The following is a 57,671-nucleotide window of genomic DNA, read 5'->3' as shown; positions in this document are numbered from 1 at the left end:
GCACGCGGACGCCCGCAAGGCGGCGCAGATCGCGGGCGAGGAGCTCGCGGCCGTCGGCATCCGGCAGAACTACGCGCCGGTCGCGGACGTCAACGTCAACCCGGCCAACCCGGTCATCGGCGTCCGCTCCTTCGGCTCCGACCCGACGGCGGTCGCCGGTATGGTCGCCGCGCAGGTCAAGGGCTATCAGCGGGCCGGGGTCGCGGCCACCTCCAAGCACTTCCCGGGGCACGGCGACACCGCCGTCGACAGCCACTACGGGCTGCCGACGATCACCCACACCCGGGCCCAGTGGAGCGAACTCGACGCCCCGCCGTTCCGGTCCGCGATCGACGCCGGGATCGACTCGATCATGACCGCGCACATCGTGGTCCCGGCGCTCGACCGGAGCGAGGACCCGGCGACGCTGTCCCGGCCGATCCTCACCGGCATCCTCCGCGAGGAGCTCGGCTACGACGGCGTCGTGGTCACCGACTCGCTCGGCATGGAGGGGGTCCGCACCAAGTACGGCGACGAGCGCGTCCCGGTCCTCGCCCTGAAGGCCGGGGTGGACCAGCTGCTCAACCCGCCGAAGCTCGACGTGGCCTGGAACGCGGTCCTGAAGGCCGTCAAGGACGGCGAGCTGACGGAGGACCGGCTCGACGAATCGATCCTGCGCATTCTGCGGCTCAAGTCGAAGCTCGGTCTGTTCCGGAACGCGTACGTCACCCGGGCCGGTGTCGAGCGGGTGGTCGGCACCGCCGCCCACCTCGCCCAGGCCGACCGGATCGCCGAGGCGACCACGACCCTGCTGCTCAACGAGGGCGACTTCCTGCCGCTGAGCCCGGCACGCCACGGCTCGGTCCTCGTCGTCGGCGCCGACCCGGCGTCCCCTTCCGGTACGACGGGTCCGCCGACCACGACGCTCGCGACCGCCCTGACCGAGCTGGGCTTCACCGCGACGGCGCTCTCCACCGGGACCACCCCGACGGCCGCGAAGATCGAGGAGGCGGTGGCGGCGGCCGCGGGCAAGGACGTGATCGTGGTGGGTACGTACAACGTCACCGCGACCAGCCCGCAGCGCACGCTCGTGGCGCGGCTCGTCGCGACCGGGGTGCCCGTCGTGACGATCGCGATCCGCAACCCGTACGACATCGCCCGGATCGACGGCCAGCGGGCGACGCTCGCCGCCTACTCCTGGACCGATGTCGAACTCCGCGCCGCGGTACGGGTCCTGGCCGGCCGGGCCAGGCCCAGGGGTCGCCTCCCGGTCCCCGTGCAGAGCGCGGACGACCCGGCGAAGGTGCTCCACCCGGTCGGGTACGGCCTGTCGTACCGCTGACACGGACGTGGGGTGCGTCCCGCCGGACGCACCCCACCTCACCTGCCACGGGGTGTCACGGCCGCAGGCCGTGCTCCTTCGTCGCGTCCTCGTCGACCGGCTTGTCGAGGCGCGCGTCGAAGCGGGCCAGCGGCTGCGCCGCCTGGGCGGCCGGGGCGGGGACGCCGGCCCAGTCGAGGATGCGGGCGGTGGCGTTGTTCCGCTCGGCCTCGACGAGCCCGGCGACGTTCGCACCGTGGTTGGCGCCCGGGGCCACGTACACGTAGCTGTCGCGCGCGCCCTTGCCGAGGTGGAACTTCTCGGAGCCCCACGGGTCGTTGCCGCCGTACACGAACAGCATCTTGTTCGCGTTCTTGCGGACCCAGTTGTCCACATCACGCATGGCGTGCTGCTTGAACTTCATCGGGATCTCGCGCGGCACGAAGTTGCTCGCGGGCTGGTAGCCGTAGCGGCTCAGGCCCTTGAGGTGCGGCTGCTTGATCGTGGGCGAGCCGAGCTCGGTCGCCGCCTGGTAGTAGTACGGCGTGTACGGCTCCAGGCCCTGGTCGGTGTAGGCGGCCCAGCCGGAGAAGGCGTCGATCGTGCCGTACACCTCGTCGTCGGTGGCGGTCTTCGCCACCGGGATCTGGTCGCAGACGTCCTCGCCGTAGTACTGCCAGAAGCCCCACACGAAGTCGAGGACGACGGCCTCGAAGGCCTTGTCGAGCGTGCCGACCGTGTTGAAGGTGACGCCCTCCGACTCCGCCCACGCCTTGTACTTGGCCTCGAGGGGGGCGCGGCGGACGAGGGCCTCGCGCTGCAGGTTGTTCAGGCGGTCGCGGCACTCCTTGGTGCCGACGGTCTCGAAGAACCGGTCGTAGGCCGAGTCCTCCTTGTTGACCACGTCGTTCGGGGCGACGTAGGCGACGACACCGTCCATGTCACGCGGGTAGAAGCGCTCGAAGTAGGTGGCGGTCATGCCGCCCTTGGAGGCGCCGGTGGAGAGCCACTTCTGGCCGTAGATCTTCTTCAGCGCGGTGAAGATCCGGTGCTGGTCGCTGGCCGCCTGCCAGATGTCGAGCTTGGACCAGTCGGCGGGCTGCGGACGCGACGGCGTGAAGAAGCGGTACTCCATGGAGACCTGGTTGCCGTCGATGATCCGGGTCGGCTCGGCGCGGCTGGGCGTGGTGCTCAGCGAGTAGCCGCTCGTGCGGAAGACGGTCGGGCGGCTCGTGTCCTTGTGGAGGACGGAGATCCGCTGGTCGAACGTGCCGGCCCACGGGCGCCGGTGGTCGATCGGCTGCTTGTAGTTCAGGACGAAGAAGCGGTAGCCGGCGTACGGCTTCTCCTCGATCAGGCTCATCCCGGGGATCGCCAGGATGCGGTCCTTGATGTCTGTGCTCTGCGAGTCGACGACGGCCGTGCTGCCCGTGTCCGTGTCCGCGGCGGTAGCCACGCCGGTCGGTGCCACGGTGCCTATGAGCACCGAAAGCGACAGCGCCCATCTCAGCGACTTGCGCATTCACCCTCCCCTTGGTTCACAACGGTGTCGCGAACCTAGCGGGGGGAACGTGTGGACCGCCAGCCCCAGTTGGTCCTTACCCTTGGACTTTCCTGCACATCAGCACAGGATCCAGCCGGTGGTCGTGCCCCGGCCGGACACCGAACCACCCGCGCGGACACAGCGGTTGAGGGCGTGGACGGTGACGGGACCGGCCTGTCGGTCGAACCGTCCGGACGAGACCGCCGGCCGGCCGCCGCGGGGCTGGAGGGAGACGGCCATCGGCCGGCGGGCGCCGGGCCGCTTGGCGACGGTGACGGCGCAGGCGTAGTGGCGGGTCCGGTAGAGGCGCAGCTCGCCGGTGGCGAAGGTGATGGTCCGGGCGGGGCGGCCCTGGCAGACGGAGACGGCTTCGGCGGTACCGGCGCCGGGGCCGATGCCGGGGACCGGAATCAGCACGAGGGCGAGGAGCAGGGGCGCCAGGACACGGGCGAGCAGTCGGCCACGTCGTGCCTTCTTCGTGTCCGTGGGCATGCGTTTCCCCTCCCGAGTGGGTCGCCGTACGCGCGTACGGACGTACGGACGTACGACGCGCCCGATCCCGGAATGGTTGCCTCCGGTGTGGGCTCCTACGAGAACGCGACGAGGAGGAGGAACAGGAAGACGCTCTCGGCGCCGATCTGGGTCCGGAACGCGGCCTTGCGGACCTCGGGCCGGGAGGCTGCCTGCACGGTCACCAGGGCCGCGACGAAGATCACCAGGGCCGCGACGTACACGAGGCCGGGAGTGCTGTCGCACGCCGTCCCGTGGGTGAGGCAGCGGGCGGCGTCCTCACGGGTGAGCACGAGAATGCCGGCGAGCAGGCTCGCGGGCACGAACATCCCCGCCCAGAACATGGACCGCTTCCGCAGCCGGGCACCCTCGACGTCCGGCGGCGTGATGGGGACGGGCGAGGCGGCGCGGGAACGGGGGTCGTTGCTCATGGCCCGATTCGATCCCGCCGGGCGGTGGGCCGGATATCCGCTCCCGTACTCATCCCGCCGGGCGGCGCACCTACTCACGGCCGCGGCACGCCGGGCCCCACCTCGCGCCGGGCCCACCTCACGCCCGGCCCACCTCGCACCCGCTCCGGCTCACACCCGCTCCGGCTCCTCCTCGTCCACGGCCTCGCCGATGAAGGTCCGCCACAGCATCGCGTAACGGCCGTCCAGGGCGAGGAGTTCCTCGTGGGTGCCGTCCTCCGCGACCCGGCCGTGGTCCATGACGACCACCCGGTCGGCGCGGGCCGCCGTGCTCAGCCGGTGGGCGACGACCAGGGTCGTACGGCGGCCGGCGAGCCGGTCGGTGGCCTGGTTGACCTGGGCCTCGGTGGCCAGGTCGAGGGCGGCCGTGGCCTCGTCGAGGAGCAGGATGTCCGGGTCGACGAGTTCGGCGCGGGCGAGGGCGATGAGCTGGCGCTGCCCGGCGGAGAGGTTACGGCCCCGCTCGGCGACCTCGTGGAGGTAGCCGCCGTCGAGGGTCGCGATCATGTCGTGGGCGCCGACCGCGCGGGCCGCCGCCTCCACCTCGGCGTCGGTCGCGTCGGGACGGCCGTACGCGATGGCGTCGCGGACCGTCCCGGCGAAGAGGTACGCCTCCTGGGGAACGACGCCGAGCCGGTGGCGGTACGCGGTGAGGTCGAGGTCCCGCAGGTCGGTGCCGTCGGCGGTGACCCGGCCGCCCGTCGGGTCGTAGAACCGGGCGACCAGCTTGACCAGGGTGGACTTGCCCGCGCCGGTCTCGCCGACGAAGGCGACGGTCTGGCCGGCCGGGATGCGCAGGTCGATGCCGGTGAGGGCGGTCTCGTCCTTCGCGGCGCCGTCCTCGCCGCCGTACGCGAAGGAGACGTCCTCGAAGGCGATCTCGCCGCGCAGCGACAGCACGTCCAGGGGCGCGGGCGCGGCGGCGGTCGACGTCGGCTCCTGGAGGAGCTCCTGCATGCGCTTCAGCGAGACGGCGGCCTGCTGGTAGCCGTCGAAGACCTGCGAAAGCTGCTGCACGGGGGCGAAGAACAGGTCGATGTAGAGGAGGTAGGCGACGAGCGCGCCGGTGGTGAGCGTGCCGCCCTCGATGCGGTTCGCGCCGACGATCATGACGGCCGCGGCGGCCACCGAGGAGAGCAGGGTGACGAACGGGAAGTAGATGGAGATCAGCCACTGGCCCCGGACGCGCGCCTCACGGTAGTGGTCGCTGCGCTCGGCGAACCGGGCGGCGCCGGAGCGCTCGCGGCGGAAGGCCTGCACGATCCGGAGGCCGGAGACCGACTCCTGGAGGTCGGCGTTGACGACGCTGATCCGCTCGCGCGCCAGCTCGTACGCCTTCACGCTGGAGCGGCGGAAGTAGTACGTGGCGACCGCGAGGACCGGCAGGGTCGCGAAGACGACCAGGGCCAGCTGGAGGTCGAGCACGAGCAGCGCGACCATGATCCCGAAGAAGGTCACGACCGAGACGAAGGCGGTGACCAGGCCCGTCTGCAGGAAGGTGGACAGGGCGTCCACGTCCGTGGTCATCCGGGTCATGATCCGGCCGGTGAGCTCGCGCTCGTAGTAGTCGAGGCCGAGCCGCTGGAGCTGGGCGAAGATCTTCAGGCGCAGCGCGTAGAGGACCCGCTCGCCGGTACGGCCGGTCATCCGCGTCTCGGCGGTCTGCGCGACCCACTGCACGAGCACGGTGACCAGGGCGAACGCGGAGGCCGCCCAGACGGCGCCGATCGCGAGCCGGTTCACGCCCTCGTCGATGCCGTGCCGGATCAGGACCGGGAGCAGCAGTCCGGCGCCCGCGTCGAGGGCGACCAGGCCGAGGCTGATGAGCAGCGGGAGGCCGAAGCCGCGGAGCAGTCGGCGCAGACCGTAGGCGTCCTCGGGCGACACGGCGCGGGCCTCGTCGATGCCGGGAGTGTCGTCGGCGGGCGGCAGGGCCTCGACGGCGGCGAGCAGCTCGGGGGTGGCCCCCGGCGCCTCGGGCTCCCGGCCGGCGGTCTCGTCCCGTACCCACAGGGTGGGGGTGATGCCCCGCTCGGCGTCGAACTCGGCGTCCAGCTCGGCCCGCAGCGTGCGGTCCTCGGGCACCTCGGCCGGGGTGATGTGGCCGGGCGAGACGGCGCCCAGCTCGTCGGGGTCGGTGAGCAGGCGCCGGAAGAGCGGGGAGCGCTCCTCCAGCTCGGCGTGGGTGCCGATGTCGGCGAGCCGGCCGTCCTCCAGGACGGCGATGCGGTCGGCGAGGCCGAGGGTGGAGCGGCGGTGCGCGATCAGCAGGGTCGTACGGCCCGCCATGACCGACTTCAGTGCCTCGTGGATCTCGTGCTCGACCTTGGCGTCGACGGCGGAGGTGGCGTCGTCGAGGAGGAGGAGCCGGGGGTCGGTGAGGATCGCGCGGGCGAGGGCGACGCGCTGGCGCTGGCCGCCGGAGAGGGTGAGGCCGTGCTCGCCGACCTTGGTGTCGTACCCGGCGGGCAGCTCGGCGATGAACCGGTCGGCCTGGGCGGCGCGGGCGGCGGTCTCGATCTGCTCCTGGGTGGCGTCCGGGAGGCCGTAGGCGATGTTGGCGCGGACGGTGTCGGAGAAGAGGAAGGAGTCCTCGGGGACGAGACCGATCGCGGCGCGCAGCGAGTCGAGGGTGAGCTCGCGGACGTCGTGGCCGCCGACGAGGACGGCACCGTGGGTGACGTCGTAGAAGCGGGGCAGGAGCAGCGAGACGGTGGACTTGCCGGAGCCGGAGGCGCCGACGACGGCGACGGTCTCGCCGGCCCGGATCTCCAGCGAGAACCCGTCGAGCACCGGCCGCCCGTCCTCGTATCCGAACGCCACGTCGTCGAACTCGACGGTGGCGGGGGCGTCGGCAGGCAGCTCCTTCGTACCGTCCTTGATGACCGGCTCGGTGTCGACGAGGTCGAGGACCCTCTCGACGCCTGCGCGGGCCTGCTGGGCGACGGTGAGGACCATGGCGAGCATCCGGACCGGGCCGACGAGGGAGGCCAGGTAGGCGGAGAAGGCGACGAAGGTGCCGAGGGTGATCTGGCCGCGGTAGGCGAGCCAGCCGCCGAGGGCGAGGACGGCGACCTGGCCGAGGGCCGGGACGGCCTGGAGGGCCGGGGTGTACCGCGAGTTCAGCCGGATCGTCCGCAGCCGGCCGGCGAACAGCTTCCGCCCGGCCTCGCGGATCTTGCCGGTCTCCTGGTCCTCCTGGCCGAAGCCCTTCACGACCCGGACGCCGGTCACGGCCCCGTCGACGACCCCGGCGACGACGGCGGCCTGCTGCTGCGCGTGCCAGGTGGCGGGGTGGAGGCGGGTACGGCTGCGCTTGGCGATGAACCAGAGGGCGGGGGCGACGGCGAGGGCGACGAGGGTGAGCGGGAGGGACAGCCAGGCCATGACGCCCAGCGAGATGAGGAAGAGAAGCACGTTCCCGATGGTCATCGGAAGCATGAACAGCAGACCCTGGATCAGCTGCAGGTCGCTGGTGGCCCGCCCGATGACCTGCCCGGTGGACAGCTCGTCCTGCCGTCGCCCGTCGAGCCGGGTGATCGTGGCGTACATGTCGGTACGCAGGTCGTGCTGGACGTCGAGGGCGAGGCGGCCGCCGTAGTAACGGCGGACGTAGGTGAGGGCGTAGACGAGGACGGCGGCACCGATGAGGAGGCCGGTCCAGACTCCGAGGTCCCGGGTCTTCGTCCCGATGACGTCGTCGATGATCACCTTGGTGACCAGCGGCACGAGTGCGAGCACGGCCATGCCGGCCAGCGAGGACCCGAGCGCGAGCAGAGTGTTCGCCTTGTACCGCCACGCGTACCCGGCGAGCCTGCGCGCCCAGCCCCGCTGTTCTTCCCCGACCGCCGCCACGAGTGGCCTCCCGTTCGTCCTGCTCTACCGGAAGGCCCAACACGGCCGACGTGCGATTTCATCCCGCCGCAACAAATACGGGCCTATGGTCCTAGGACTACCAGCAGGAGCAGTACAGCGCGAGGAAGGCCAGGACCAGGAGGGCCCCGAAGGTGCCCGCACCGGCGGCCGCCAGCCGCCCCTTGCCGCGCCGCTCGGGCCCGCGGAGGAACTGCACGGCCCCGTACCCGGCGAACAGCACGAACAGCCCGCCCGCGGTGGCGGTCCCCGCGGGGCTGACGCGCATCCCCTGGATCACCAGGAACCCGACGCCGAGGAGTGTCCCGAGGACGAGCAGGCAGGCGAGGGCCTCCAGGACCGCCTCCCCGACCAGCTCACCCACGAACTCGCCGACGCCCTTCGCCACCTTCACCAGCACGCGCACCCTGCCACCCCTGTCACTCCCCCGGCCCCGGCGGGCCGCTCGGGGAGTGGGACCGCGGCCGCGCCGTGAAGGTTGCACGCACGGGCGGGAGCGGTTCTGGGTAGGAGGCCCGTGGTGCAGTCGAGCGGAAGGGGAGGTCCGTGGGGAAGGTCGAGGACGGAAAGCCGTACCAGTGGGGGCGGCTGTACGCGGCGCTGCGGGCGGTGCGGGGGCTGGCGTCGGCCGGCCGGGTGGTTCCGGCGACGGAACGGGAGCTGAAGGACACGGCGAGCAGACCCCGGTCGGTCTTCGAGGGGTTCCTGCGGACCGCGGGCCTCGACGTCTTCGCCGCCCGGCAGCGGGGCGGGCCCGTCGCCGAGGCCGCGGCGGCGGCGTTCGCCGACGTGGCGCGGCTGATACCCCCGCGGCGCATGGACTCCGACCAGATCACCCCGCAGGCGGAGCACTTCCGCCAGGGGTACGAGGCGCAGCTCGCCGAGTACCGGAAGGCCTGGGAGGGCCTCGTCGGCTGAGGGGCCGGTGGCCCGGCCCTTTCGGGTCCGGGCCACCGGGTCGGCACCGTCACAGGTGCGTCGGTTCGAACATCCTCAGGAGGGCCGGGAGGACGACGACCGAGGGGCCCGGGGTGGCGAGGGACTTCGCGAGGTCCGTCGTCAGGGTCTCCGGGGTCGTCAGGGTCGCCGGGACGCCGAAGGACTCCGACAGGGCCACGAAGTCCGGGCGGGACAGTTCCGTGCCGGTGGCCTCGCCGAACGCGCCCGTCATGTACTCGCGCAGGATGCCGTAGCCGCCGTCGTCGACGATCAGCCACGTCACGTCGAGTCCGTACTGCTTCGCCGTCGCCAGCTCCGCGATCGAGTACATCGCGCCGCCGTCGCCGGACACCGCGAGCACCGGCCGGCTCGGGTCCGCCGCCGCCGCGCCGAGCGCCGCCGGGAAGCCGTAGCCGAGGCCGCCGGCGCCCTGGGCCGAGTGCATGGTGTTCGGGAAGCGGGGGTCGAAGGCCGACCACGCCCAGTACGCCAGGATCGTCATGTCCCAGAAGCTCGGGGAGCGGTCCGGGAGCGCCTCCCGTACGGCCGCGACGATCCGCTGCTCCAGGCCGAGGTCCTGCGCCGCGATCCGGTCCCGGACCTTCGTCAGGACGGCCGATACCCGCTCGGGGGCGGTGGGGTCCCGGCGCTCCGGCACGGTCTCCAGGAGTGCCTGGAGGGCGAGCCGGGCGTCCGCGTGGATGCCGAGCGCCGGGTGGTTGGACTCCAGCTTCCCGGCGTCCGCCTCGATCTGGATCACCCGGCCGCGCGGGGCGAACGTGTGGTAGTTCGAGGACAGCTCGCCGAGCCCCGAGCCGACGACGAGGAGGACGTCGGCGTCCTCCAGGAAGTCGGTGGTGTGCCGGTCCTCCAGCCAGGACTGGAGCGACAGCGGGTGCTGCCAGGGGAAGGCGCCCTTGCCGCCGAAGGTCGTCACGACGGGGATGTCGAGCCGCTCCGCGAGCGCGAGGAGCTTGCCGGAGGCGTCGGAGCGGACGACTCCGCCGCCCGCGATGATCGCCGGACGCTCGGCGTTCGCCAGGAGGTGCGCCGCGACCGCCGTCAGCTCGGGGCGCGGGGCGATGTCCTCGGGCGTCGCGTCCATCGCGGTCACGACCGGCAGGGTGGTCTCGGCGAGGAGCACGTCCTGCGGGATCTCGACCCAGACCGGTCCGTGCGGGGCGGTGAGCGCCGATTCCCAGGCCGCGGCGATCGCGGAGGGGATCTGGGACTGCGTACGCACCGTGTGGACGGACTTCACGACGTCCCGGAAGGACGCCTGCTGGTCGCGCAGCTCGTGGAGGTAGCCGTGCCGGCCGCCGCCGAGGCCGGCGACCGGGATCTGGCTGCCGATCGCGAGGACGGGGGCGGAGGCGGCGGCCGCCTCCTGGAGCGCGGCGAGCGACATGAGCGCGCCGGGGCCGGTGGAGAGCAGCAGCGGGGCCGCCTCGCCGGTGATCCGGCCGTACGCGTCGGCGGCGAAGCCCGCGTTGTTCTCCACGCGGAGGCCGACGTAGCGGAGGTCGGAGCGGCGCAGGGCGTCGAACATGCCGAGGGCGTGCTGGCCGGGGAGGCCGAAGACGGTCGTGGCGCCGAGGCCGGTGAGGGTCTCGACGACGAGGTCGCCGCCGTTGCGCCCGGCAGGCGGGTCGAGCGCGGCGGTCGTCTGCGCCTCCGTGGGCCGGAGTACCAGGTCGTGGTCGTGGGTCATGGCGTCCCTTCAGGTCGTGGGCAGGCGTTCCGCAGGGGCGGAACGGGTGGGCGCGACCCGACCACCGGGCCGCGCCCCACCCCGCACCTGAGCCCGCTACCGCCCGGAGGTTACTTCGCGCCGGAGGCGCGGCCGGCCGCGATCTGGCGGGACATGATCGTCGTCAGTTCGTACGCGGTGTGGGAGGCGGCGACCGCGGTGATCTCGGCGTGGTCGTAGGCCGGGGCGACCTCGACGACGTCCGCCGACACCAGGTTGCAGGAGGAGAGGCCGCGGAGGATCTCCAGGAGCTCGCGGGAGGTCATGCCGCCCGCCTCCGGGGTACCGGTGCCGGGCGCGTGGGCCGGGTCGAGGCAGTCGATGTCGATGGAGATGTACAGCGGGCGGTCGCCGATGCGCTGGCGGAGCTGGTCGGCGACCTCGTCGGCGCCGCGGCGGTAGATGTCCGCCGAGGTGACGATGCCGAAGCCCATCTTCTCGTCGTCGGTGAGGTCCTGCTTGCCGTACAGCGGGCCGCGGGTGCCGACGTGGGAGAGCGCCTCGGTGTCGAGGATGCCCTCCTCGACGGCGCGGCGGAACGGGGTGCCGTGGGTGTACTCGGCGCCGAAGTAGGTGTCCCAGGTGTCGAGGTGCGCGTCGAAGTGGAGCAGGGCGACGGGGCCGTGCTTCTTGGCGACGGAGCGGAGCAGCGGCAGGGCGATGGTGTGGTCGCCGCCGAGGGTCATCATGCGGGCGCCGGAGTTCAGCAGGTCGTCCGCGGCGGCCTCGATCGTCTCGACGGCCTCGTTGATGTTGAACGGGTTGGCGGCGATGTCACCGGCGTCCGCGACCTGGGCGAGGGCGAACGGGGAGGCGTCCTGCGCCGGGTTGTACGGGCGGAGCAGGCGGGAGGCCTCGCGGATGGCGTTGCCGCCGAAGCGGGCGCCGGGGCGGTAGGAGACGCCGCTGTCGAAGGGGACGCCGACCACGGCGATGTCGGCGGTGCCGACCTCGTCGAGTCGCGGCAGCCGGGCGAACGTCGCGGGACCGGCGTACCGCGGGATGCGGGACGAGTCGATCGGGCCGCGCGGGGTGTTCTGGTCGCTGCTGCTCATGGTCGGGTCCTCCTGGGTGTATCGGTGGGTCCGGTCGGGGCCTCGGGTCTCGGGGCCCCGTCCGGGAGTCTCGGTGCGGTCAGCCGGTCGCGGCGGCCGGCACGGTCTCCGGCGTCGGGTCGGCTTCGGGGGTCTCCCGGCCCGCGAGGCGGGCGCGCCAGTGCGCGAGCGCGGCGGCGTCCGTCGGGCGGGTCGCCAGGGAAACGATCACATATGCGGCGAGCGAGGCCAACAAACCATAGTAAACAGGCTCATTTGCAAGGATTCCGTAAGCCCACATCAGGCCAATGACGGCCAGGCCGCCGACGGTGACCGCCGCGAGGGCGCCCTGGACGGTGCCGCGACGCCAGAGCAGACCGCCGAGGATCGGCACGAGGAGCCCGCCGACCAGCAGGTTGTAGGCGACGGTGAGGGCCTGGACGACGTCGTTGAGGGCGATGGCGATGAGGATGACGGCGATGCCCATGATGAGGATGAAGACGCGGTTGCCCTTCACCTCGTCGTGGTCGTCGGCCGGTCCTTCCTCGGCCGAGACCGCTCCCCGGAGGCGCGACCAGATGTCGTTGTTGGCGACGGTGGCGCAGGCGATGAGGGCGCCCGAGGAGGTGGACATGACGGCGGCGAGGGCGGCGGCGAGGACGAGTCCCCGGACGCCCATCGGCAGCTCGTCCTTGACGATGGTGGCGAACGCGTCGTCGGCGCTGGGCAGGTTCGGGTACAGCACCTTCGCGGCCGTGCCGATGACGGCGCCGGCGAGGGCGTACGCGAGACAGTACGTACCGGCGACGGTGCCGCCCCACTTGGCGACCTTGTCGGTCCGGGCGGTGAAGACCCGCTGCCAGATGTCCTGGCCGATGAGCATGCCGAAGGTGTAGATCAGCACGTAGGTGAAGATCGTCTCGCCGCCGATGCCGAGGGGCTCGAAGTACGAGGTGGGCAGCGCGGCCTTCATCTCGGCGAAGCCGCCGGCCTTGACGACCGCGATCGGCAGCAGCAGGAGCAGTACGCCGATGGTCTTCACCACGAACTGCACCATGTCGGTGATGGTGATGGACCACATGCCGCCGAGGGTCGAGTACGCGACGACGATGGTGCCGCCGAGGACGATCGCGAGGGTCCGGGGCAGGTCGAAGAGGACGTCGAAGATCGTGGCGTACGCGATGGTCGAGGTGACCGCGAGCATCAGCGTGTACGCCCACATGACGACGCCCGAGATGACGCCGGCCCTGCCGCCGTAGCGCAGGTCGAGCATCTCGGAGACGGTGTAGACCTTCAGCCGGGCGATCCGGGCGGAGAAGAAGACGCTCAGCGCGAGCAGGCCGAGGCCGATGGCGAAGACCATCCAGGCGCCCGAGAGGCCGTACTTGTAGCCGAGTCCCACGCCACCGATGGTGGAGGCGCCGCCGAGGACGATGGCGGCCATCGTGCCGGAGTACATCCAGGGCCCGAGGCGTCGCCCGGCGACCAGGAACTCGCTCTTGGACTTGGCGCGGCGCATGCCCCACCAGCCCATCGCGAGCATGCCGGCCAGGTACAGGGCGATCACTGTGTAGTCGACGGCCATGGGGCCTCCTTCGTTCACCTCGGTGGCGTGTCGTGCAGGGGAGTGACCAGGTGCTGATCGCGGGGACATCCGCCCGTACCCGCGGCCTCTGGATGCCATGACAGTAGGTGGCCGGAAAGCGACGTAGAAGTGTACGTTTCATCCACTGACCGGGCGGGGGGTGTACGAAGGATCCATGGCCATGACCTCTGCGGAGCCCACCGCCACTCCCCCCGCACCGCCCGTCTCGCTGGCCGCGCTGCTCGCCCGCCGGGACCTCGGGCTGCGGCTGCTCGCCGGCCCCGGGGACGTCTCGATCCACTGGGTGCACACCTCGGAGATGGCCGACCCCTATCCGTACCTCCTCGGCGGCGAACTGCTGATGACGGCGGGCGTGCAGCTCACCGACCCGGCGCACTACGTGGAGCGGGTGGTGGAGGCGGGCGCGGCGGCGCTCGGCTTCGGTGTGACGCCGGTGTACGACACGGTTCCGGCGGAGCTGGTCGAAGCCTGCGCCCGGCACGGTCTGCCGCTGGTCGAGGTGCCGCCGAGGACGCCGTTCACGGCGGTGGCGCGGGCGCTGTGGCGGCTGATGGCCGAGGCCCGGCTGCACGAGCTGCGCCGGGTGACGGAGGCACAGCAGTCCCTGGCGGCGGCCGCGGCCCGGCCGGCCCCGGTCCCCGCGGTGCTGGGCGCGCTCGCCTCGCGGCTCGGGGGCCGGGCGGTGCTCTTCGGAGCGGACGGTGCGGAGTCGGTGGCGGCCGGCCGGGAGGTTCCGGCGGAGGCGGCGCGGGCACTGCGCGACCTGGCGGGCGTCCTCGGCCCGCGCCCGGGCGGCCCGGCCTCGGCGAGCGGGGACGGCGGCGGGCTGCGGCTCGCCGCGTACGCGCTGGGCGGCGGCGACGGACTGACCCTCGGGGTGGCGACGGAACGGCGCGGCCCCGGGGACCACACGATCGCGGGGGTCGCGGTCGTCCTGCTGTCCCTGCTCACGGCCCCCCACCGGGGCGCGGACGTGACCGTACGCGACGGGGCCCTGGTCCGGCTGCTGCTCGGCGCCACCCCGGCGGAGACGGCGGCGGCCCTGGGCACGGGCCCGTGGACCGTGGTCCACGCCTCGGGCGGCGACGGCACCCCGTTCGCGGCGGCCTCACTGGCAGCGGCTCTGGGAACGCCGTTGGTGGACGCGGGCGGTACGACTCCGGGGACGGGTGGCTCGGGCGGTACCGCTCCGGGGGCGGGTGGCTCGGGCGGTACCGCTCCGGGGACGGGTGGCTCGGGCGGTACGGCTCCGGGGGCGGGTGGCTCGGGCGGTACGGCTGCAGAGGCGGGTGGCTCGCGCGGTAGGACTGCGGGGGCCGCGCTCGGAGCCGTACAGCTGCTCCTGCCCGCCTCCTCCCCCGTCACCGCTCAGTCCGGCTGGACGCTGGGAGTGAGCGCCCCCGTCGAGGCGGACGACCTGGCGGCGGCCGACGCGCAGGCCGCGCGAGCACTGCGGCGGGCGGAGGCGACCGGGGCGGAACTGGTGCGGCACCGCCCGGGCGGGATCGCCGCGCTGGTGGACCCGGACGAGGCCACCGCCCACGCGCGCACCCTCCTCGCCCCGCTGACCGAACCACTCGCCGAGACCCTGCGCGTCTGGCTCTCGCTGCACGGCGGCTGGGACCGGACGGCCACCGCGATGGACATCCACCGCAACACCGTCCGCCAGCGGATCGCCCGCTGCGCCGCGCTCCTGGACCGGGACCTGGACGACCCGGACGTCCGCATGGAGCTGTGGTTCGCGCTCACGTCCCGCTGAGCAGGGTCGTGCGCCGAAGGGGGCGGCGCGCCGAGTCCGCCTGATCCCGACTCGGCCCGCCGCTGCTCGGCTCGGGTCAGCGTGCGGTCGCGGCCTGGGCGGCCGCCAGTTCTTCGACCCTGGTGCGGTACGCCTCGGCCAGGCCGCCGCCGTTCGAACCGGGAACCCCTTCCGGACCGGCCCCGAGCGACTGCAGGACCGCGTCGGCACGGGCCTGACGGTCCGCCACCCCCTCCTCCGTGTGCGGGTACAGCAGGTCGAGTCCGCGCTTGTCGCCGTCCGACAGGTTCTGTCCGTTACCGGTCGGCGCGCAGCTGCTGGGGGTGGACTTGTAGAAGAACGCCGGGAACCGGTACAGCATCACGGACTTCGTGTCGAAGGGCCCGGCGACGAGATCCGGAGCGTCCACGGTGCGCAGGTTGTGATCCACCATCGCGCGCGGCCAGTTGTTCGGCTCACCCGCGAGGAAGGTGTAGATGCCGGGGAGCCGGCCCTGGGCGTCCGCGACGAAGACACCGTCCCCGTCCTGCGTGGGCACGTAACCGGCTTCGTCCTCCCAGCGGAACTCGCCCTCGCAGGTGCCGCGCATGTTCTGGTGGGAGTGGTGGAATCCCAGTGCGTGCAGGAACTCGTGCCGCACGGTGCCTTCCCACTTGACGGGCCTGTTCTCCGCGAACTGCCCGAGGTTGAGGCTGCGCTGGTCGGGGTTGCCCCCGACCGGGCCGCCTCCCGCGCCGATGACGCTGTCCGTGCTGTCGGTGCCCACCAGGGAGAAGAACCCCGGCAGGTCGAAGCTGACCCGGATCTCGGCGGCGAGGGCGGTGTCGGACGTGGTCCATCGCCGGAACGTTCCGCCCCCGCCGTTCTGCCCGAAATCGAGGTTCAGGTTGCAGGCGTCGGTGATCTGCTTCGTCGCTCCCGCGATGTCCGCGTGCAGTTGGTCGTCCCCGTCGAGGAAAGCGACCCGCACCGTCTTGCCGAGTGGCCATCTCCCGATGTCGGTGATGAGGAACTCCAGGCCGCCGGCGGCCGTTGCGCGCCTCCAGCGGTCCCGCACCTCGATCTGGGCGATGACGTCATTGGGGAGAGATTCGAGTTCCATGACGCGTCCTTTCGCATCACATCGAAACGGACCCCCCGACCGGTACCGGTCTGATGACGGATGGGCTCGTCGGCTCGACGCGCGAGCGTGCCGACGGCGGAAACTCACGTCCCAGTATCCCCCGAATGGAGGTGTTCTGCGACCCCACCGTCACCCTGAGTAGTTCGACGCGCGTCAGGATGACACTGCGTCAGGACCAGAGCTTGTCGACGGCGGTCTTCGTCGTGGTGCGGAAGGCGGTCAGCGGGGCGTCCTTGAAGTCGCCCATCTGGCCCCAGCGGACGAGGGTGACGGTGCGGCCGTCGCGGCCGACCGAGAAGAGGTGGATGTCGGTGTTGCCGACCTGCGGGTCGGCGGTGTCCAGGCTGTAGACCCAGGCGCCCTCCTCGACGGCGAGCTTGCCGTGGGAGGCGCTGACGGCCTTCAGGCCCGGGTTCTGCCGCTCCAGCAGGGGGCCGCAGCCGGCGAGGGCCTTGCGGAGGGTATCGACCAGCTTCACGGCGTCGGCCTCGGTGCGGGCGACGTTGGTGATCTGGACGCCGTTGGTGTCGAGCTCGGTGCTGAACTCGCGGTAGCGGGTGTTCTGCGCCGGGATCTTGTACGGGGCGCAGAGGGCGCCGCCGTTCTCCGGGACGCCGGTGAAGACCTGGGTGGCGGTCCACGGCGTCGACGACTTCGGCATCTGGGAGGCGGCGAGGAAGGCGGGCTGGGCGGCGGCCTGCGCCGGGGCCGTGGCGAGGGCCGCGAGGCCCAGGGCGGCAGCGGCGGCGGTGGCGAGTGCGGTACGGAGCTTGCGCATGGTGGTGGATCCCCCGTCGGGTCGTTCGGTCAGTGCTCGACCAGCGTCGGGCCGGCGCCCGTCGCCTGACAACGGTGACGCGCCCACCGTCCGTCCCGGAACCATTCCACCCCCGCTGACGTGCAAGGACGTGAAGGGTGGGACGCAGGGGCGAGGGGGATGGAATGCCGAAGGACGCCGCCGTCGAGGAGTTCGCGCGGCTCGTGCGCGCGCTGAAGGCGCGGGACGGCAGGAGTTACGAGGCGCTGGGGCGGCGCCTGAGCGTCAGCGCGTCCACCCTCCACCGCTACTGCTCCGGCGCGACCGTCCCGGAGGAGTTCGCCGTGGTCGACCGCCTCGCCCTGTTGTGCGGGGCGGACGAGGAGGAGCGGCGGGCCCTGGAGGTGGCCTGGACCCGCGCGGACGGCGCCCGCCGCCCGGTCCCGGAACCCGCGCCGGAACCCACGCCGGAACCGGAGCCCGAAGCCGCGCCGGAAACCGAGCCGGAACCGGAGCCGTCACTCGCGCCCGGAACCACGACCGACGCCGAGAGAGCCGCCCCGCCTCGGCCGCACTCGCGGTCGCGCTCAAGGTCGCGGTCGCAGTCGCGCTCGCGGCGGGGCCTGCTCGTCGCCGGGGCCGTCGCCGCCGTGGTCGCCCTGGCGCTCGCCCTCGTGCTCGTACGGATCGGGCTCTCCGCCGGAACAGAGGCCACGGCCGCACCGACGTCGAAGCCCCTCACACCCACCAGGACCACCGCACCCGACCCACCCCCGCCCCCCTTCACCTGGACCGCCGACTCCCACACCTGGGAGAACGGCTGCGGGCACACCTACCTCGTCGACCGCGCCCCGAGCGGCGTGGCCCCGCCGCCTCCGCCCTCCGACGCCGCGCGCTGGGCGGGCACGCACCGGGCGGTGCACGGCGGGGAGACGCTCGTCCGGATCTCGCTCCAGGGCAGGTCGCCCTCGGCCTCCGTCGTCCTCCAGGCGCTCCACGTACGGGTCGTCGGCCGGGCCGCGCCGCTCCCCTGGACCGCGTACCGGATGGACAACGGCTGCGGCGGTGCCCTCACCCCGCGCCACTACACGATCGACCTCGACGCGTCGCGCCCGCTCGTCCGGCCGGTCGACGGCTACGACGCCTCCGGTGAGGGCCACAAGATCCCCTCCGTTCCCTTCCCCTACACGGTGACCTCGTCGGATCCCGAGGAGCTGCTCGTCACCGCCGGGACCGCGGGCTGCGACTGCCGCTGGTACCTGGAACTGGTGTGGAGCTCGGAGGGCCGCTCGGGCACGGTCCGGATCGCGGACGGCGCGGGGAAGCCGTTCCGCACCAGCGGGATCGAGGGGCGGCCGGTGCGGGAGTACGACGTCACCGGTGGGCGGTGGATCACAGGCGAGGGCTCTGGACAGAGCGGGTGACCGATGGGTAACTTCGAAGGACGAGGCTGAGCAAGCGCTTAGACAAGCGCCGAGGCCGGACCAGGACAGGACCCGAAGGAGGCGGCTCGTGCGCCGTACCGTATTCAACGAGGACCACGAGGCGTTCCGGGAGACCATCCGCGCCTTCATCGAGGCCGAGGTCGTCCCGGTCTACGACGAGTGGTTCGCGGCCGGCCAGGCGCCGCGCGAGTTCTACGACAAGCTGGGCGAGCTGGGCATCTTCGGCATCAACGTGCCCGAGGAGTTCGGCGGCGCGGGCCTGGACACCCACAAGTTCGAGGCCGTCCTGTACGAGGAGACCTCGCGCGCGGGCGTCCAGTTCGGCGGCTCCGGCGTGCACGTGCTGCTCGCCCTCCCCTACATCAAGATGCTCTCCACCGACGAGCAGAAGAAGCGGTACCTGCCGAAGTTCGTCACCGGCGAGGAGATGTGGGCGCTGGCGATGACCGAGCCGGGCACCGGCTCCGACGTCGCGGGCATGAAGACCACCGCCAAGCTCTCCGAGGACGGCACGCACTACGTCCTCAACGGCTCCAAGACCTTCATCACCGGTGGCGTCCACGCCGACCGCGTGATCGTCTGCGCCCGCACGTCCGCCCCGACGGCCGAGGACCGCCGCTTCGGCATCTCCCTCTTCGCCGTGGACACCAAGTCCGAGGGCTACTCCATCGGCCGCAAGCTGGACAAGCTGGGCCTGCGCACCTCCGACACGGCCGAGCTGGCCTTCGTCGACGTCAAGGTCCCGGTCGAGGACCTGATGGGCGAGGAGGGCAAGGGCTTCTACTACCTCGGCCACAACCTGGCCTCCGAGCGCTGGGGCATCGCCTTCGGCGCCTACGCCCAGGCCAAGGCCGCCGTCCGCTTCGCCAAGGAGTACGTGCAGGACCGCACCGTCTTCGGCAAGCCGGTCGCGCACTTCCAGAACACCAAGTTCGAGCTGGCCGCCTGCCAGGCCGAGGTGGACGCGGCCGAGGCCGTCGCCGACCGCGCCCTGGAGGCCCTGGACGCCGGCGAGCTGTCCCCGGCCGAGGCCGCGAGCGCCAAGCTCTTCTGCACCGAGGTCGCGCACCGCGTCATCGACCGCTGCCTCCAGCTGCACGGTGGCTACGGCTACATGAACGAGTACCCGATCGCGCGCCTGTACGCCGACAACCGCGTCAACCGCATCTACGGCGGCACCAGCGAGATCATGAAGTCGATCATCGCCAAGTCGATGGGCCTGTAGGTCCAGGTGCCCGACGCGCACAGCGCCCTGGATGCCCTGCTCGATCTGCTCGACCTGGAGCGGATCGAGCGGGACATCTTCCGGGGTGAGTCCCGCTCCGCGCTCGTCCCCCGCGTCTTCGGCGGCCAGGTGGCCGCCCAGGCCCTGGTGGCGGCCGGCAGGACCGTACCCGAAGACCGCCTGGCGCACTCGCTCCACGCGTACTTCCTGCGTCCCGGCGACCCGGGCGCACCGATCGTCTACACGGTCGACCGCATCCGCGACGGACGCTCCTTCACCACCCGCCGGGTCGTCGCCGTCCAGCACGGCCAGCCGATCTTCCACCTCTCGGCGTCCTTCCAGACGTACGAGGAGGGGCTCGACCACCAGGCGGACATGCCGGCCGCGCCGGACCCGGAGTCGCTGCCCACGCCGGCCGAGATGCTGCCCCGCCACCTCCCCCGCGAGGTCGCGGACCGGCTGATCGAGGCCAGGGCGGCCGTCGACCTCCGCTACGCCGAGGTCCCCCCGTGGGGCTCGGTCGGGGAGCCGCGCGAGCCGCGCTCGCAGGTCTGGTTCCGCACCAACGGCAAGCTGGCCGACGACCCGCTCCTCCACGTCGTCCTCGCCACGTACGTCTCCGACATGACGCTGCTCGACTCCGTCCTGCTCGCGCACGGGCGGGGCGGCTGGGCCGTCGGGGACGTCGTCGGGGCGTCCCTGGACCACGCGATGTGGTTCCACCGGCCCTTCCGGGCCGACGAGTGGCTCCTGTACGACCAGGAGTCGCCGACCGCGTCCGGCGGGCGCGGCCTGGGCCAGGCCCGGATCTACACGCAGGACGGCAGGCTCGCGATCTCGGTCATCCAGGAGGGTGTCGTTCGCGTGCCGCGCTGATGATCGGACATACCGTCCGATGTCATGGCAGAGCAGTCGGGCAGCGGCGAGAGCACGTTCACGGTGATCGTGGCGGCGGTGGCGAATCTGGGGATCGCCGCCGCCAAGGCCGTCGCCGGTGTCATCAGCGGATCCAGCGCGATGCTGTCGGAGGCCGCCCACTCGGTCGCCGACACCGTCACCGAGGTCATGCTGCTCACCGCGCTCAAGCGGAGCGAGAAGCCGGCGGACGAGGACCATCCGGTGGGCTACGCGGGCGAACGGTACGTCTGGGCGCTGCTCGCGGCCGTGGCGACCTTCGTGGGCGGCGCGGTCTTCTCGATCTACGACGGCATCCACACCCTCGCCCACGGCGAGGAGGTGGGCGACCCGCTGATCTCCTACATCGTGCTGGGCGTCGCCTTCGTCCTGGAGGGCTTCTCGCTCCGGACCGGCGTCAAGCAGATGCGGGCCGAGGCGGAACGGTCCCGGATCCCCTTCGCCCGCTACCTCCGCCTCACCCCCGACACCACGGTGAAGGCCGTGGTGATGGAGGACTCCGCCGCCCTGGCCGGCCTGATGCTGGCGGCCGGCGGCCTCCTCGGCGTCCAGATCACCGGCTCCAGCGTCTGGGACGGCGTCGCCTCGATCCTCATCGGCGCACTGCTCGTGTACGTGGCCTGGGTGCTGGGCCGCTCCAACGCCGAACTCCTCATCGGCCGGCCGCTCCCGAAGCGGGTACGGGCCGAGATCCGCGAGGAGCTGCTCTCCGTCCCGCACATCGTGGACGTCCTCGACCTGACGACGCTCATCCAGGGGCCCGGCGAGGTGCTGATCGCGGCGAAGGTCGACTTCCGGGACGTGGCGTCCGCGGCGCAGGTCGAGTGGGCGTGCGAGGACGCGGAGTCCCAACTCCGGGAACGCTTCCCGTCGATCCGCCGCGTCTACCTGGATCCGACGCCGGGCGTGGAGCAGCGCCGGGACCGGCAGTCCTCCGATCCGGACCCGGTCTGACGCATTCGATCCGGACCCGGTCTGACGCATTCGATCTTCTTTCCGAACTCCGTACAACCTTGCACGGCTGCCGCGGGTCCTGTGGTTGTGGCGTAGGAACGCCGCAACCACAGCCCGGAGGAAGCCTCTTGAAGTACCTCAGCCCGGCCGGCCGGAACGTCGCGGTCGCCGTCGCCGTCACCCTCGCCGTGACGGCCGGGACGGCCATGGCCGGCACCCCCGCCCTCGCGGCCCCCAGGGCCGCCACCACCGCCGCGGCAGAGCAGCAGACCGGCCCCTTCGCCCTCGCCGTCGGCGAGCAGCTGCACGGCGGCGGCTCCACGGGCTTTCTGACCTGGGTCCGGTCCCACGACGGCGTGAACACCACCTGGCAGTGGCGCCGGTCCGCGGACGGGTCCGCGACCACCCTGCCCAAGGGCACCCCCGACTTCGTCAACCCCACCACGGCCACGGACAGCGACCTCGTCGCGGTGCAGACGGGTGGAAGCAGCTACCGGCTCCTGGACATGGCGGGCGGCGAGCCCGTCGACATCGACACCCGCTCCGTCGGTGAGGGGGCGGAACTCTGGCACGTCGCGAGGGACACCCTCGTGATGGTCCGCGGCGGCAACAGCCTCCACCTCGTCTCCAAGCCCGGGAGCTCGGTCGTGCACCGCCAGGTGCAGGGCCTTCCCGCAGATGCGCAGATCCGAGACCTCAGGTACTCCCCCTCCGGCGCCCTCGTCGTCCGGTACGAGGTCTCGGCCGTGGAGCACCTCGCCGTCGTGGACCTCGCCGGGGCGAAGGTCGTCGAGGACCGGGCCGTGCCCCGCCTCTACTACGCGTCCGAGATCGCGGTCTCGGCCACCCACCTGGCCTGGTCCGAGAGCAACCCCGACGGCTCCGTGACCCTCGTGACGGCACTTCGGGGTGCGGCGGGAACGACGCGGCACACCACCTTCGATACCCACGGCGGCCTCTACGTTCCGGTCTCCCTGCTCGGGGACCGGGTCGTCTTCGGTCTGTCCGACAATGACCTCTCGGCCGTCTCCCTCAAGGACGGCACGACCACCGGTCTCCTCGGCGACCTGGGGGTCGTGACGGCGTCCGGCGACGACCTGCTGGCGCAGGGCAGCACTCCGGAGCACGGCGAGGGCCTGTACCGGATCGCCCTCGACGGTGACGGCCGGCCGGCCGTCACCCAGGTGGCGACCGAAGGCGCGAGGACGCCTGTCTCGGTCGTGGACGAGCAGGTGCCCGCCACCGCCGGTTTCGGCACGGCCGGATCCACGGCGAAGCTGCGCTGGAACCTCAGCAGGGGCGACGTGCGGGTGCGCCTGCAGCTGACGCACCAGGCGACGGGCAAGACCTGGGCGGTCGACAAGAAGCTCCTGGGGACGGCCACCGAGGCGGCGTTCACCTGGGACGGGACCTTCCCGAACGGGACCGCCGCACACAACGGCACCTACGTGTGGCAGGTCGACGTCTCGCCGCTCAACGGCATCGGCGGGTCGGTCACGCGGAACGGCACCCTCCAGGTCGCGAGCGGCACCGCCCCGCACGACTACTCGGACAGCGGCTCCCCCGACCTGCTCGTCCGCAACGGGTCGGGCCACCTCGCCTCGTACGACGTCCGACAGTTCGTCGCGGCGTCGGAGAAGACGTGGGAGCGGACCGAGCGGGGCGGCGGGTGGTCCGTGTACGACCGGCTGCTGTCCGCCGGGAACCTCGACGCGACCCCGTACGCGGACGTCGTCGCCCGCGACAGGCAGGGCGTCCTGTGGCTCTACTCGGGCACGGGCCACTCCCTCGCCAAGCCGGTCCGGATCGGCGCGGGCTGGGGCGGGTACGCGAGGCTCGCGGCGGGCTCCGACCTGACCGGCGACGGCCGACCCGACCTCGTCGCCACCGACACCGCGGGTGTCCTGTGGCTGTACAAGGCCACCGGCGACGCCGCCAAGCCGTTCGCGCCGCGCGTCCGCGTCGGCGGCGGGTGGAACACGTACGACCTGCTCACCGCCCCGGGCGACATCGGCGGCGCGAAGACCGGCGACCTCCTGGCCCGCGACCGGAGCGGCGACCTGTGGCTGTACCTCGGCAAGGGGGACGGCACGTTCGCGCCGCGAACCAAGGTCGGCGGCGGGTGGGGCAGGTACAAGGAGATCGTCAACATCGGCGATGTGGACCGGGACGGCCGGGCGGACCTGATCGCGGAGAGCGGACCCGCGGAGGCCTCGCTGCTCAACATCTACAAGGGCACCGGCGACTGGAAGGCCCCGTTCCGGCGCGCAACGACGCTCGACGCCATTTCGCCGTACAGCTCCCTGTACGGCGCCCGCTCCCTCGTCTTCTGATCCCCTCACCGCAGGGGGAGGCACCCCGACACGGACGCCCCGCGCCGCCTCGGCGCGGGGCGTTCCCGTCCTCCGGTCCCGCGCCCCCGGACCGGGGGCGCCGGGCCCGTCAGGCGAGGCCCGCCGCGTTCAGGGTGTACGCCGTCATCGGCTCGTAGAAGCGCGGGTCCAGGACGTGGTCGTCGAGCGGGATCGTGACCTGCATCGTGCCCTCGGCCTCGCCGATGAAGAGCGCGGGGTCGTTGCAGTCCGCGTAGCCGACGGAGTCGATGCCCCGCTGGCCCGCGCGACCGGCCCAGCCGTGGTCCGCGATCACCAGGTCGGGGCGTCCGTCCTCGCCGAGCGCGTCGAGGATCGCGTTCATCGGCTCCGGGGAGTGGGTGTGCCAGAGGCTGGCGCCGCGCTCGAAGACGGCGACGTCGGCGAACTGCACGACGTATCCCTCGTCGGCGATCAGGCCGCCGGGGATCTTCACGATGTCGCAGCCCTGGGCGCGCAGCGCGGCGGCGACGCGGCTGTGGACGTCGATGAGCGCGCCGGGGTGGCCGGTGGCGAAGAGGACCCGCTCCTTGCCGGCGGCGGCCTTGCGCAGCCGGGCGGCCATCCGCTCCAGGCCGTCGACGGTGAGCTCGGGGTCGATGGTGTCCTGGCCGACGCGGTGGGCAGGGTCGTCGATGACTCCGCAGCGCTCGGCCATCACGGCGAGCACGTCCTGCTCGTCGGTCCAGCGGTCGCCGAGCTCCAGGCCGAGCCAGTAGTGCCGGTCGCCGTTGGCGAGCTTGCGGTAGTGGGAGAGGTTGTTGTCGCGCGGGGTGGCGACGTCTCCCGCGATCCGGGCGCGGACGAGGTGCTCGACAAGGGCTGGGCGACTGAGTATCGGCATGGGGTTCATTCTGGAGGAAGCCCCGCTGTTGTGGGCAATCGTTCCGTCCCGTGGACCCGTCCGGATCTAGCCTTCGAGCGCCCTGAAGGCCCCGTGGGCGAGCCGCCGCAGCAGCTCCTCCATGGAGCGGCGGCCGACCGCGTCGAGGTGCGGCGTCGAGTTGAGCAGCCCGAAGACGGCGTGGACGGCGGTCCGCGACTCCGACTCGCCGGAGTCCGGGTACAGCTCCCGCACCACCGTCACCCACAGTTCCACGTACTGCCGCTGGAGCTGCCGTACCCGCTTGCGGTCCTCGTCCTTCAGGCGGTCGAGCTCGCGGTCGTGGAGGGTGATCAGCGGGCGGTCGTCGAGGGCGAAGTCGATGTGGCCGTCGATGAGGGCGCCGAGCAGGACCTCGGGGTCGCCGGTGGCCTCGGCGACCCGCAGCCGGCCGCCGTCGAGGAGCCGCTCGCTGATGCCGACGAGGAGCTCGGCGAGCATCGCGTCCTTGCCGGGGAAGTGGCGGTAGAGCCCGGGGCCGCTGATGCCGACGGCGGCCCCTATCTCGTCGACACCCACGCCGTGGAAGCCGCGCTCGGCGAAGAGGCGGGCGGCCTCCTTGAGGATCTGCTCACGGCGGGTCGGGGCATCGGTCCGGCCGGAGGCGGTCCTGGTCGTCGGGGTCGTGGTCATGGATTCGATTCTAGACAACCCCGTTAGCGGTCGTTAACCTGAACGGCATACGTTAACGCTCATTAACCGAGCAAGGGAGCTCGAGGGATGCAGCAGGCACCTGTGCTGGCGAGTGCGGCGGATCCCGCCTCGCCGGCCTGGCAGGCGAACGAGGCGGCGCACCACGAGCTGGCGGCCGTCCTGCGCGCCAAGCTCGCGGCGGCGGCGCTGGGCGGCGGTGAGAAGTCCCGGGCCCGGCACACCGCGCGCGGGAAGCTGCTGCCGAGGGACCGGGTGGACGCCCTCCTCGACCCCGGCTCACCGTTCCTGGAGCTGGCCCCGCTGGCCGCGAACGGGATGTACGGCGACGCGGCCCCGGCGGCCGGAGTCATCGCGGGCATCGGGCGGGTGTCGGGCCGCGAGTGCGTGATCGTCGCCAACGACGCGACGGTCAAGGGCGGCACGTACTACCCGATGACGGTGAAGAAGCACCTCCGGGCCCAGGAGGTGGCGCTGGAGAACCGTCTCCCCTGCCTCTACCTGGTCGACTCGGGCGGCGCGTTCCTGCCGATGCAGGACGAGGTCTTCCCCGACCGGGAGCACTTCGGCCGGATCTTCTACAACCAGGCGCGGATGTCCGGCGCGGGCATCCCGCAGATCGCGGCGGTCCTCGGCTCGTGCACGGCCGGCGGCGCGTACGTCCCGGCGATGAGCGACGAGGCCGTGATCGTCCGGAACCAGGGCACGATCTTCCTCGGCGGTCCGCCGCTGGTGAAGGCGGCGACCGGTGAGGTCGTCACGGCGGAGGAGCTGGGCGGCGGCGAGGTCCACTCCCGGATCTCCGGCGTCACCGACCACCTCGCCGAGGACGACGCGCACGCCCTGCGCATCGTCCGGAACATCGTCGCCACGCTCCCCGACCGCGGCCCGCTGCCCTGGTCGGTCGAGCCGGTCGAGGAGCCGAAGGTGGACCCGGCCGGGCTGTACGGCGCGGTGCCGGTGGACTCCCGTACCCCGTACGACGTGCGCGAGGTCATCGCCCGGGTGGTGGACGGCTCCCGCTTCCAGGAGTTCAAGTCCGAGTACGGGCAGACGCTGATCACCGGCTTCGCCCGGATCCACGGCCACCCGGTCGGCATCGTCGCCAACAACGGCATCCTGTTCGCCGAGTCCGCCCAGAAGGGCGCGCACTTCATCGAACTGTGCGACCAGCGCGGCATTCCGCTGGTCTTCCTGCAGAACATCACCGGCTTCATGGTCGGCAAGGCGTACGAGCACGGCGGCATCGCCAAGCACGGCGCCAAGATGGTCACGGCCGTGGCCACCACCCGGGTCCCGAAGCTGACGGTCGTCGTCGGCGGTTCGTACGGCGCGGGCAACTACTCGATGTGCGGCCGGGCGTACTCGCCGCGCTTCCTGTGGATGTGGCCCAACGCCAAGATCTCGGTCATGGGCGGCGAGCAGGCCGCGTCCGTCCTCGCGACCGTCAAGCGGGACCAGCTCGGCGACGGGTGGAGCGCGGACGAGGAAGAGGCCTTCAAGGCTCCGATCCGCGAGCAGTACGACAGCCAGGGCAACGCCTACTACGCGACCGCCCGCCTCTGGGACGACGGGGTCATCGACCCGATGGAGACCCGCCAGGTCCTCGGACTCGCCCTGACCGCCTGTGCCAACGCGCCCCTGGGAGACCCCCAGTTCGGCGTCTTCCGGATGTGAGGGTGTGAGGGAGTCCATGTTCGACACAGTGCTCGTCGCGAATCGCGGCGAGATCGCGGTCCGGGTCATCCGCACGCTGCGGGCGCTCGGTGTCCGTTCGGTGGCGGTGTACAGCGACGCGGACGCCGACGCCCGGCACGTACGGGAGGCGGACACGGCCGTACGGATCGGCCCGCCGCCGGCCTCGGAGTCGTACCTCTCGGTCGAGGCGCTCCTCGACGCGGCCCGCCGGACGGGCGCGCAGGCGGTCCACCCCGGCTACGGGTTCCTCGCGGAGAACGCGGGGTTCGCGCAGGCGTGCGCGGACGCGGGCCTGACCTTCATCGGCCCGCCGGCCTCCGCGATCTCCCTGATGGGCGACAAGATCCGGGCGAAGGAGACCGTGAAGGCGGCGGGTGTCCCCGTCGTCCCCGGCGCGGCCGACCCCGAACTGGAGGCGGCGGCACGCGAGCTGGGCGCCCCGGTGCTGCTCAAGCCGAGCGCCGGCGGCGGCGGCAAGGGCATGCGCCTGGTGCGCGACCTGTCGACGCTGACCGACGAGATCGCGTCCGCCCGCCGTGAGGCCCGTTCCTCCTTCGGCGACGACACGCTGCTCGTGGAGCGGTGGATCGACCGCCCGCGGCACATCGAGATCCAGGTCCTGGCGGACGCCCACGGCAACGTGATCCACCTGGGCGAGCGCGAGTGCTCGCTCCAGCGCCGCCACCAGAAGATCATCGAGGAGGCGCCGAGCGTCCTCCTCACCCCGGAGCTCCGGGCGTCGATGGGCGCGGCGGCGGTCGAGGCGGCCCGTTCCTGCGGGTACGTGGGCGCGGGCACGGTCGAGTTCATCGTCCCCGGCGGCGACCCGTCCTCGTACTACTTCATGGAGATGAACACCCGTCTCCAGGTCGAGCACCCGGTGACCGAGCTCATCACGGGCGTGGACCTGGTGGAGTGGCAGCTGAGGGTGGCGGCGGGCGAACCGCTCCCCTTCGCGCAGGAGGACATCACCCTCACCGGCTGGGCGATCGAGGCGCGCATCTGCGCGGAGGACCCGTCGCGGGGCTTCCTGCCCTCGGGCGGCACGGTCCTGGCCCTGAACGAGCCCTCGGGCGAAGGAGTCCGCACGGACTCGGGCCTGTCGCAGGGCACGGAGGTCTCGTCCCTCTACGACCCGATGCTGTCCAAGGTCATCGTCCACGCCCCGGACCGCCGGACCGCCCTCCGCCGCCTCCGCGCGGCCCTGGCGGACACGGTCACCCTGGGCGTCCCGACCAACGCGGGATTCCTGCGGCGGCTGTTGGCACACGAGGACGTGGTGTCGGGAGCCCTGGACACGGGCCTGGTGGAGCGCGACGCGGAAGGCCTGGTCCCGGAGGGAGTCCCGGAGGAGGTGTACGCGGCGGCGGCGCTGGTACGTCACCTCCCGCCGGCGCCTGTCGCCGCGGGCTGGACGGACCCCTTCGACGCCGGAAGCGGCTGGCGCCTGGGCGGCCGACCGGCCTGGACGCCGCTCCACTTCCGCGTCCCGGGCCACGAGCCGGTGACGATCCGCGTACGCGGCAAGGCGCCGAGCGTCGAGCTGCTGCTGGGCGCGCCCGAGGTCGACGCGGCCGTGGCGACCTCCGCCGCGCTCCTCGGCGGCTCTCCGGCGCCCGGCAGGGTCTCGGGGCGGGGTGGGGTGGAGGAGATCGCCTTCCACCTCGACGGCGTCACGCACCGCTTCACCGTCGCCCCCTCCTCGGACGGGCTCTGGCTCGGCCGTGACGGCGATTCCTGGCACGTCATGGATCACGACCCCGTCGCCGCCGCGCTCTCCGGAGCCCGGCACGGTGGCGCGGACACGCTCGCCGCGCCCATGCCCGGGACCGTCACCGTCGTCAAGGTGGCCGTCGGGGACGAGGTCGAGGCCGGGCAGAGTCTGCTGGTCGTCGAGGCGATGAAGATGGAGCACGTCATCTCCGCCCCGCACGCCGGCACCGTCACCGAGTTGGACGTCACGCCCGGTACGACCGTCGCCATGGACCAGATCCTGGCCGTGGTGACGCCCCGCGAGGAGGAGGACGCGTGACCGCCGCAGGACTGCCCATGGTCGTGCCCGATCCCGCGCTGCCCACGCGGGTGCGGATCCACGAGGTCGGTGCGCGCGACGGGCTGCAGAACGAGAAGGGCGCCGTCCCGACCGACGTCAAGGCGGAGTTCATCCGGCGGCTCGCCGCCGCCGGGCTCTCCACCGTCGAGGCGACCAGCTTCGTGCACCCGAAGTGGGTGCCGCAGCTGGCGGACGCGGAGGAGCTGTTCCCGCTCGTCCGTGACCTCCCCGTCCGCCTCCCGGTGCTGGTGCCGAACGAGCGCGGTCTCGACCGCGCCCTCGCTCTCGGCGTCCGCGAGATCGCCGTCTTCGCGTCGGCCACCGAGTCCTTCGCGAAGGCCAATCTCAACCGGACGGTCGACGAGGCCCTCGCCCTCTTCGCGCCGACGGTCACCCGCGCCATAGAGGCGGGGCTGAAGGTCCGCGGCTATCTGTCGATGTGCTTCGGCGACCCCTGGGAGGGCGCCGTTCCCGTCGAGCAGGTCGTCCGTGTCACCAAGGCCCTGGCCGAGATGGGCTGCGACGAGCTGAGCCTCGGGGACACCATCGGCGTCGCCACCCCCGGGCACGTGACGAACCTGCTCCAGGCGCTCAACGGCGCCGGCGTCCCCACCTCCCGTCTCGCCGTGCATTTCCACGACACCTACGGCCAGGCCCTCTCCAACACCCTCGCCGCCCTCCGCCACGGAGTCACCACCGTCGACGCCTCCGCCGGCGGCCTCGGTGGCTGCCCGTACGCGAAGAGCGCGACCGGCAATCTCGCCACCGAGGATCTCGTGTGGATGCTCGACGGTCTCGGCATCGAGACCGGGGTCGATCTGGCCAGCCTCACCGCCACGAGCGCGTGGATGGCAGACCAGCTGGGTAGGCCCAGCCCTTCCCGTACCGTCCGTGCCCTCTCCCACAAGGAGTGACGATTCCCATGTCCCTCGACCACCGGCTCTCCGCAGAGCACGAGGAACTCCGCCGTACCGTCGAGGCGTTCGCGCACGACGTGGTCGCGCCGAAGATCGGCGACTACTACGAGCGGCACGAGTTCCCGTACGAGATCGTCCGTGAGATGGGCCGTATGGGCCTGTTCGGGCTGCCGTTCCCCGAGGAGTACGGCGGCATGGGCGGTGACTACCTGGCGCTCGGCATCGCCCTGGAGGAGCTGGCCCGGGTCGACTCCTCCGTCGCGATCACCCTGGAGGCGGGCGTCTCGCTCGGCGCGATGCCCGTGTACCTCTTCGGTACGGACGAGCAGAAGCGCGAGTGGCTGCCGCGGCTCTGCGCCGGCGAGCTGCTCGGCGCCTTCGGCCTGACCGAGCCGGGTGCCGGCTCGGACGCGGGCGGGACCCGTACGACGGCCGTGCGCGACGGCGACCACTGGGTCATCAACGGTTCGAAGTGCTTCATCACCAACTCCGGTACGGACATCACGGGTCTGGTGACGGTCACGGCGGTCACCGGCCGCAAGCCGGACGGCCGTCCGCTGATCTCCTCGATCATCGTCCCCTCCGGCACGCCCGGTTTCACCGTCGCCGCTCCCTACTCGAAGGTCGGCTGGAACGCCTCGGACACCCGTGAGCTGTCCTTCGACGACGTCCGCGTCCCGGTGGAGAACCTGCTGGGCGAGGAGGGCCGCGGGTACGCGCAGTTCCTGCGGATCCTGGACGAGGGCCGGGTCGCGATCGCGGCGCTCGCGACGGGTCTCGCGCAGGGCTGTGTCGACGAGTCGGTGAAGTACGCGAAGGAGCGTCACGCCTTCGGCCGACCGATCGGCGACAACCAGGCCATCCAGTTCAAGATCGCCGACATGGAGATGCGGGCGCACATGGCCCGGATCGGCTGGCGGGACGCGGCCTCGCGACTGGTCCACGGCGAGACGTTCAAGAAGGAGGCGGCGATCGCGAAGCTGTACTCCTCCACGGTGGCCGTGGACAACGCCCGCGAGGCGACCCAGATCCACGGCGGCTACGGCTTCATGAACGAGTACCCGGTGGCCCGCATGTGGCGCGACTCGAAGATCCTGGAGATCGGCGAGGGCACGAGCGAGGTCCAGCGGATGCTGATCGCGCGGGAGTTGGGCCTGCAGGCCTGACCCGGCCGACCCGGCGAGGAGGGCCCGTCACCCCGAGGGGGTGGCGGGCCCTCCCCCTTTACAGGGGTTTATGAGGTTAGGCTAACCTACCTTTCATGACGAACTCCGAGACCGCCCCCTTCCAGTTCTTCCACCTCCAGGTGGACCGGACCCGGCGGCTCGGCCCGTCCCTGGTCCGCGTCACCTTCACCGGGGACGAGCTCAAGAACTTCGCCGCCGGCGGCCGCGACCAGTCGCTCTCCCTCTTCCTGCCGCACCCCGGCCAGGACGCACCCGCCCTGCCGCCGCTCGACGACCCGGACATGTACGCGATCCTCGGCGCCTGGCGCGCGATGCCCGACGACGAGCGGGCCGTGATGCGTTCGTACACCGTCCGCGAGCAGCGCACCGAGCCCGAGCACGCCGAGAACGCCGTCGACATCGACTTCGCGATCCACGAGGACGGCGGCCCCGCCTGCCGCTGGGCCTCGCGGGCCACCCCCGGCGACCGGGTGGTCGTCCTCGGCCCGGCGATCGCCGAGAACACCGGTGTCCGCTTCCGGTTGCCCGAGGACGCCGACTCCGTCCTGATCTGGGCGGACGAGACGGCCCTTCCGGCCGCCTCGGCGATCCTGGAGTGGCTGCCGGCCGAGACCCGCGCCCAGGTGTTCCTCGAAGTGCCGTACTCCGGCGACCGTACGGAACTGGCGACTCAGGCGGACGCGACCGTCACCTGGCTCGTACGCGAGGAGGGGGCGCCGTCCGCCGTGGACGCGGTGCGCGGGGTCGAGCTGCCCGGGGAGGCCCCGTACGTCTGGATCGCGGGCGAGTCCGGTGCGGTGAAGGCGCTGCGCCGGCATTTCGTGCGGGACCGTGAACTCGACCGCCGCCGGGTGACGTTCGTCGGCTACTGGCGCAAGGGCCTGTCCGAGGACGCACTGCGCGAGGTTCCGGACGAGACCCAGGAAGACGCGTAGCCGGAGTCACACGCCGCCGTTCCGGACACTACGGGCGATACGCGCACCAACTGCCGTGACTCCTGAGGGGCGAGGGGCCGTTGCGGTGAAAAGTTAGGTTAGGCTAACCTTGTTTTCACCGCGTCGCCCCTCGCCCCTTTCCCCTGTCCGGAGGGCGCGACCGAGCCCCGTACCGGGAGGCCCCCCACATGCGCTCGCACCTGCTCAACGACGCCACGGCGGAGAGCTACCGGCGCTCCGTCACCGAAGGAGTCGAGCGGGTGGCGGACAAACTCGCCACGACGCGAGGTCCGTTCACCGGAGTGACCCCCGCCGAGCTCGCGCCCGTCATCGACGCCGTCGACCTCGACAAGCCGCTCGGTGACTCCTCCGCCGCCCTGGACGAGCTGGAGAGCGTCTACCTCCGCGACGCGGTCTACTTCCACCACCCCCGCTACCTGGGCCACCTCAACTGCCCGGTGGTCATCCCGGCCGTCCTCGGCGAGGCCGTCCTCTCGGCGGTCAACTCCTCGCTCGACACCTGGGACCAGAGCGCGGGCGCCACCCTCATCGAGCGCAAGCTCATCGACTGGACCAACGGCCGCATCGGCTTCGGCCCCGCCGCCGACGGCGTGTTCACCAGCGGCGGTTCGCAGTCCAACCTCCAGGCCCTGCTCCTCGCCCGCGAGGAGGCGACAGCCGGGCGGGGCGGGTGGGAAGGACCAGCCGACCTGTCGAAGCTCCGGATCTTCTCCTCCGAGTGCAGCCACTTCAGCGTCCAGAAGTCGGCGAAACTCCTCGGTCTCGGCATGGACGCCGTCATCTCCATCCCGGTCGGCCGCGACAAGCGGATGCAGTCCGTCGTCCTCGCCGCCGAGCTGGAGGCCTGCCGCGCCGAGGGCCTCGTCCCGATGGCGATCGTCGCCACCGCCGGCACCACCGACTTCGGCTCCATCGACCCGCTACCCGAGATCGCCGCCCTGGCCGACGAGTACGGCGCCTGGATGCACGTGGACGCCGCCTACGGCTGCGGACTGCTCGCCTCCCCGACCCGCCGCCACCTCCTGGAGGGCATCGAGCGGGCCGACTCGGTCACCGTCGACTTCCACAAGTCCTTCTTCCAGCCGGTGAGTTCCTCCGCGATCCTGGTCCGCGACGGAGCCGCCCTGCGGCACGCGACCTACCACGCCGACTACCTCAACCCGGCCAGGACGGTCGCCGAGCAGATCCCCAACCAGGTCGACAAGTCCCTCCAGACCACCCGCCGCTTCGACGCGCTCAAGCTGTGGATGACCCTGCGCGTGATGGGCGCCGACGGTGTCGGGCAGCTCTTCGACGAGGTCTGCGACCTGGCCGCCGAGGGCTTCGCGCTGCTCGCCGCCGACCCGCGCTACGACGTCGTGGTCGAGCCGCAGATCTCCACCCTCGTCTACCGCTACATCCCGGAGAACGTCGCGTCCCCCGAGGACGTCGACCGGGCCAACCTGCACGCCCGCAAGGCCCTGTTCGCCTCCGGCGAGGCCGTCGTCGCCGGCACCAAGGTCGACGGCCGCCAGTACCTCAAGTTCACCCTGCTCAACCCCGAGACCACCGCGGCCGACATCGCCGCCGTCCTCGATCTGATCGCCGGCTACGCCGAGCAGTACCTGGGAGAGACCCTTGTCCACGCCTGAGACGACCGAGATCCACGACTTCATCGGCATCGGGCTCGGTCCGTTCAACCTCGGACTCGCCTGCCTGACCGAGCCGATCGACGAGCTGAACGGCCTCTTCCTGGAGTCGAAGCCCGACTTCGAGTGGCACTCGGGGATGTTCCTCGAAGGCGCCCACCTCCAGACCCCGTTCATGTCGGACCTGGTCACGATGGCCGACCCGACCTCGCCGTACTCCTTCCTCAGCTACCTGAAGGACAAGGGCCGACTGTACTCGTTCTACATCCGCGAGAACTTCTACCCGCTGCGGACCGAGTACAACGACTACTGCCGCTGGGCCGCCGGGCGCCTCTCCTCGATCCGCTTCTCGACGACCGTGGCGAACGTGACGTTCGACGAGGCCACCGAGGTGTACGTGGTGACCACCGAGGCCGGAGAAACGTTCCGCTCGCGCCGTCTGGTCCTCGGCACCGGCACCCCGGCGTACGTCCCCGAGACCTGCCGGGGCCTGGGCGGCGACCTGATCCACAACTCGCGCTACCTCCCGAACAAGGAGGAGCTGCAGAAGAAGAAGTCGATCACCCTGGTCGGCAGCGGCCAGAGCGCCGCCGAGATCTACTACGACCTGCTCAGCGAGATCGACGTCCACGGGTACAAGCTGAACTGGGTGACCCGCTCCCCGCGGTTCTTCCCGCTGGAGTACACCAAGCTCACCCTGGAGATGACCTCCCCGGAGTACGTGGACTACTTCCACGCGCTGCCCGAGCAGACCCGCTACCGCCTGGAGACCCAGCAGAAGGGCCTCTTCAAGGGCATCGACGGCGAGCTGATCGACGCCATCTTCGACCTGCTCTACCAGAAGAACCTCGACGGCCCCGTGCCCACCAGGCTCCTCACCAACTCCGCGCTGCACGCCGCCGCGTACGACGACACCAGCGGCACGTACACCCTCGGCTTCCGCCAGGAGGAGCAGGAGAAGGACTTCACCCTGGACACCGAGGGCCTGATCCTCGCCACCGGGTACAAGTACACCGTCCCCGCCTTCCTGGAGCCGGTCCGCGACCGCCTCAACTGGGACGGCCAGGGCCGCTTCGACGTGGCCCGCAACTACGCGATCGACACGACCGGCCGCGGGGTCTTCGTGCAGAACGCCTCCGTGCACACCCACTCGATCACCTCGCCCGACCTCGGCATGGGGGCGTACCGCAACGCGTACATCATCGGGGCGATGCTGGGCTACGAGTACTACCCCGTCGAGAAGACCATCGCCTTCCAGGAGTTCGCCGCATGACCGTCCGCTTCCGCCCGCTCGATCCCCTCAAGGACGCGGAGCTGCTCCACGCCTGGGTCACCCACCCCAAGGCCGCCTTCTGGATGATGCAGGACGCGAGCGTCGAGGACGTCGTGCGCGAGTACACGGCCTTCGCCGCGCACCCGCACCACGAGGCGTTCATCGGCCTGGTCGACGGGACGCCCGCGATCCTCATGGAGCGCTACGACCCCGCCCACCTGGAGCTGGTCGGGCTCTACGACCCGCAGCCCGGCGACGTCGGCATGCACTTCCTCGTCGCCCCGACCGACACCCCCGTGCACGGCTTCACCCGCAAGGTCATCACCGCCGTGATGGCGGAGCTGTTCGCCGACCCGGCGACCGCCCGCGTGGTCGTCGAGCCGGACGTGTCCAACAAGGCCGTCCACGCGCTCAACGAGGCCGTCGGCTTCGTGCCCGAGCGGGAGATCCAGAAGCCGGAGAAGAAGGCCCTGCTGAGCTTCTGCACCCGGGAGCAGTTCGAGGCCGCCGTGGGAGCCGCCGTATGAGCACCGCCGATGTGACGAACCCCGTCGCCCACCTCACCCCCGAGCTCTGGGCGGACGCCAACCGCGCGCTGATCCGCAAGGGCCTCGCGGAGTTCACCCACGAGCGGCTCCTCGACCCGCGCGAGCTCGGCGAGAGCCGCTACGCGGTCCTGTCGGACGACGGCGCCACCGAGTACCGCTTCACCGCGGACCGGTACGCCCTCGACCACTGGCAGGTCTACCCCGACTCGATCAGCCGCCACCGCGGCGACGAGCAGCTCCCGCTGGACGCGCTCCAGTTCATCACCGAGCTGCGCGGCGCCCTCGGCCTGAGCGACGAGGTCCTGCCGGTCTACCTGGAGGAGATCTCCTCCACGCTCGCCGGTACGGCGTTCAAGGCGACGAAGGAGCCGGTCACCTCCTCCGAGCTGACCCACGGCGGCTTCCAGGCGATCGAGACCGGGATGACCGAGGGCCACCCCTGCTTCGTCGCCAACAACGGCCGGCTCGGCTTCGGCGTCGACGAGTTCCGCGCGTACGCCCCCGAGGCCGCGAGCGAGATCCACCTGATCTGGCTGGCGGCGCGGCGCGACCGCACCACCTTCACGGCCGGCGCGGGCATCGACTACGAGACGTTCGTCCGCGCGGAGCTGGGCGACGCGACGGTGGACGGGTTCGCCGAGACGCTGAAGGCGCGCGGCCTGGACCTGGCCGACTACCTCCTCATGCCGGCCCACCCCTGGCAGTGGTGGAACAAGCTGTCCGTCACCTTCGCCGCCGAGGTCGCGCAGCAGCGCCTGGTGTACCTGGGCGCGGGCGACGACACGTATCTGGCGCAGCAGTCGATCCGTACGTTCTTCAACACGACGGACCCGGCCAAGCACTACGTGAAGACGGCGCTCTCGGTCCTCAACATGGGCTTCATGCGGGGCCTCTCGGCCGCCTACATGGAGGCCACCCCGGCGATCAACGACTGGCTGCACACCCTGATCGAGTCGGACGCGACCTTCCGGTCGGCCCGCTTCTCGATCATCCGCGAGCGGGCGGCCGTCGGCTACCGGCACCTGGAGTACGAGGCGGCGACGGACCGCTACTCGCCGTACCGCAAGATGCTGGCGGCGCTCTGGCGGGAGTCGCCGGTGCCGACCCTCGCCGAGGGCGAGCGGCTCGCGACGATGGCCTCCCTCCTCCACGTGGACCACGCGGGCGCGTCGTTCGCGGGCGCGCTGATCAAGGAGTCGGGCCTGGAGGCCTCGGTCTGGCTGCGCAGCTACCTGGACGCGTACCTCCTCCCGGTCCTGCACAGCTTCTACGCGTACGACCTGGCGTTCATGCCGCACGGCGAGAACGTGATCCTGGTCCTCGACGAGCGCGGCACGGTGTCGCGGGCGATCTTCAAGGACATCGCCGAGGAGATCGTCGTCATGGATCCGGCGGCCGTCCTGCCTCCGGCGGTGGAACGGGTCCGTGCGGACATCCCGGAGGACATGAAGCTCCTCTCGGTCTTCACGGACGTCTTCGACTGCTTCTTCCGCTTCCTGGCGGCGACGCTCGCCACGGAGGGCGTCCTCGACGAGGACACCTTCTGGCGGACGGTCGCGGAGTGCGTGCGCGGCTACGAGCAGTCGAAGCCGGAACTGGCGGACCGCTTCGCCCAGTACGACATGTTCGCGGAGACCTTCGCCCTCTCGGCCCTCAACCGCCTCCAGCTCCGCAACAACAAGCAGATGGTCGACCTGTCGGACCCGTCGGCGGCCCTCCAGCTGGTCGGCGACCTGGTGAACCCGATCGCGCGGTTCGCGTAACGACGGACGTCTCGATCTGCCCGACATGTACCGGACCACCCTGCGGCCTCGGCAGCAACGGATGTGTTCCCCGGCCGAAGCCGTAGCGGGGGACACATCCGGGCCACGCTCCGAGAGGCGAAAGACGCCACGCTGGGCAGCGGCGCCAAGGAACTCGGCCGCACGACGGCGACTCCCCGCACGACCCCGGGGCCGTGCGGCCGGAAACCGCCCTACCGCGGGCGGCCCCGAGCGTTCGTCCGATTAGCATCGCTCCCCGGCAGCACCTGACGGGGACCGAGGGGATGAGGCGCGGCATGTCGTTCGACGAGGAGTGGGCGGTCGACAAGGCCGCCGCGACGGACAACGCCCGGATGCGACTCAATCAGGCGGCCCCGTCGGCCGGAGGCCCGGGTGGTGCCGGCAACGCCGATCTGAGCGTGTCTTCGGATGAACTCGGCGCCATCGGCGGCGACGCCTACGTCCTTCGTGAACGGCTCGCGAAGGACGGGGACCACGCACGGCCGGGGACCTTCGACGCGGCGATCGCGCTGACGAACGGAAACTTCGGCAGCGGCTCGGCGCTGCTCACCGTTCACGACCGCTGGAACACCCAGCTCCGCACCCTTCTCGACGCCTGCGCGCAGATCTCCAACCACCTGGACTACTCGGCCGCCTCCCACGCCAAGGAAGAGCAGGACATCGCCGCATCGCTCTCCGTGGCCACCATCAGCCGACACTTCTCCTAGAGGCAGCCGAACCATGACGGAACCGCGATTCGACGATGTCTACCACGCCCCCCTGGAGAAGCTGAAGAGCGCCGCGGACGCCTGGTCGGAGATGACGGGCAAGCTGGACAAGCTGGCCGAGGACGCGAGTACGGGCATGCGGACCAAGGCGCACAAGGCGGACTGGCGCGGTGTCAACGCCGAGGTCACCAAGCCCTTCGTCGACAAGACCGCGAAGGAGTTCGCGGACGCCGCCGCAGCGGCGAAGGGCATGCACCAGATCCTCGCCGACGGGCACACCACCATCAAAGCGGTGCGCGACGCGCTCAGGCGGATCGTCGAGGAGGAAGCTCCCGCTGCCGGACTGCGGGTCGACAGCGAGGGCAAGGTCAGTGCAGCCGACCCGCTGGCGAACCACTACCGCGAGTGGCACAACGACCCCGACTACGAGGGTGCCGTTCAGCGCGAGAAGGCCAAGATCGTGGCCATGCAGCAACGCGTCGACAGACTCGTGGAGGACGCGGCGGACGCCGACGACTCACTCGCGCGGGCTCTGCGGGCCAACAGCCCCGACGAGCACGACTTCCGTGCCCCGAAGTACCGGACGCTCGACCAGGAGCAGGCCGACCGGGCCGCCACCCTGATGAAGCAGGTCACCGGCGACGGCGGGACCGCGCGCAATGTGGAAGCCCTGCGCGAGCTGGAGGAAGTGCTCGACGACAACCGCAACGATCCCGAGTTCGCGGTGTCGTTCTACCGGGGAATCGGCCCGGAGGGCACTCTGCAGTCGTACGCGAGGCTGTCCCTCGACTCGACCGGACTCGGCCCCGCGGGACAGGACCGGGCCGCGCTCGTCGCCGGCATCCAGGGCGACATGGGGAACATCCTCGGCCTGGCCACCCAGAAGAGCACTCCCGGGCACCTCGACGCGGCATGGACCGCCGACCTGATGCGGGCGGGCCGCAAGGAGATGGACATCACCGGCATCTCCGGAGTCAACTCGCGCGTGTACGGCTACCAGGCGCTGGGTGCGCTGCTGCGCGAGGGCACCTACGACACGGAGTTCCTGACCGGCGTCGGCCGGGACATGGTCGCGATGGACCGTAAGGACCCCAAGGCCTGGGAATGGGGTCTGCCGCACAACATGGAGCAGAGGCTCAACCTCGGTGAGGAGGGCGGCAAGGGCTTCTACCCGCTCACCGGTCTGATGGAGGCTCTGAGCAACAACCCGGAGGCGGCCACGGCCTTCTTCAACGAGCCCGTGCGTCAGGACAGCAACGGGGACGGCATCGTCACGAAGGCCGACAACGCCGTCGACGGCGTGCACGGCAAGCCACGGGGCATGGTCGACTACATGCTCGACCAGCGGCCGGCCGTCGACTGGTACGACGCGCAGTCCCTGGGAGGGGGCGACGGGGCGCAGGCCGCGGTGGGCGACGCCCTGGAGACCGCCGTCACCCACCGTCCCCCGGGCGACCTGGACGAGACGCCGGTGAAGCACACCCAGGCGATGGCCGACGTCCTGGAGCGCGTCGTGGCCAAGATCGGTGAGAACCCGGAGCTGGTCGTGGAGAAGCCCGGCGACGACCCCGCTCCGCTGCGGGAGCTGTCCGGCCACTTCGGCCGGATGGCGGCCGAGTACATGCCGGACTTCCAGGCGTCGGCGGAGAACGGGGCCGACATGATCAAGCCGTTCGGCGCGGCGGCCGAACTCGACAAGTCCCAGATGGCCCGCTTCCTCGGCGCGGTGGGCCAGGACCCGAGCGCCTACGGCGCGATCACCAGCGCGCAGCAGGCGTACACGACGGCGTTGGTCCACGACGTCCTGACGCACCGTGCCGAACACAGCGAACTCGACGCGGCCATCGGCAACGCCGTGCACCCGGGCGGCGAGATCGCGGGCATCATGTCGGAGGCACGGGCCCAGGCCGTCCACGAGAACCAGCTCCACGAGGACGAGGAGTTCAACAAGGCCGCGGCGGAGGAGGCCAAGTGGGTCAACCGCGTGATCTCCGCGGCCGGAGCCAAGTACCTGGAGATGCTTCCGCTGGCGGGCGACGTGGTGGGCTGGATCCAGGAGGACGTGACGGAGTCGGTGCTGGAGACCGGTAAACAGGACAAGGCGGATGAGTCCCGCCGGGAGTCGTCCGATGGTTACGCCGACGCCGAGAAGGCGGCGAAGGCGTCCGCCTCGGCCGCGGTGGCGGCCGCTGCGCGTGATACGGATCTGACTGCCACGGACATCAAGGACCTCCAAGGCGTGGCGTCGACGAAGACGGCAGCGGCTCATTCCATCGGGCGGGACCTGGTGGCCACGGAAAGGGGACACTAGGTGAGCGGGCAGCGTATGCGGGTGGTCGCTGCGGGCACGGCCGCCCTTGTCGGTGTGGCCTTGCTGAGCGGCTGTTCCTCGCCTCCGGAGAAGCGGAGGGCGGAGGTCCCGGCACGGTTGTGCTGGGGCGCGTTCGCGGGTTCGGAGGTGGATCCTTTCCTGCCCGACGGGGAGAGGGTCAGTTCTGATGCACGGACGCCCTTCGTGCTGTACGGAATCAGGAAATCGGCGACCTGTGTCGTCTACCTCGACGGCAACAACCACTTCATGGCCACCGCGGACCGGGAGCCCGGGGCCTTCGACCTGGACTGGAGCACCTGGGAGAAGGCCGGAGGCGCCCCGCTCGACGTGGGTGAACAGGGCCTGATCTGGAACTCGGGGACGGTGACGTACTTCTTCTGCGAGAAGCCCGACTCCCGGGACAAGATCGAGCTCCACCTCTCCGCCACCATTCGAGACGACGTCCCGAAGGCACGACGCCTCCTCACCGAACTGACGAAGAAGTATCTGGTCTTCGCCAAGAAGGAGTTGGGCTGCTCGGCGGCTCCGGAGGCGAGCCCCTCGGCGCAGTGACGAACCGCCAGGTTGCAGCCGCCGTCCATGCAGCGGGCCGCGGAGACCGTCCCCCCTGCGCATGCAGTCGTCGAACCGTCGCGCCGGATACGCGCACGGCGCGCACCCGAGGACGACGAGTTCGGCGCCCCCTGATCGTCGCACCACACACGGAACGCCCGGCCAGGAAACCCGGCCGGGCGTTCCGCGCGTACGGACGGGCTACTCCGCCGGCCAGGGCACCTCCGGCGAGCGGTAGTAGTCGATGCCCAGCGCGTCGAACCGCGGGGCCTGCTCCGCGAGCCGCACCTTGTACGTCTCCCAGTCGTGGCTCTCCGCCGACGACCAGCCCAGCTCCGCCACGCCCGGCAGCCTCGGGAAGGCCATGACGTCCAGGTCGTCCGTGGTGGCCAGGGTCTCCGTCCACAGGGGCGCCTCGATGCCGCGGACGGCGCTCTCCGGCGCGCCCGGCAGATAGGTGGCCGGGTTCCAGTCGTACGACTTCCGGACCTCCACGTAGCCCGCCCAGGCGAGGCCGAGCTCGGTGTCCTTGGTGTACTTCATGTCGAGGTACGTGCGGTCGGCGGGCGAGAGGATCAGCCCGGCGCCGCCCCGCGCGGCGGCCGCGACCCGCTCCTTCTCCTCCATGGGGGTGCGGTCGAGGCCCCAGTACTGGACGAGGGCGCCTTCCGCCGGGGTCGTGCCGGTCAGCTGGTGCCAGCCGACGACCTTCTTGCCGTACTTGGCGACGACCGGCTGCACCTTGTCCATGAAGGTCACGTAGTCCGCGTGGCTGGTGGAGTGCGCCTCGTCGCCGCCGATGTGGATGAACCGGCCGGGGGTGAGCGCGGCGATCTCGCGGATCACGTCGTCGACGAAGTCGTACGTGACGGGCTTCGGGACGCAGAGGGAGCTGAAGCCGACCTTGGTGCCGGTGTAGAGCTCCGGGGCGACGCCGTCGCAGTTGAGTTCGGCGTAGGAGGCGAGGGCGGCGTTGGTGTGGCCGGGGAGGTCGATCTCGGGGATGACCTCCTGGTAGCGGGAGGCGGCGTACCGGACGATCTCCTTGTACTGCTCCTTGGTGTAGTAGCCGCCGGGGCCGCCGCCGACCTCCGTGGAGCCGCCGTGGGTGGTGAGCCGGGGCCAGGAGTCGACGGCGATGCGCCAGCCCTGGTCGTCGGAGAGGTGCAGGTGGAGGGTGTTGACCTTGTAGAGCGCGAGCTGGTCGATGTACCGCTTCACCTCGTCGACGGTGAAGAAGTGGCGGGAGACGTCGAGCATGGCGCCCCGGTAGCCGTATCGCGGGGTGTCGGTGATCGTGCCGCCCGCGATCTTCCAGGGGCCGGTCTGGACGCTCTTGCGCTCGACGGCGGAGGGCAGCTGCTGGCGCAGGGTCTGGACGCCGCGGAAGAGGCCGGCGGGTTCGCGGGCTGTGAGGGTGAGGCCGTCGGGGGTCGAGCTGAGCCGGTAGCCCTCGTCGCCGAGCGCGGTGTCGTCGGGGCTGAGCCGGAGCCGGATGCCGCCGCCGGCGGCGGGGTCGTCGACGACGGGCAGCGGGAAGCCGGTGGCGGGGCGGAGCAGTCCGGCGAGGTAGCGGCCGAGCTCCCGGGTCTCGGGGCGGGTGCTGTCCACGCCGATGCGGGTGGTGGGGGTGAGGGTGTAGGGCTCGCCCTCGGGGGTGACGGAGGCGGGTACGGGCACGATGCGGCCGAGCGGGCGGACCTCGGGCTCGGCGGCGGCGGTCCTGCCGTCGCCGCTCTTGTCGTCGGTCGTGCTGTCGGCGGCGGCCTCGCCGCAGCCGACCCCGGCGGCGGCGACCAGGAGCAGGGATCCGATCAGGCGCGGGATCCTTCGGCGCTGGCTCACAGGCATGCTCCCCTTCGGGCGTTGGACGCGTCTGTCGAGTTGTATATCCGAACCGTCACCATGCGTACCGTCGGGGCCCCCATCGGTCAAGGTCTGGACCAATCGCCGCCGAATCCGGGTGGATCATGGCATGCTTGCCCGATATCGGGCAGGATTCTTGCGAAAGGACGCGGAACACCTCAGTATTCACGGGTGCTCGAACGCCGCCCGTCGCACGACGACCTCATCGACCACCTGGTCCGCAGCACCGCGCTCCAGCGCGGTGAGGCCGCCCGGGTGGTGCTCGACGTGCTGGCGTACTTCGACGAGACGACCGAGGAGTTCGTCCGCCGCCGCCATCGCGAACTGCAGTCCGGCGGGGCCGTGAACACCGAGATCTTCGAACGGATCGCGGCCGAACTGCCACACCGGGCCGTGGCGCCACCGGAGCTCTCGCTCCGGCAGCTGCGCCGCATCGTCTACGGCTGACACGGCCGAGGGCACGCCGGACCACCCGGACGGCCGAGAACATCCACTGACCTGGAGGGGTTTCACCTTTATGTGCGGAATTGTCGGTTACATCGGAAAGCGCGACGTCGCCCCCCTGCTCCTTGAGGGCCTGGCGCGTCTGGAGTACCGGGGATACGACTCGGCCGGCATGGTCGTCACCAGCCCGAAGGCCTCCGGCCTGAAGATGGTGAAGGCCAAGGGTCGCGTCCGTGACCTCGAAGCCCGTGTCCCCAAGCGCTTCACCGGCACCACCGGCATCGCCCACACCCGCTGGGCCACCCACGGCGCGCCGAGCGACGTCAACTCGCACCCGCACCTGGACCCCGAGAACAAGGTCGCCGTCGTCCACAACGGCATCGTCGACAACGCCCAGGAGCTCCGCGCCAAGCTGGAGGCCGACGGCGTCGTCTTCGCCTCCGAGACGGACACCGAGGTCATCACCCACCTCATCGCCCGCTCCCAGGCCGAGAGCCTGGAGGAGAAGGTCCGCGAGGCGCTCAAGGTCATCGAGGGCACCTACGGCATCGCCGTGATGCACGCCGACTTCAACGACCGCATCGTCGTGGCCCGCAACGGCTCGCCGGTCATCCTCGGCATCGGCGAGAAGGAGATGCTCGTCGCCTCCGACGTCGCCGCCCTGATCGCCCACACCCGCCAGGTCGTCACCCTCGACGACGGCGAGATGGCCACCCTGAAGGCCGACGACTTCCGCACGTACACGACCTCGGGCGCGACCACCACCGCCACCCCGGAGACCGTGGAGTGGGAGGCCGCCTCGTACGACATGGGTGGCCACGACACCTTCATGCACAAGGAGATCTCCGAGCAGCCCGACGCGGTCGACCGCGTGCTGCGCGGCCGCATCGACGACCGCTTCTCCACCGTGCACCTGGGCGGCCTGAACCTGGACCCGCGCGAGGCCCGCACCATCCGCCGCATCAAGATCCTCGGCTGCGGCACCTCGTACCACGCCGGCCTCATCGGCGCCGGGCTCATCGAGTCCATGGCCCGCATCCCCGCCGACGCCGAGCCGGCCTCGGAGTTCCGCTACCGCAACCCGGTCGTGGACCCCGACACCCTCTACATCGCCGTCTCCCAGTCCGGCGAGACCTACGACGTCCTCGCCGCCGTCCAGGAGCTGAAGCGCAAGGGCGCCCGCGTCCTCGGCGTGGTCAACGTGGTCGGCTCCGCCATCGCCCGCGAGGCCGACGGCGGCGTGTACGTCCACGCCGGCCCCGAGGTCTGCGTCGTCTCCACCAAGTGCTTCACCAACACGGTCACCGCCTTCGCGCTGCTCGCCCTGCACCTGGGCCGCATCCGCGACCTGTCCGTCACCGACGGCAAGCGGATCATCGAGGGCCTGCGCAAGCTGCCCGCGCAGATCCAGGAGATCCTCGAGACCGAGGACGAGATCAAGAAGATCGCCGCGGAGTACGCCGGCGCCCAGTCGATGATGTTCATCGGCCGCGTGCGGGGCTACCCCGTCGCCCTGGAGGCCTCCCTGAAGCTCAAGGAGATCTCCTACATCCACGCCGAGGCCTACCCGGCCTCCGAGCTGAAGCACGGCCCGCTCGCCCTCATCGAGCCGGCCCTGCCGACGGTCGCGATCGTCCCCGACGACGACCTGCTGGAGAAGAACCGCGCCGCCCTGGAGGAGATCAAGGCCCGCAGCGGCCGCATCCTCGCGGTCGCGCACCAGCCGCAGGCGAAGGCCGACCACACCATCGTCGTGCCGAAGAACGAGGACGAGCTGGACCCGATCCTGATGGGCATCCCGCTCCAGCTCTTCGCCTACCACACGGCGCTCGCCATGGGCCGCGACATCGACAAGCCGCGCAACCTGGCCAAGTCCGTCACGGTCGAGTAGCAGCGACCTCGGGGCCTGTCCCCCCGAGCCGCGCCGCCGGGCCTGTCCCCCGACGGTTCGACCGGACACGAAAGCGGTCCCCGTGCATCCCAGGTGCACGGGGACCGCTTTTCACCTTTTCGCCGTCTCGTACGGTCAGCTCGCCGCCGCCGCGCTGCGGCTCGCCCGTCCGAGTGCGGTCGGCCAGCCCGCGACCGCCGCCGTGGCGCCGTACCAGGCGATCAGGCCGGCGACCGCCGCCACCCAGCCGCCCGCCTTCGCGAGCCCGCCGTTGTCGGCGAGCGCCCCGATGCCGAGCAGCAGGAGCGCGACGAACAGCAGCCCGTACACGCCCTGTCCGAACATGCCGCCACCCTTGGCGGCCATGGTCAGCGTGAGCGCCAGGAGCGCCCACAGGAGCAGGAAGACGCCCACGGCGTCGGCCGAGGCGCCGCCGCCGGCCGCGGTTCCCCAGGTGAACCAGAAGGCGCCGAGCGCCGCGAACGCCGTGCCCTCGCCCTTGTCGCCCGCACGGAGGGCGAGCAGGCCGACGAGGAAGAGCGTCACCCCGCCGACCCAGGTGGCGAGGCCCGCGGCATCCGCTGCCGCGACGTTGTCGATGACACCCGTACCGCCCAGGCCGAAGGCCAACAGGGTCAGTCCGAGTGCGAGGTTGCCGAGAGTGGAGGTGGTGTTTCCCGCGGCGACTTCGTTGTCCACGGCGGGCTCCCTTCAGATGCGCAGGTGTCCTGCGTGAGCTGCTGTGTTCCGGTGACCCTTATGTACCCTTCACAAGCGCACAATTCACCTACGAGAGGCTGAATTTATGGCCGGATGACGGCAGTTGGGAGAAACACCTGACGGGCCGTACGAGACGGGGGCGGCGTCCGGGAGCGGCGCCGATGGGGCGGCTTCCGCGGGGCGGCGTCCGAAAACGGCGTCCGGGAGCGTTACGGGATGACGATCACGGGCCGCTTGGCGCGGCGCGCGAGCCGGCCGGCCACCGAGCCGAAGATCCGGCCGACGATTCCGTGCGTGGAGCCGACCACGATCGCGTCGGCCGAGTACTCGCGGCCGACCTCCTCCAGCTCGTGGCAGATGTCCCCACCGCGCTCGACGAGGATCCAGGGCACCTCGGAGAGATGCTCGGCGCAGGCCAGCTCCAGACCGAGGACCTCGGTGCGGTGGTCGGGCACGTCGACGAAGACGGGGGGCTCGCAGCCGGCCCACACCGTGGTGGGCAGCCGGTTGGCCACGTGCACGATGATCAGGCCCGAGCCGGAACGCCTGGCCATGCCGATGGCGTACGCGAGGGCGCGCTCACTGGACGTGGATCCGTCGAAGCCGACGACGACACCGTGCCGGAAGGCCGGGTCGCAGGCGTGACGTGGCTGTTCGACCGCGAGGGGGTCGACCGTGGAATCGGCGACGCGCTTGCGGTCCGCGGGTTCGGGGAATTCGTGACCGGCCATCGGTGTCTCGGCGAAGAGGGTCCTCGTGGGAAGGGACGGGAAACGGAGGGGACGGAACAACGGGTGGCGGCGGAGCTGTGTCCGGGAATCATCTTCCCAAGCCCATACCCCCAAGGGTACGGCGACACTCCTCTCCTGCCCAGAGCCCGCCGTGCCACTCCCCGGCGTGCGCCCCGCTCACGCGTGGCGTTCCAGGGAGCATGCCCGAGCGGCTCGGGATCTGGCAATGCCGGTTGTGCCCTACAGGCGTCCGTACGGGGGCCAAACGGACGTCGCCGAGAGTGACCGCAGCGTTCCGCTTCTCGTTGCCACAGGTCCAGCCCACCGTCGCAGGGAGACCGCCCGTGCCCGCACCATCGACCGCCGCCGGCCAGACCTCCACCGCCCCCACCGCCGTGCTCGCCGTGCCCCGCGGCCGCCGCCGGGCACCCGTCCTCGGCCCGGCCGCCCCCGCGGACCCGGATCCGGGCAACGGTCCGGGAGCGGCGGGGGCGGTCCCGCGCGCCGGGGCCGGCGCGGGCGCGGCGGACCAGGCCGACGACGTCGTCCGCTGGGCGGTCTTCTGCTGCGTGCTGGTCCCGGTGGTCCTGGTCGTCTACGGCAGCTCGCTCGGCGGGGCCGCCGGGGCCGCCCTCGGCCTCGTCGCGGTGACGGCGGCCTGCCGGGTGCTGCTGCGCCGCTCGGAGCGCGGGCTGCGCGGCCGGCCCGTCCGCGGCAGGCGGCGCGGCTAGGGGGGGTAAATCGGTCCGAATCGGGGCGTCGACCGGGCCCGCCCCTCCTGGAGTTGACAGGTTCGTACACCCGAGCCCATATGTTTTCAGCCAACTTCCATCCGTCGGCGAGTCCTTGGCGGAACGGTTGCCCAACCCTGCTGCCGACACCCGAAAATGCCCCGCCACAAGGGCTCGCACCCCCCGCGTACGGGGGCGTTCGCCACGCCACCCCTTCCCCCGGGGGCCGTCGGACGGAAGACTTCGCGATCGATCGCTTCACGCCAAGTGGCCTTGTCGACAATCCATCGGATGGAGAACTTGTCACGCCGGCGCCACCGGACGCAGTAGATTCGATCATGGGTACCGAAGACTGGGGTCTCGTGCAAAACCGAGGGGAAACGTGCAGGAGCGACACGACCAGGGAGACGCGAACACCGAGGGGGGCTTAGCGTCATGAGCCAGGACTCCACCGCACCGGAGGCCGCACGGAAGCTGACCGGGCGCCGCCGTCGCGAAGTCGTCGCGGTGCTGCTGTTCAGTGGCGGCCCCATCTTCGAGAGCTCCATCCCGCTCTCCGTTTTCGGCATCGACCGGCAGGACGCCGGAGTGCCCCGCTACCGGCTGCTCGTCTGCGCCGGTGAGGACGGACCGCTGCGGACCACCGGTGGACTCGAACTGACCGCGCCGTACGGCCTGGAGGCCATCGGCCGCGCGGGCACCGTCGTCGTCCCGGCCTGGCGGTCGATCACCTCGCCGCCACCGCCGGAGGCGCTCGAAGCGCTGCGCCGCGCCCACGAGGAGGGTGCGCGGATCGTCGGTCTGTGCACCGGGGCGTTCGTGCTCGCCGCGGCCGGTCTGCTCGACGGCCGCCCGGCGACCACGCACTGGATGTACGCGCCGACGCTCGCCAAGCGCTACCCGTCGGTCCATGTGGACCCCCGGGAGCTCTTCGTCGACGACGGGGACGTACTGACCTCCGCGGGCACGGCGGCCGGAATCGATCTGTGTCTGCACATCGTGCGGACCGACCACGGCACGGAGGCCGCGGGCGCCCTTGCGCGCCGGCTGGTCGTCCCGCCGCGGCGCAGCGGCGGTCAGGAGCGCTACCTCGACAGGTCTTTACCAGAGGAGATCGGCGCCGACCCGCTGGCCGAGGTCGTCGCCTGGGCGCTGGAGCACCTCCACGAGCAGTTCGACGTGGAGACCCTGGCTGCCCGCGCGTACATGTCACGGCGGACCTTCGACCGCCGGTTCCGCTCGCTGACGGGTTCGGCCCCCCTCCAGTGGCTGATCACCCAGCGGGTGCTCCAGGCGCAGCGGCTGCTCGAAACCTCCGACTACTCGGTCGACGAGGTCGCGGGCAGGTGCGGCTTCCGGTCCCCGGTGGCGCTGCGCGGCCACTTCCGGCGCCAGCTCGGCTCCTCGCCGGCCGCCTACCGGGCGGCGTACCGCGCCCGGCGGCCGCAGGGCGATGCCGTCACGGCGGTGCTCGACCCGGTCGTGCCCGCCCAGGTCGCGGCCGGCATCCGGCGCCCGGGTTCCCCGCTGGACCCGGGGAAGCCGCAGTCCGACGCCTACGCCCCCGGGCGGCCGGCGCTCCCGGGCCAGCGCAGCGCGCCGTAACCGAAGACCCGCGCGGCCACAAGCGGCGCATCGCAGGACCGACGGGCGTCCGGGGACACCTCCCCCGGGCGCCCGTCGGCGTGCCCGGGGACGGATCAGGGGTGCCCATGGGACGGACCAGAGGTGCCCCGGGACGGATCAGGCCTCCCCAGGCCTGTGCTCCGGCCCGCTCCGGCCACCTCGGGCCCGGGCTCCGGCCCGCTCCGGCCCGCTCGACCTGCTCAGGCAGGGGTAAGAGCCCCTAAGGTGGACGCATGAACGATCGCATGGTGTGGATCGACTGCGAGATGACCGGGCTCTCGCTGACGGACGACGCACTCATCGAGGTGGCCGCACTGGTCACCGACTCGGAACTGAACGTGCTCGGCGACGGGGTGGACATCGTGATCCGCCCGCCGGACGCGGCCCTGGAGACCATGCCCGAGATCGTGCGCCAGATGCACACGGCCTCGGGGCTCCTCGACGCGCTCGCCGAAGGCACCACACTCGCCGACGCGGAGGCCCAGGTCCTCGCGTACATCCGCGAGCACGTCAAGGAACCCGGCAAGGCACCCCTGTGCGGGAACTCGGTCTCCACGGACCGCGGCTTCCTCGCCCGGGACATGCCCGCCCTGGAGAGCCACCTGCACTACCGGATCGTCGATGTCTCCTCGGTCAAGGAGCTGGCCCGCCGCTGGTACCCGAGGGCGTACTTCAACAGTCCGGAGAAGAACGGCAACCACCGGGCGCTCGCCGACATCCGCGAGTCCATCGCGGAGCTGCGCTACTACCGCGAGGCGGTCTTCGTCCCGCAGCCCGGCCCGGACTCCGAGACCGCGAAGCGGATCGCGGCCCGGCACGTCGTACCGTCCGAATGACCCCCTCCGCGTAGGGCCGCTCGCGCCCCCGAATCAATGCGGGCGCGAGCACCCTCCAGAACCCTGTAGACTTCTTCTCGGCCGGTCGGGGAAACCTTCGGGAACACCGCCGGACATGGTGGGTATAGCTCAGCTGGCAGAGCACCTGGTTGTGGTCCAGGATGTCGCGGGTTCAAGTCCCGTTACTCACCCTGATGGCTCAGGCCCCGGTTCGAAAGAACCGGGGCCTGAGTCTTTTCCTACGTTCCCGGCGTGCAGGCGGGGGCGGCCGGGGGCGGGTTGGTGCCCGACCAGGAGCCGTTGAAGCCGAAGGCGACCGAGCCGCCCGGCGGGACGGTCGCGTTGTACGAGAGGTGCGAGGCCGTCACCTCCGCCCCGGCCTGGGCGACCGTCGCGTTCCACGCCTGGGTGACCCGCTGGCCGGCGGGCTGCGTCCAGCGGACCGTCCAGCCGTTCAGCGGGGCCGTACCCGTGTTCCGGAGGGTGACCTGGGCCGTGAAACCGCCCGTCCACTGACTGGTGACGGCATATGTGACGGAACACACACCCGGGGCGGGTGGGGTCACCGGGGCGAGTGTCTCGGCGATCCCGGCGTACGCGGGCTTGGGTGCGAGGTTCTCGTCGTACGGCGTCGCCGCGCCCTGGCCCGGGAAGAAGTCCGGGATCCAGGAGTCCGAGTCGGTGAAGCCCCAGACCGTGACGCCCGCGCAGCGGGTGACGGCGAGGCAGGCCCGCAGGACGGAGGCGTAGTCCGCCTTCTGCTGGGCCGGCTTCGCGTCCGTCGCGGGCAGTGGCATCCGGATGTCCAGCTCGGTGATCGCCACGTCCACGCCGAGTTCGGCGAAGCGGCGCAGGTTGGCCTCCAGGGAGGCGGGGACCTGGCCGAGGACGAGATGGGCCTGGAAGCCGACCCCGTCGACCGGCACGCCCTGCGCGAGGAGCCGCTTCACCAGGGCGTACATGCCGTCGCTCTTCGCGCCGACGGCGTCGGTCGAGTAGTCGTTGAGGTAGAGCTTCGCGGCCGGGTCGGCGGCGCGGGCCGCGCGGAAGGCGTCCGCGATGTACGACTCGCCGAGGGCCGCGCCCCAGAGGGACTGACGCAGGGTGCCGTCCTCGTTCAGGGGTTCGTTGACGACGTCCCAGTGGTCGATCCGGCCCCGGTAGCGGCCGGCCTCGGCGGTGATGTGGTCGGTCATGAGGGTGCGGAGCCGGGCGGCGCTCCAGGTGCCGCTCGTGAGCCAGCCGGGGAGCTGGCTGTGCCAGACGAGGGTGTGGCCGCGCACCTGCTGGCCGTGGGCCTCGGCGAAGGCGACGAGGCGGTCCGCGCCGGTCCAGTCGTACGTGCCCCGCGCGGGCTCCACGGAGTCCCACTTCATCTCGTTGCCGGGGGTGAGGGAGCCGAACTGGGCCCCGGCGACGTCCGCGTACCCGCCGGTGAGCTTCCCCGCGGTGACGGCGGTGCCGACGTAGACGCCGCGGGCCGCGGCGAGGTCCCGCAGCGGGGTGTCGGCGGCCGAAGCGGGGGTGGCGGTGGTCGTGAGGACCGCGGCGAGCAGGGCGGCGCCGGTGATCAGGCGACGGAGCACGTCGCACCTCCGAGGGTGAAGGCGGCCGGTACGGGGTTGGTGCCGGTCCAGGTGCCGGTGAAGCCGAAGGAGGCGGAGGCTCCGGCGGCGACGGCGCCGTTCCAGCCGACGTTCTGGGCGGTGACGGCGGTGCCCGTCCGGACGGGGGTCGCGTTCCACATCTGGCCGACGCGCTGGCCCGCCGGGTAGTCCCAGCCGAGCTTCCAGCCGGTCCAGGCGGTGGTGGAGGTGTTGGTGAGGGTGACGTCGGCCTGGAAGCCGCCCTGCCACTGGTTGGTCACCTTGTACGCGACCTTGCAGGCGCCGGTGGGCGCGGGCGGCTCGGTGGTGCCGCCGCCGTCACCGCCGCCGGTCTCGCTCGTGTCGCCGTAGATGATGCCGCGGCCGTTGGTGGAGACGTACACCCGGCCGTAGACACGGGGGTCGCCGGTGATCGCGCCGCCGGTCCAGCCCCACTGGTGGGCGTCGTCGTTGACGCGGACCCAGCTCGCGCCCGCGTCGGTGGAGCGGAAGATGCCGCGTACGCCGCCGATCTTCGCGCTCGTGTAGAGGGCGGGGTACGTGGCTCCCGGGGCGGCCTTGCCGAAGCCGATGGTGTCGGCCTGCTCGACCCCGGAGACCCGGGTGAAGGTGACGCCGCCGTCGGTGGAGTGCCAGAGGCCGTAGGTGGCGTCGGGGGCGCCGCCGGAGAGCCAGAGGTCGCCCTTCCTGCCGGGGACGGCCTTGAAGCGGACGTCGCCCTTGGCGGGGAGGCCGGTGGCGCGGGCGGTGAAGCTCGCACCGCCGTCCGTACTGGCGTAGAAGGTGCCGGACTTGACGGCGTAGAAGGTGAGCGGGTCGACGCGGTCGGACTCGACGGTCGCGCCGGCCGGGACGCCGGTGGAGGCCGTCCAGGCGCTGCCGGTGCCGGTCTGGACGCCCGTACCGTCCGGGCTCCAGACGAAGCGGCTGCCGTCCGCCGACGCGGCGACCGTGCCGCCGCCGGTGACGCCCGAAGGTTCCTGGCCGGCCCGCCAGTTGGTGCCGTTGTCGGTGGAGAACGCGACGCGTGGGCCGCCGTCGAGGTTCCCGGCGCGCACGACGGTGTCGGGCTTGGTCTCGGCGAAGTCGACGCTGGTGGTGGAGGTGAAGTTGGGGCCGGTGAACATCATCGACGGGACCTTGGTGAGGTCCGTGTGCCGGAAGCCGCCGATGTCGCCGAGGGCGCTGATCAGCGGGGCCCCGGAGGGCGGAGAGGCCAGGTCGAGGACGGCCGTCTCCTCAAGGCCCCGGACCATGGGCCGGATGGTGAACTTCGTGCCGGTGTCCCACTTGCCGAGGTCCTGGGTGCCGTACACGGTGGCGCCGGTGCCGTACATCATGCGGTTCGAGTCGAAGGGGTCGATCTCCAGGGCCTCGGTCATCCAGCCGAGCTTCGGGGTCTGCTCGGGCGGGGCCGGGTCGGCGCCCCAGGTCAGCCAGGGCACGGAGGAGACGTCCATCGTGTAGCGGTCGGCGCGGTTCGGGTACGAGGTGTAGTCCCAGGCCCTGGTCCAGCTGCCGCCGCTGTCGGTGGAGCGGAAGATCTGGGTGTCGGGGAACCAGGAGCTGTAGCCGGAGACCATGACGGTGCCGGGGTTCTGCCGGTCGACGGTGAGTCCGCTGAAGCCGTAGTAGGTGTCGGCCTCGGCGACGGGGCTGATGTCCGTCCAGGTGCCGGTGGCGGTGGCGTACCGCCAGACCTGGCCCTTGGCGCCGTCGTAGGGGCCCGCCGTGTCGCTGTACGCGAGGTAGAGGTAGCCGTTCTCCGCGTCGAGGACGCCCTTGTGGGCCAGGTGGCCGGTGGGCTGGCCGGGGAGCCGGGTCCAGGTGGCGCCGGCGTCGGTGGAGCGGTAGACGGCGTTCTGCTTGTCGCCGACGCCGACGTAGAGGGTGCCGGTGGCACTGCCGGCGGTGCCGGTGGACTCGTCGAAGGTGACCCAGACGATGCCCTGTTCGTCGGAGTTGTAGCCGCTGGTGTCGGTCGGGTCCTGCTGGTGGTTGCCGGGGTTGGTGAAGGAGGTGACCTTCGACCAGGTGACGCCGGAGTCGGTGGAACGCCAGAGGCCGTTGCCGCTGGGGGTGCCGAGGTAGAGGACGCTGTTCTTGTGCGGGTCGACGGCGAGGCGCTCGCCCATGCCGCGGCCCGGCATGTTGCCGCCGAGCTTGAAGGGGAGGTCGGTGCGCTGCCAGGTGGCGCCCCGGTCGGCGGAGCGGAGGACGGCGCCGTTGCCGGGGTCCCAGTCGTTCGTGTACGTGCCGACCGCCGCGTACACCTTGTCGGGGTCGACGCTGTCGGAGGCGAGACCGACGACCCCGGTGTGGCCCCAGTGGTCCCAGTCGACGGCGTCGAGGAGCGGGGTCCAGGAGGAGGCGGCCTGGTTCCAGCGGTAGGCGCCGCCGATGTCCGTGCGGGCGTAGACGAGGTTCTTCTCGGTCCGGTTGAAGACGATGCCGGGGACGAAGCCGCCGCCGTCGACGCGGACGTTCTTCCAGGTGTAGGAGGCCGCTGTTGCGGCAGCGGGGGTGGGGGCGGCCGTGGCGGGTGCCGCCCCCGTGAGGAGGCCCGCGGTGAGGGCGAGCCCCGCGAGCAGATGGCGTGTGCTGCGCATGGATATCCCGTCGAAGATTGAATGGGAGCGCTCCCACTATTGAGGTGGTGTCAGAACACGGTCAAGGTCCGGGGATCGTCGAAGACGTTCGACGGGGTCGAGCTGCCGCGGGGCCGCGCGGGGCACGCGATCGGGTGCTTCGCCTGGCGGCGCGCGGACACAGGAGTGCGCGCCCCGGCCGGGAGGTGGGGTGGCTCCGGCCGGGGCGCGCGGTGTGGGGGGCGCGATGGCTCCTGGGGCGGACCGACTGGTCCGGGGGGTGCTGTCCTGGGCTGCTTGTCCGGGGGCTGCTTGTCCGGGGGCTACTTGTAGGCGGCGAAGGCCTTCGTGAAGGCCAGCGGCTGCTGGAGGATCGAGGAGCAGGTGGCGTCCGCGTAGTTCACCGCGCCGGACGCGCACTGCTTGTCCCGGGTCGAGGACCACATCGAGAGCCAGCCGATGCCCTTCGACTTCGCGAAGTCGACGAGCTGGGTGGCGTCGTCGACCTTGAAGATCTCGCTCGCGACGTCGTTGACGCCGATCATCGGGGTGACGGCGACGGCCTTCCAGGCGGCGGCGTCGGAGAGCCCGAGGACGCCCTTGATCTGCGCCTGGGTCGCGGTGGCGGCCTGGATCGCGTAGGTGCCCATGTCGGCGCTGTACGCCGGCCCGTAGTCCATCGCCATGATGTTGACGGCGTCGATGCGGACCCCGTTCCGCTTGGCGTCGGCGAGCAGGTCGACGCCCGGCTGGGTCAGGCCCTCGGGCATGACCGGCAGGGTGAAGGAGACGTTCAGGCCGGGGTGGGACTTCTGGAGCTGGGCGATCGCCTGTGAGCGGCGGGTGTTGGCGGCGGTGTCCGGCAGGGCCGCGCCCTCGACGTCGAAGTCGACCTTGGTCAGCTTGTACTGGTCGATGACCTTGCCGTACGCGGCGGCCAGCGCCGAGGACGAGGAGCAGTTCAGGGCCAGCTCGTGACCGGCGGCGCCGCCGAAGGAGACCCGGACGTCACCGCCCTTGGCGCGCAGGGCGCCTATCTGGGCGGCGACCTTGTCGCTCGCCAGGTCGGTGACCCCGCCCCACAGCGGGGCGCAGGAGCCGCCGGAGGTGATGAAGGCGAGGTTGAACTCCTTCACACCGGTGGCGTCGGCGGTCGCGAGCAGGTCGTACGTCGGGTAGAGCGAGGTGTCGACGTACGGGGCGTACTTGGCGGCGGTGACGGGCGCGCCGGTCGCGGTCGCCGTGGGTGTCGGGGTGGGGGTGGCGGTGGGGGTCGGGGGCGCCGTGGTGGTGGCGGTGGCCGTCGGCTTGGGGCTCGTGGTGGCCGTGGCGGTCGGCTTCGGGCTCGTGGTGGCGGTCGCCGAGGGGGAGGCGGTGGCGGTGGGCTGGTCGGTGGGGCGGCCACTGGGGGTGGGCGCGGTGCCTCCCGCGGAGCAGGTCGCCTTGTTGATCAGGCAGTTGGCGGGGTCGCCGGCCTGTCCGGCGGCGGAGGTGACGAAGCCGACGGTGACGGACTGGCCGGGCGCGAGCTGCTTGTTCCAGCTCGCCGGCTTCACGGTGACGTGGCTGCCGGAGACGGTGTGCTCGCCGTTCCAGAGGGAGCCGATGGTCGTCCCGGCCGGAAGGTCGAACTCCAGGGTCCAGTCGGACTGGGCGGCGGAGGTCTCGTTGGTGACGACGTACTGGCCGGTGTAGCCGCCGGTCCAGGAGCTGGTCCTGGTGTAGGCCGCGCCGACCGCGGCGGCCTGGGCCGTACCCGTGAGCGCGAACGCGGCGCCGCCGACGACCGCGGCGGCGACGACCGCTCCGACGACCTTGGTCCTGGTGCTCGCCCTGCGCCGGTGCGAACTGGTGCCCATCGCGTGCCTGCCTCTGCGTGCTGGGGGGTGGGGAGGGGGTGCGGCAGCACGCTAGCGACCGGAAGACGGACAAAAGGGCGTCCGGGGACGCGGGCGGGGATCCTTAGGCTCCGCTTAAGGAAGGCATCGGAACCACGAAAGGTTGGGGGCCGGGCGAATGCCCCTCAACCTTCGGCGGCCCTGCGGGTGCCCGTGCCGCCACGTCGGCGGCGTGCCGGACGGGTGTCGGTCGGCTCAGCCTTCGGCGGCCCTGCGGGTGCCCGAGCCACCCGTCGGCGGCGGGCCGGGCGAATGCCCCTCAGCCTTCGGCGGCCCTGCGGGTGCCCGTGCCGCCACGTCGGCGGCGTGCCGGACGGTGGCCCCGGCGCCCGGCGGCGCCGCCCGTGCGGCGGCCGTCGAGGCCGATCCAGATCCTGACCTCCGTGCCGCCGAGCACCGAGTGCCCGATGCGGACGTCGCCCCCGGTGACCTCCGCCATCCGCCGCACGATGTCCAGGCCGAGGCCCGTGGAGCCGTCCCTGGCCCCGCTGTTGCCGCGGGCGAGCGCGGCGGCGGGGTCGGCGATGCCGGGGCCCGCGTCGGAGACGAGGACGATGACGGCGTCGTCTCCGTTGTGGACGTCGATGGAGAAGGCCGTGCCCTCGGGGGTGTGCCGGAAGACGTTGCCGAGCAGGGCGTCGAGCGCGGCGACGAGTTCGGGGCGGGCGACGGGGATGCGGACCGGGCGCTCGACGCCCGCGACGCGGACCCGGCGGCCCTCGTCCTCGGCGAGCGCCGACCAGAACTCCATGCGCTCGCGGACCACTTCGGCGGCGTCGCAGCCCGCTCCCGGGCCGGTGGCCTGGGTCTGCGGCTTCGCGTCCCGGGCCGTACGGATGATGGTGTCGACCTCGCGCTCCAGCTGTTCGACGGCCGCGCGGGTCTGCTCGGCGGCCGGTCCCGAGCCCAGCGAGGCCGCGTTGAGGCGGAGCACGGTGAGCGGGGTGCGCAGCCGGTGGGAGAGGTCGGCGGCCAGTTCCCGTTCGTTGGCGAGGAGTTGGACGACCTGGTCGGCCATGGAGTTGAACGCGACGGCGGCCGACTTGAGTTCGGGCGGGCCCTCCTCGGGGACGCGTGCGCCGAGCCTTCCCTCACCGAGGTCGTGGGCGGCGCCCGCGAGCCGCTGCGCGGGCTGGACCATCCGGACGCCGAGCCGGTCGGCGACGGCGACGGAGCCGACGATCAGGGCGATGCCGACGCCGGCGAGGACCAGCCAGGCGGTGGCGACTCCGTTGGACACCTCGCCCTCGGGGACGAAGAGTTCGACGACGGCGACCTTGCCGCTGCTGAGCGCGGTGGGCTGGAGCAGCGCGAAGCCGCCCGGGACCTCGGCGATGGAGGCCCGGCCGAGCCGGCGGGTGGCGTCGAGCTCCTCCTCGCCGGCCCGTCGGGTGCCGATCTCCAGGGCGATGTCGCCGGGTTCGGCGGCGGGCACGTGGACGGCGAGCCGCCCGGCGGACCCGTCCTCGGTGGTGGCGACGGCCTTGTCGAGCTCGTCGCGGTCGGTGGTGATGGCGAGGACGGGGGCGAGGCCGGCGGCCCTCCGTTCGGCGTTGGAGAAGGCCCGGTCGCGGGCCATCTCCTTGACGACGAGCCCGAGGGGTACGGCGAAGGCGACGACGACCATGGCGGTGACGGCGAGCGACACCTTGACGAGCGCCCATCTCACGGCTGCGGCTCCCGGGGCGGCTCCAGCTTCACGCCGACCCCGCGCAGGGTGTGCAGATAGCGGGGCCGGGCGGCCGTCTCACCCAATTTCCGCCGCAGCCATGACAAATGTACGTCGATGGTCTGGTCGTCCCCGTACGACTGCTGCCACACCTCGGCGAGCAGCTCCTTGCGCGGGACGACCACTCCGGGCCGCCCGGCGAGGAAGGCCAGCAGGTCGAACTCGCGCCGGGTCAGGTCCAGGGGCGCCCCGTCGAGCTCCGCCTGACGGCGCAGCGGGTCGACGGTGAGCCCGCCGACCTGGATCGCCCGGGACGGCGG

At 71.8% G+C, this 57,671-nt stretch carries 45 protein-coding genes and 1 tRNA gene (2 of these 46 only partly in view); 26 read left to right on the top strand and 20 right to left on the bottom strand.

The features are described from left to right. Positions 1-1,321, top strand: partial view of a glycoside hydrolase family 3 protein gene (locus OG259_RS26755; RefSeq protein ID WP_328944567.1) — the 3' portion only. 512 nt of this gene lie to the left of the window's left edge; 1,321 of the gene's 1,833 nt are visible here — the last part of the coding sequence; its start codon lies beyond the left edge, outside the window; the stop codon is at positions 1,319-1,321. 55 nt (positions 1,322-1,376) lie between these two features. Here OG259_RS26755 and OG259_RS26750 read toward each other — a convergent pair whose 3' ends face one another. The 5 genes from OG259_RS26750 to OG259_RS26730 all read right to left on the bottom strand — a co-directional run bounded on the left by OG259_RS26750 (position 1,377) and on the right by OG259_RS26730 (position 8,102). Further along, positions 1,377-2,822, bottom strand: coding sequence for an aminopeptidase (locus tag OG259_RS26750; protein ID WP_328944566.1), 1,446 nt, complete (start codon positions 2,820-2,822; stop codon positions 1,377-1,379). Positions 2,823-2,921: 99 nt separating this feature from the next. Continuing rightward, positions 2,922-3,335 carry a hypothetical protein gene (locus tag OG259_RS26745; protein ID WP_328944565.1) on the bottom strand — a complete coding sequence of 138 codons (414 nt, stop codon included), beginning with the start codon at positions 3,333-3,335 and terminating at the stop codon, positions 2,922-2,924. 95 nt (positions 3,336-3,430) lie between these two features. After that, positions 3,431-3,784: a hypothetical protein gene (locus OG259_RS26740; RefSeq protein ID WP_328944564.1), complete on the bottom strand. Its 354-nt coding sequence runs from the start codon at positions 3,782-3,784 to the stop codon at positions 3,431-3,433. 150 nt (positions 3,785-3,934) lie between these two features. Next, positions 3,935-7,678 (bottom strand): ABC transporter ATP-binding protein, encoded by a 3,744-nt coding sequence (locus tag OG259_RS26735; protein ID WP_328944563.1) that lies wholly within the window; start codon positions 7,676-7,678, stop codon positions 3,935-3,937. A 97-nt stretch (positions 7,679-7,775) separates the two neighbouring features. Then, positions 7,776-8,102: a hypothetical protein gene (locus tag OG259_RS26730; RefSeq protein ID WP_328944562.1), complete on the bottom strand. Its 327-nt coding sequence runs from the start codon at positions 8,100-8,102 to the stop codon at positions 7,776-7,778. Positions 8,103-8,242: 140 nt separating this feature from the next. On the opposite strand from OG259_RS26730, the gene OG259_RS26725 reads away from it, so the two are divergent. Next, entirely contained in the window at positions 8,243-8,614 is a 372-nt protein-coding gene (locus OG259_RS26725; protein WP_328944561.1) for a hypothetical protein, read from the top strand. A 49-nt stretch (positions 8,615-8,663) separates the two neighbouring features. Here the strand turns inward: OG259_RS26725 and OG259_RS26720 are convergent, their stop codons facing one another. From OG259_RS26720 to OG259_RS26710, 3 genes are all read right to left on the bottom strand, one after another. Beyond that, on the bottom strand, positions 8,664-10,346 hold the full coding sequence (locus tag OG259_RS26720) for a thiamine pyrophosphate-binding protein (RefSeq protein WP_328944560.1): 1,683 nt from the start codon (positions 10,344-10,346) through the stop codon (positions 8,664-8,666). Positions 10,347-10,456: 110 nt separating this feature from the next. Continuing rightward, on the bottom strand, positions 10,457-11,440 hold the full coding sequence (gene speB / locus OG259_RS26715) for an agmatinase (RefSeq protein WP_266892099.1): 984 nt from the start codon (positions 11,438-11,440) through the stop codon (positions 10,457-10,459). A 79-nt stretch (positions 11,441-11,519) separates the two neighbouring features. Beyond that, the gene (locus OG259_RS26710; protein ID WP_328944559.1) at positions 11,520-13,004 is read right to left on the bottom strand and encodes a sodium:solute symporter; all 1,485 of its coding nucleotides are present in this window, start codon (positions 13,002-13,004) and stop codon (positions 11,520-11,522) included. 181 nt (positions 13,005-13,185) lie between these two features. Between OG259_RS26710 and OG259_RS26705 the strand changes: the two genes are divergently transcribed. Further along, complete coding sequence (locus OG259_RS26705; RefSeq protein WP_328944558.1) at positions 13,186-14,784, top strand: PucR family transcriptional regulator; 1,599 nt, start codon at positions 13,186-13,188, stop codon at positions 14,782-14,784. Between the two features lie 76 nt (positions 14,785-14,860). Here the strand turns inward: OG259_RS26705 and OG259_RS26700 are convergent, their stop codons facing one another. Beyond that, positions 14,861-15,886 (bottom strand): hypothetical protein, encoded by a 1,026-nt coding sequence (locus OG259_RS26700; protein ID WP_328944557.1) that lies wholly within the window; start codon positions 15,884-15,886, stop codon positions 14,861-14,863. A gap of 190 nt (positions 15,887-16,076) precedes the next feature. Next, on the bottom strand, positions 16,077-16,685 hold the full coding sequence (locus tag OG259_RS26695; RefSeq protein ID WP_328944556.1) for a hypothetical protein: 609 nt from the start codon (positions 16,683-16,685) through the stop codon (positions 16,077-16,079). 164 nt (positions 16,686-16,849) lie between these two features. Here OG259_RS26695 and OG259_RS26690 point away from each other — a divergent pair, with 164 nt between their 5' ends. The 5 genes from OG259_RS26690 to OG259_RS26670 all read left to right on the top strand — a co-directional run bounded on the left by OG259_RS26690 (position 16,850) and on the right by OG259_RS26670 (position 23,536). Next, entirely contained in the window at positions 16,850-18,088 is a 1,239-nt protein-coding gene (locus tag OG259_RS26690) for a helix-turn-helix domain-containing protein (RefSeq protein ID WP_328944555.1), read from the top strand. A gap of 88 nt (positions 18,089-18,176) precedes the next feature. Beyond that, the gene (locus tag OG259_RS26685) at positions 18,177-19,334 is read left to right on the top strand and encodes an acyl-CoA dehydrogenase family protein (protein ID WP_328944554.1); all 1,158 of its coding nucleotides are present in this window, start codon (positions 18,177-18,179) and stop codon (positions 19,332-19,334) included. Between the two features lie 6 nt (positions 19,335-19,340). Further along, entirely contained in the window at positions 19,341-20,210 is an 870-nt protein-coding gene (locus tag OG259_RS26680; protein WP_328944553.1) for an acyl-CoA thioesterase, read from the top strand. Positions 20,211-20,234: 24 nt separating this feature from the next. Continuing rightward, positions 20,235-21,203, top strand: a complete 969-nt coding sequence (locus OG259_RS26675; protein WP_328944552.1) for a cation diffusion facilitator family transporter — start codon at positions 20,235-20,237, stop codon at positions 21,201-21,203. Positions 21,204-21,331: 128 nt separating this feature from the next. Continuing rightward, on the top strand, positions 21,332-23,536 hold the full coding sequence (locus OG259_RS26670) for an FG-GAP repeat domain-containing protein (protein WP_328944551.1): 2,205 nt from the start codon (positions 21,332-21,334) through the stop codon (positions 23,534-23,536). A gap of 109 nt (positions 23,537-23,645) precedes the next feature. Here the strand turns inward: OG259_RS26670 and OG259_RS26665 are convergent, their stop codons facing one another. Continuing rightward, positions 23,646-24,419: a phosphatase gene (locus OG259_RS26665; RefSeq protein ID WP_328944550.1), complete on the bottom strand. Its 774-nt coding sequence runs from the start codon at positions 24,417-24,419 to the stop codon at positions 23,646-23,648. A gap of 66 nt (positions 24,420-24,485) precedes the next feature. Continuing rightward, complete coding sequence (locus tag OG259_RS26660; protein WP_328944549.1) at positions 24,486-25,091, bottom strand: SACE_7040 family transcriptional regulator; 606 nt, start codon at positions 25,089-25,091, stop codon at positions 24,486-24,488. An 87-nt stretch (positions 25,092-25,178) separates the two neighbouring features. On the opposite strand from OG259_RS26660, the gene OG259_RS26655 reads away from it, so the two are divergent. The 12 genes from OG259_RS26655 to OG259_RS26600 all read left to right on the top strand — a co-directional run bounded on the left by OG259_RS26655 (position 25,179) and on the right by OG259_RS26600 (position 40,744). Continuing rightward, positions 25,179-26,786 carry a carboxyl transferase domain-containing protein gene (locus tag OG259_RS26655; RefSeq protein ID WP_266892123.1) on the top strand — a complete coding sequence of 536 codons (1,608 nt, stop codon included), beginning with the start codon at positions 25,179-25,181 and terminating at the stop codon, positions 26,784-26,786. Between the two features lie 16 nt (positions 26,787-26,802). After that, the gene (locus OG259_RS26650; protein ID WP_328944548.1) at positions 26,803-28,839 is read left to right on the top strand and encodes an acetyl/propionyl/methylcrotonyl-CoA carboxylase subunit alpha; all 2,037 of its coding nucleotides are present in this window, start codon (positions 26,803-26,805) and stop codon (positions 28,837-28,839) included. Positions 28,840-28,856: 17 nt separating this feature from the next. Beyond that, positions 28,857-29,774: a hydroxymethylglutaryl-CoA lyase gene (locus OG259_RS26645; RefSeq protein ID WP_328947183.1), complete on the top strand. Its 918-nt coding sequence runs from the start codon at positions 28,857-28,859 to the stop codon at positions 29,772-29,774. Positions 29,775-29,782: 8 nt separating this feature from the next. Continuing rightward, positions 29,783-30,943 (top strand): acyl-CoA dehydrogenase family protein, encoded by a 1,161-nt coding sequence (locus OG259_RS26640; protein WP_266892127.1) that lies wholly within the window; start codon positions 29,783-29,785, stop codon positions 30,941-30,943. A 95-nt stretch (positions 30,944-31,038) separates the two neighbouring features. After that, a complete protein-coding gene (locus tag OG259_RS26635) occupies positions 31,039-31,899 on the top strand; it encodes a siderophore-interacting protein (protein WP_328944547.1) in 861 nt (286 codons plus the stop codon). A gap of 188 nt (positions 31,900-32,087) precedes the next feature. After that, positions 32,088-33,551: a pyridoxal phosphate-dependent decarboxylase family protein gene (locus tag OG259_RS26630; protein ID WP_328944546.1), complete on the top strand. Its 1,464-nt coding sequence runs from the start codon at positions 32,088-32,090 to the stop codon at positions 33,549-33,551. Continuing rightward, positions 33,538-34,821: a lysine N(6)-hydroxylase/L-ornithine N(5)-oxygenase family protein gene (locus OG259_RS26625; protein ID WP_328944545.1), complete on the top strand. Its 1,284-nt coding sequence runs from the start codon at positions 33,538-33,540 to the stop codon at positions 34,819-34,821. The genes OG259_RS26630 and OG259_RS26625 overlap by 14 nt, the downstream gene beginning before the upstream one ends. Continuing rightward, positions 34,818-35,348 carry a GNAT family N-acetyltransferase gene (locus tag OG259_RS26620; protein WP_328944544.1) on the top strand — a complete coding sequence of 177 codons (531 nt, stop codon included), beginning with the start codon at positions 34,818-34,820 and terminating at the stop codon, positions 35,346-35,348. Before OG259_RS26625 ends, OG259_RS26620 begins: the two co-directional genes overlap by 4 nt. Continuing rightward, a complete protein-coding gene (locus OG259_RS26615; RefSeq protein ID WP_328944543.1) occupies positions 35,345-37,132 on the top strand; it encodes an IucA/IucC family protein in 1,788 nt (595 codons plus the stop codon). The genes OG259_RS26620 and OG259_RS26615 overlap by 4 nt, the downstream gene beginning before the upstream one ends. A 296-nt stretch (positions 37,133-37,428) precedes the next feature. After that, positions 37,429-37,860 (top strand): hypothetical protein, encoded by a 432-nt coding sequence (locus tag OG259_RS26610; protein WP_328944542.1) that lies wholly within the window; start codon positions 37,429-37,431, stop codon positions 37,858-37,860. A gap of 13 nt (positions 37,861-37,873) precedes the next feature. Beyond that, the gene (locus OG259_RS26605; protein ID WP_328944541.1) at positions 37,874-40,171 is read left to right on the top strand and encodes a hypothetical protein; all 2,298 of its coding nucleotides are present in this window, start codon (positions 37,874-37,876) and stop codon (positions 40,169-40,171) included. Between the two features lie 204 nt (positions 40,172-40,375). Then, positions 40,376-40,744 (top strand): hypothetical protein, encoded by a 369-nt coding sequence (locus OG259_RS26600; protein ID WP_328944540.1) that lies wholly within the window; start codon positions 40,376-40,378, stop codon positions 40,742-40,744. 201 nt (positions 40,745-40,945) lie between these two features. On the opposite strand, the gene OG259_RS26595 is transcribed toward OG259_RS26600, so the two are convergent. After that, on the bottom strand, positions 40,946-42,595 hold the full coding sequence (locus OG259_RS26595) for a beta-N-acetylhexosaminidase (RefSeq protein WP_443052018.1): 1,650 nt from the start codon (positions 42,593-42,595) through the stop codon (positions 40,946-40,948). A gap of 186 nt (positions 42,596-42,781) precedes the next feature. Between OG259_RS26595 and OG259_RS26590 the strand changes: the two genes are divergently transcribed. After that, positions 42,782-43,057, top strand: a complete 276-nt coding sequence (locus OG259_RS26590; RefSeq protein WP_266892140.1) for a hypothetical protein — start codon at positions 42,782-42,784, stop codon at positions 43,055-43,057. 70 nt (positions 43,058-43,127) lie between these two features. Then, positions 43,128-44,945: a glutamine--fructose-6-phosphate transaminase (isomerizing) gene (gene glmS / locus OG259_RS26585; RefSeq protein ID WP_328944538.1), complete on the top strand. Its 1,818-nt coding sequence runs from the start codon at positions 43,128-43,130 to the stop codon at positions 44,943-44,945. A 135-nt stretch (positions 44,946-45,080) separates the two neighbouring features. Here the strand turns inward: glmS and OG259_RS26580 are convergent, their stop codons facing one another. Then, a complete protein-coding gene (locus tag OG259_RS26580) occupies positions 45,081-45,644 on the bottom strand; it encodes a GPR1/FUN34/YaaH family transporter (protein ID WP_266892144.1) in 564 nt (187 codons plus the stop codon). 230 nt (positions 45,645-45,874) lie between these two features. Next, complete coding sequence (locus OG259_RS26575; protein ID WP_030213404.1) at positions 45,875-46,396, bottom strand: universal stress protein; 522 nt, start codon at positions 46,394-46,396, stop codon at positions 45,875-45,877. A 344-nt stretch (positions 46,397-46,740) separates the two neighbouring features. Here OG259_RS26575 and OG259_RS26570 point away from each other — a divergent pair, with 344 nt between their 5' ends. The 4 genes from OG259_RS26570 (at position 46,741) to OG259_RS26555 (ending at position 49,780) form a co-directional block, all read left to right on the top strand. Then, positions 46,741-47,127, top strand: coding sequence for a hypothetical protein (locus tag OG259_RS26570; protein ID WP_328947339.1), 387 nt, complete (start codon positions 46,741-46,743; stop codon positions 47,125-47,127). A 435-nt stretch (positions 47,128-47,562) separates the two neighbouring features. After that, on the top strand, positions 47,563-48,732 hold the full coding sequence (locus tag OG259_RS26565; protein ID WP_266892148.1) for a helix-turn-helix domain-containing protein: 1,170 nt from the start codon (positions 47,563-47,565) through the stop codon (positions 48,730-48,732). A 254-nt stretch (positions 48,733-48,986) separates the two neighbouring features. Then, positions 48,987-49,589 (top strand): oligoribonuclease, encoded by a 603-nt coding sequence (orn, locus tag OG259_RS26560; RefSeq protein ID WP_328944537.1) that lies wholly within the window; start codon positions 48,987-48,989, stop codon positions 49,587-49,589. Between the two features lie 118 nt (positions 49,590-49,707). Continuing rightward, positions 49,708-49,780: transfer RNA gene (locus tag OG259_RS26555), tRNA-His, on the top strand. A 48-nt stretch (positions 49,781-49,828) separates the two neighbouring features. Here OG259_RS26555 and OG259_RS26550 read toward each other — a convergent pair. The 5 genes from OG259_RS26550 to OG259_RS26530 form a co-directional block, all read right to left on the bottom strand. Further along, positions 49,829-51,175, bottom strand: a complete 1,347-nt coding sequence (locus tag OG259_RS26550; RefSeq protein WP_328944536.1) for an endo-1,4-beta-xylanase — start codon at positions 51,173-51,175, stop codon at positions 49,829-49,831. Next, on the bottom strand, positions 51,160-53,805 hold the full coding sequence (locus OG259_RS26545; RefSeq protein WP_328944535.1) for a cellulose binding domain-containing protein: 2,646 nt from the start codon (positions 53,803-53,805) through the stop codon (positions 51,160-51,162). The genes OG259_RS26550 and OG259_RS26545 overlap by 16 nt, the downstream gene beginning before the upstream one ends. Positions 53,806-54,107: 302 nt before the next feature. After that, positions 54,108-55,643 carry a glycoside hydrolase family 18 protein gene (locus OG259_RS26540; protein ID WP_328944534.1) on the bottom strand — a complete coding sequence of 512 codons (1,536 nt, stop codon included), beginning with the start codon at positions 55,641-55,643 and terminating at the stop codon, positions 54,108-54,110. Between the two features lie 298 nt (positions 55,644-55,941). Beyond that, positions 55,942-57,351 (bottom strand): HAMP domain-containing sensor histidine kinase, encoded by a 1,410-nt coding sequence (locus tag OG259_RS26535; protein ID WP_328944533.1) that lies wholly within the window; start codon positions 57,349-57,351, stop codon positions 55,942-55,944. Continuing rightward, a protein-coding gene (locus OG259_RS26530) for a response regulator transcription factor (protein ID WP_266892159.1) crosses the window boundary here: on the bottom strand, positions 57,348-57,671 show its 3' portion. It continues 378 nt past the right edge of the window; 324 of the gene's 702 nt are visible here — the last part of the coding sequence; its start codon lies beyond the right edge, outside the window; its stop codon occupies positions 57,348-57,350. The genes OG259_RS26535 and OG259_RS26530 overlap by 4 nt, the downstream gene beginning before the upstream one ends.

This window comes from Streptomyces sp. NBC_00250, assembly GCF_036192275.1.
Classification (GTDB): domain Bacteria; phylum Actinomycetota; class Actinomycetes; order Streptomycetales; family Streptomycetaceae; genus Streptomyces.
This window is presented reverse-complemented; position numbering and strand designations above follow the sequence as displayed.

Excerpts from the sequence above, each read along its gene's own strand:
- OG259_RS26595 (WP_443052018.1), bottom strand. The coding sequence starts at position 42,595 with ATGCCTGTGAGCCAGCGCCGAAGGATCCCGCGCCTGATCGGATCCCTG.
- OG259_RS26705 (WP_328944558.1), top strand. The coding sequence starts at position 13,186 with ATGACCTCTGCGGAGCCCACCGCCACTCCCCCCGCACCGCCCGTCTCG.
- OG259_RS26575 (WP_030213404.1), bottom strand. The coding sequence starts at position 46,396 with ATGGCCGGTCACGAATTCCCCGAACCCGCGGACCGCAAGCGCGTCGCC.
- OG259_RS26620 (WP_328944544.1), top strand. The coding sequence starts at position 34,818 with ATGACCGTCCGCTTCCGCCCGCTCGATCCCCTCAAGGACGCGGAGCTG.
- OG259_RS26665 (WP_328944550.1), bottom strand. The coding sequence starts at position 24,419 with ATGCCGATACTCAGTCGCCCAGCCCTTGTCGAGCACCTCGTCCGCGCC.
- OG259_RS26630 (WP_328944546.1), top strand. The coding sequence starts at position 32,088 with ATGCGCTCGCACCTGCTCAACGACGCCACGGCGGAGAGCTACCGGCGC.
- OG259_RS26640 (WP_266892127.1), top strand. The coding sequence starts at position 29,783 with ATGTCCCTCGACCACCGGCTCTCCGCAGAGCACGAGGAACTCCGCCGT.
- OG259_RS26635 (WP_328944547.1), top strand. The coding sequence starts at position 31,039 with ATGACGAACTCCGAGACCGCCCCCTTCCAGTTCTTCCACCTCCAGGTG.
- OG259_RS26565 (WP_266892148.1), top strand. The coding sequence starts at position 47,563 with ATGAGCCAGGACTCCACCGCACCGGAGGCCGCACGGAAGCTGACCGGG.
- OG259_RS26650 (WP_328944548.1), top strand. The coding sequence starts at position 26,803 with ATGTTCGACACAGTGCTCGTCGCGAATCGCGGCGAGATCGCGGTCCGG.
- OG259_RS26750 (WP_328944566.1), bottom strand. The coding sequence starts at position 2,822 with ATGCGCAAGTCGCTGAGATGGGCGCTGTCGCTTTCGGTGCTCATAGGC.
- OG259_RS26675 (WP_328944552.1), top strand. The coding sequence starts at position 20,235 with ATGGCAGAGCAGTCGGGCAGCGGCGAGAGCACGTTCACGGTGATCGTG.
- OG259_RS26745 (WP_328944565.1), bottom strand. The coding sequence starts at position 3,335 with ATGCCCACGGACACGAAGAAGGCACGACGTGGCCGACTGCTCGCCCGT.
- OG259_RS26645 (WP_328947183.1), top strand. The coding sequence starts at position 28,857 with ATGGTCGTGCCCGATCCCGCGCTGCCCACGCGGGTGCGGATCCACGAG.
- OG259_RS26695 (WP_328944556.1), bottom strand. The coding sequence starts at position 16,685 with ATGCGCAAGCTCCGTACCGCACTCGCCACCGCCGCCGCTGCCGCCCTG.
- OG259_RS26660 (WP_328944549.1), bottom strand. The coding sequence starts at position 25,091 with ATGACCACGACCCCGACGACCAGGACCGCCTCCGGCCGGACCGATGCC.
- OG259_RS26700 (WP_328944557.1), bottom strand. The coding sequence starts at position 15,886 with ATGGAACTCGAATCTCTCCCCAATGACGTCATCGCCCAGATCGAGGTG.
- OG259_RS26710 (WP_328944559.1), bottom strand. The coding sequence starts at position 13,004 with ATGGCCGTCGACTACACAGTGATCGCCCTGTACCTGGCCGGCATGCTC.
- OG259_RS26545 (WP_328944535.1), bottom strand. The coding sequence starts at position 53,805 with ATGCGCAGCACACGCCATCTGCTCGCGGGGCTCGCCCTCACCGCGGGC.
- OG259_RS26615 (WP_328944543.1), top strand. The coding sequence starts at position 35,345 with ATGAGCACCGCCGATGTGACGAACCCCGTCGCCCACCTCACCCCCGAG.
- OG259_RS26540 (WP_328944534.1), bottom strand. The coding sequence starts at position 55,643 with ATGGGCACCAGTTCGCACCGGCGCAGGGCGAGCACCAGGACCAAGGTC.
- orn (WP_328944537.1), top strand. The coding sequence starts at position 48,987 with ATGAACGATCGCATGGTGTGGATCGACTGCGAGATGACCGGGCTCTCG.
- OG259_RS26740 (WP_328944564.1), bottom strand. The coding sequence starts at position 3,784 with ATGAGCAACGACCCCCGTTCCCGCGCCGCCTCGCCCGTCCCCATCACG.
- OG259_RS26655 (WP_266892123.1), top strand. The coding sequence starts at position 25,179 with ATGCAGCAGGCACCTGTGCTGGCGAGTGCGGCGGATCCCGCCTCGCCG.
- OG259_RS26610 (WP_328944542.1), top strand. The coding sequence starts at position 37,429 with ATGTCGTTCGACGAGGAGTGGGCGGTCGACAAGGCCGCCGCGACGGAC.
- OG259_RS26605 (WP_328944541.1), top strand. The coding sequence starts at position 37,874 with ATGACGGAACCGCGATTCGACGATGTCTACCACGCCCCCCTGGAGAAG.
- OG259_RS26720 (WP_328944560.1), bottom strand. The coding sequence starts at position 10,346 with ATGACCCACGACCACGACCTGGTACTCCGGCCCACGGAGGCGCAGACG.
- speB (WP_266892099.1), bottom strand. The coding sequence starts at position 11,440 with ATGAGCAGCAGCGACCAGAACACCCCGCGCGGCCCGATCGACTCGTCC.
- OG259_RS26690 (WP_328944555.1), top strand. The coding sequence starts at position 16,850 with ATGCCGAAGGACGCCGCCGTCGAGGAGTTCGCGCGGCTCGTGCGCGCG.
- glmS (WP_328944538.1), top strand. The coding sequence starts at position 43,128 with ATGTGCGGAATTGTCGGTTACATCGGAAAGCGCGACGTCGCCCCCCTG.